At 65.4% G+C, this 56,961-nt stretch carries 52 protein-coding genes and 1 tRNA gene (2 of these 53 running past the window's edge); 37 read left to right on the top strand and 16 right to left on the bottom strand.

Annotated elements, in window-relative coordinates:
* On the top strand, positions 1-504 hold the final stretch of the coding sequence (locus M1D44_RS16430) for a hypothetical protein (protein ID WP_316854062.1). Its footprint begins 711 nt before the window's first position; the window shows 504 of its 1,215 coding nt (coding positions 712-1,215); the start codon falls outside the window, past its left edge; the stop codon is at positions 502-504.
* Positions 505-514: 10 nt separating this feature from the next.
* Here M1D44_RS16430 and M1D44_RS16425 read toward each other — a convergent pair whose 3' ends face one another.
* Positions 515-1,672, bottom strand: a complete 1,158-nt coding sequence (locus M1D44_RS16425; RefSeq protein ID WP_316854061.1) for a cation diffusion facilitator family transporter — start codon at positions 1,670-1,672, stop codon at positions 515-517.
* A gap of 240 nt (positions 1,673-1,912) precedes the next feature.
* Here M1D44_RS16425 and M1D44_RS16420 point away from each other — a divergent pair, with 240 nt between their 5' ends.
* The 6 genes from M1D44_RS16420 (at position 1,913) to M1D44_RS16395 (ending at position 11,532) form a co-directional block, all read left to right on the top strand.
* The gene (locus M1D44_RS16420) at positions 1,913-2,581 is read left to right on the top strand and encodes a response regulator (protein ID WP_024977446.1); all 669 of its coding nucleotides are present in this window, start codon (positions 1,913-1,915) and stop codon (positions 2,579-2,581) included.
* Positions 2,582-2,588: 7 nt separating this feature from the next.
* Positions 2,589-6,920 carry an ATP-binding protein gene (locus tag M1D44_RS16415; protein WP_439004855.1) on the top strand — a complete coding sequence of 1,444 codons (4,332 nt, stop codon included), beginning with the start codon at positions 2,589-2,591 and terminating at the stop codon, positions 6,918-6,920.
* Positions 6,921-7,065: 145 nt separating this feature from the next.
* Entirely contained in the window at positions 7,066-8,688 is a 1,623-nt protein-coding gene (locus M1D44_RS16410; RefSeq protein ID WP_316854060.1) for a flavin-containing monooxygenase, read from the top strand.
* A gap of 28 nt (positions 8,689-8,716) precedes the next feature.
* Complete coding sequence (locus M1D44_RS16405) at positions 8,717-9,607, top strand: SDR family NAD(P)-dependent oxidoreductase (protein ID WP_316854059.1); 891 nt, start codon at positions 8,717-8,719, stop codon at positions 9,605-9,607.
* A 9-nt stretch (positions 9,608-9,616) separates the two neighbouring features.
* Positions 9,617-10,639 (top strand): alpha/beta fold hydrolase, encoded by a 1,023-nt coding sequence (locus M1D44_RS16400; protein ID WP_316854058.1) that lies wholly within the window; start codon positions 9,617-9,619, stop codon positions 10,637-10,639.
* Positions 10,636-11,532, top strand: coding sequence for a metal-dependent hydrolase (locus M1D44_RS16395; protein ID WP_024977441.1), 897 nt, complete (start codon positions 10,636-10,638; stop codon positions 11,530-11,532). The genes M1D44_RS16400 and M1D44_RS16395 overlap by 4 nt, the downstream gene beginning before the upstream one ends.
* A 91-nt stretch (positions 11,533-11,623) precedes the next feature.
* Here the strand turns inward: M1D44_RS16395 and M1D44_RS16390 are convergent, their stop codons facing one another.
* Entirely contained in the window at positions 11,624-12,442 is an 819-nt protein-coding gene (locus M1D44_RS16390) for a MerR family transcriptional regulator (RefSeq protein ID WP_024977440.1), read from the bottom strand.
* Between the two features lie 86 nt (positions 12,443-12,528).
* On the opposite strand from M1D44_RS16390, the gene M1D44_RS16385 reads away from it, so the two are divergent.
* Positions 12,529-13,686: a hypothetical protein gene (locus tag M1D44_RS16385; protein WP_316854057.1), complete on the top strand. Its 1,158-nt coding sequence runs from the start codon at positions 12,529-12,531 to the stop codon at positions 13,684-13,686.
* Complete coding sequence (locus M1D44_RS16380) at positions 13,683-14,756, top strand: DUF2993 domain-containing protein (RefSeq protein ID WP_112186742.1); 1,074 nt, start codon at positions 13,683-13,685, stop codon at positions 14,754-14,756. The genes M1D44_RS16385 and M1D44_RS16380 overlap by 4 nt, the downstream gene beginning before the upstream one ends.
* A gap of 16 nt (positions 14,757-14,772) precedes the next feature.
* Here the strand turns inward: M1D44_RS16380 and M1D44_RS16375 are convergent, their stop codons facing one another.
* On the bottom strand, positions 14,773-15,186 hold the full coding sequence (locus M1D44_RS16375; protein WP_024977437.1) for a surface-adhesin E family protein: 414 nt from the start codon (positions 15,184-15,186) through the stop codon (positions 14,773-14,775).
* 175 nt (positions 15,187-15,361) lie between these two features.
* Positions 15,362-16,258 carry a c-type cytochrome gene (locus M1D44_RS16370; protein WP_024977436.1) on the bottom strand — a complete coding sequence of 299 codons (897 nt, stop codon included), beginning with the start codon at positions 16,256-16,258 and terminating at the stop codon, positions 15,362-15,364.
* Positions 16,259-16,639: 381 nt separating this feature from the next.
* Here M1D44_RS16370 and M1D44_RS16365 point away from each other — a divergent pair.
* The 4 genes from M1D44_RS16365 (at position 16,640) to kdpE (ending at position 19,366) form a co-directional block, all read left to right on the top strand.
* Positions 16,640-16,715, top strand: a tRNA-Arg gene (locus M1D44_RS16365).
* 172 nt (positions 16,716-16,887) lie between these two features.
* Positions 16,888-17,955, top strand: a complete 1,068-nt coding sequence (gene hisC, locus M1D44_RS16360; protein WP_024977388.1) for a histidinol-phosphate transaminase — start codon at positions 16,888-16,890, stop codon at positions 17,953-17,955.
* A 324-nt stretch (positions 17,956-18,279) separates the two neighbouring features.
* The gene (locus tag M1D44_RS16355) at positions 18,280-18,591 is read left to right on the top strand and encodes a high-potential iron-sulfur protein (RefSeq protein ID WP_024977387.1); all 312 of its coding nucleotides are present in this window, start codon (positions 18,280-18,282) and stop codon (positions 18,589-18,591) included.
* Between the two features lie 70 nt (positions 18,592-18,661).
* Positions 18,662-19,366, top strand: coding sequence for a two-component system response regulator KdpE (gene kdpE, locus M1D44_RS16350; RefSeq protein ID WP_024977386.1), 705 nt, complete (start codon positions 18,662-18,664; stop codon positions 19,364-19,366).
* Between the two features lie 6 nt (positions 19,367-19,372).
* On the opposite strand, the gene M1D44_RS16345 is transcribed toward kdpE, so the two are convergent.
* Both M1D44_RS16345 and M1D44_RS16340 read right to left on the bottom strand, forming a co-directional pair.
* Complete coding sequence (locus tag M1D44_RS16345) at positions 19,373-20,371, bottom strand: Bug family tripartite tricarboxylate transporter substrate binding protein (RefSeq protein WP_024977385.1); 999 nt, start codon at positions 20,369-20,371, stop codon at positions 19,373-19,375.
* 144 nt (positions 20,372-20,515) lie between these two features.
* Positions 20,516-21,646, bottom strand: coding sequence for a porin (locus M1D44_RS16340; protein WP_024977384.1), 1,131 nt, complete (start codon positions 21,644-21,646; stop codon positions 20,516-20,518).
* A gap of 493 nt (positions 21,647-22,139) precedes the next feature.
* Between M1D44_RS16340 and M1D44_RS16335 the strand changes: the two genes are divergently transcribed.
* Complete coding sequence (locus M1D44_RS16335) at positions 22,140-22,424, top strand: hypothetical protein (RefSeq protein ID WP_024977383.1); 285 nt, start codon at positions 22,140-22,142, stop codon at positions 22,422-22,424.
* Between the two features lie 135 nt (positions 22,425-22,559).
* On the opposite strand, the gene M1D44_RS16330 is transcribed toward M1D44_RS16335, so the two are convergent.
* The 4 genes from M1D44_RS16330 to M1D44_RS16315 all read right to left on the bottom strand — a co-directional run bounded on the left by M1D44_RS16330 (position 22,560) and on the right by M1D44_RS16315 (position 28,019).
* Positions 22,560-24,758 (bottom strand): xanthine dehydrogenase family protein molybdopterin-binding subunit, encoded by a 2,199-nt coding sequence (locus M1D44_RS16330; protein ID WP_316854010.1) that lies wholly within the window; start codon positions 24,756-24,758, stop codon positions 22,560-22,562.
* Positions 24,755-25,795, bottom strand: a complete 1,041-nt coding sequence (locus M1D44_RS16325) for an FAD binding domain-containing protein (RefSeq protein WP_439004853.1) — start codon at positions 25,793-25,795, stop codon at positions 24,755-24,757. The genes M1D44_RS16330 and M1D44_RS16325 overlap by 4 nt, the downstream gene beginning before the upstream one ends.
* Positions 25,796-25,804: 9 nt before the next feature.
* Complete coding sequence (locus M1D44_RS16320) at positions 25,805-26,545, bottom strand: 2Fe-2S iron-sulfur cluster-binding protein (protein ID WP_316854008.1); 741 nt, start codon at positions 26,543-26,545, stop codon at positions 25,805-25,807.
* A 163-nt stretch (positions 26,546-26,708) separates the two neighbouring features.
* Positions 26,709-28,019: a M20/M25/M40 family metallo-hydrolase gene (locus M1D44_RS16315; RefSeq protein ID WP_112186725.1), complete on the bottom strand. Its 1,311-nt coding sequence runs from the start codon at positions 28,017-28,019 to the stop codon at positions 26,709-26,711.
* A 183-nt stretch (positions 28,020-28,202) separates the two neighbouring features.
* Here M1D44_RS16315 and M1D44_RS16310 point away from each other — a divergent pair, with 183 nt between their 5' ends.
* On the top strand, positions 28,203-28,997 hold the full coding sequence (locus M1D44_RS16310; RefSeq protein ID WP_024977378.1) for a DUF1835 domain-containing protein: 795 nt from the start codon (positions 28,203-28,205) through the stop codon (positions 28,995-28,997).
* Positions 28,998-29,099: 102 nt separating this feature from the next.
* Here the strand turns inward: M1D44_RS16310 and kefC are convergent, their stop codons facing one another.
* A complete protein-coding gene (gene kefC / locus M1D44_RS16305; RefSeq protein WP_316854007.1) occupies positions 29,100-31,040 on the bottom strand; it encodes a glutathione-regulated potassium-efflux system protein KefC in 1,941 nt (646 codons plus the stop codon).
* 23 nt (positions 31,041-31,063) lie between these two features.
* Entirely contained in the window at positions 31,064-31,615 is a 552-nt protein-coding gene (gene kefF, locus M1D44_RS16300) for a glutathione-regulated potassium-efflux system oxidoreductase KefF (RefSeq protein WP_024977376.1), read from the bottom strand.
* Between the two features lie 399 nt (positions 31,616-32,014).
* On the opposite strand from kefF, the gene M1D44_RS16295 reads away from it, so the two are divergent.
* The 8 genes from M1D44_RS16295 to M1D44_RS16260 all read left to right on the top strand — a co-directional run bounded on the left by M1D44_RS16295 (position 32,015) and on the right by M1D44_RS16260 (position 38,541).
* Positions 32,015-32,710 (top strand): GNAT family N-acetyltransferase, encoded by a 696-nt coding sequence (locus M1D44_RS16295; protein ID WP_024977375.1) that lies wholly within the window; start codon positions 32,015-32,017, stop codon positions 32,708-32,710.
* A 257-nt stretch (positions 32,711-32,967) separates the two neighbouring features.
* Positions 32,968-34,602, top strand: a complete 1,635-nt coding sequence (locus M1D44_RS16290) for a methyl-accepting chemotaxis protein (RefSeq protein ID WP_316854006.1) — start codon at positions 32,968-32,970, stop codon at positions 34,600-34,602.
* Positions 34,603-34,618: 16 nt separating this feature from the next.
* Positions 34,619-35,266 (top strand): adenylyl-sulfate kinase, encoded by a 648-nt coding sequence (gene cysC / locus M1D44_RS16285; protein WP_024977373.1) that lies wholly within the window; start codon positions 34,619-34,621, stop codon positions 35,264-35,266.
* Positions 35,263-36,369 (top strand): sulfotransferase family protein, encoded by a 1,107-nt coding sequence (locus tag M1D44_RS16280; RefSeq protein WP_024977372.1) that lies wholly within the window; start codon positions 35,263-35,265, stop codon positions 36,367-36,369. Before cysC ends, M1D44_RS16280 begins: the two co-directional genes overlap by 4 nt.
* Positions 36,370-36,510: 141 nt before the next feature.
* Positions 36,511-37,254, top strand: coding sequence for a LysM peptidoglycan-binding domain-containing protein (locus tag M1D44_RS16275; protein WP_024977371.1), 744 nt, complete (start codon positions 36,511-36,513; stop codon positions 37,252-37,254).
* Positions 37,245-37,658 carry a hypothetical protein gene (locus tag M1D44_RS16270; RefSeq protein ID WP_316684542.1) on the top strand — a complete coding sequence of 138 codons (414 nt, stop codon included), beginning with the start codon at positions 37,245-37,247 and terminating at the stop codon, positions 37,656-37,658. Before M1D44_RS16275 ends, M1D44_RS16270 begins: the two co-directional genes overlap by 10 nt.
* A 21-nt stretch (positions 37,659-37,679) precedes the next feature.
* Positions 37,680-38,117, top strand: coding sequence for a hypothetical protein (locus M1D44_RS16265; RefSeq protein WP_024977369.1), 438 nt, complete (start codon positions 37,680-37,682; stop codon positions 38,115-38,117).
* A gap of 37 nt (positions 38,118-38,154) precedes the next feature.
* On the top strand, positions 38,155-38,541 hold the full coding sequence (locus M1D44_RS16260) for an SgcJ/EcaC family oxidoreductase (protein ID WP_316854005.1): 387 nt from the start codon (positions 38,155-38,157) through the stop codon (positions 38,539-38,541).
* A 14-nt stretch (positions 38,542-38,555) separates the two neighbouring features.
* On the opposite strand, the gene M1D44_RS16255 is transcribed toward M1D44_RS16260, so the two are convergent.
* Positions 38,556-39,044, bottom strand: coding sequence for an Lrp/AsnC family transcriptional regulator (locus tag M1D44_RS16255; RefSeq protein ID WP_024977367.1), 489 nt, complete (start codon positions 39,042-39,044; stop codon positions 38,556-38,558).
* 158 nt (positions 39,045-39,202) lie between these two features.
* On the opposite strand from M1D44_RS16255, the gene hppD reads away from it, so the two are divergent.
* Positions 39,203-40,309, top strand: coding sequence for a 4-hydroxyphenylpyruvate dioxygenase (hppD, locus tag M1D44_RS16250; RefSeq protein WP_024977366.1), 1,107 nt, complete (start codon positions 39,203-39,205; stop codon positions 40,307-40,309).
* 220 nt (positions 40,310-40,529) lie between these two features.
* On the opposite strand, the gene M1D44_RS16245 is transcribed toward hppD, so the two are convergent.
* The gene (locus M1D44_RS16245) at positions 40,530-41,147 is read right to left on the bottom strand and encodes an EF-hand domain-containing protein (protein WP_024977365.1); all 618 of its coding nucleotides are present in this window, start codon (positions 41,145-41,147) and stop codon (positions 40,530-40,532) included.
* 152 nt (positions 41,148-41,299) lie between these two features.
* The gene (locus M1D44_RS16240) at positions 41,300-41,983 is read right to left on the bottom strand and encodes a type II secretion system protein N (RefSeq protein ID WP_316854004.1); all 684 of its coding nucleotides are present in this window, start codon (positions 41,981-41,983) and stop codon (positions 41,300-41,302) included.
* Positions 41,984-42,158: 175 nt separating this feature from the next.
* Between M1D44_RS16240 and gspG the strand changes: the two genes are divergently transcribed.
* The 11 genes from gspG to gspF all read left to right on the top strand — a co-directional run bounded on the left by gspG (position 42,159) and on the right by gspF (position 53,656).
* Positions 42,159-42,629: a type II secretion system major pseudopilin GspG gene (gene gspG, locus M1D44_RS16235; protein ID WP_024977363.1), complete on the top strand. Its 471-nt coding sequence runs from the start codon at positions 42,159-42,161 to the stop codon at positions 42,627-42,629.
* A gap of 32 nt (positions 42,630-42,661) precedes the next feature.
* Positions 42,662-43,156, top strand: coding sequence for a GspH/FimT family pseudopilin (locus M1D44_RS16230; RefSeq protein ID WP_024977362.1), 495 nt, complete (start codon positions 42,662-42,664; stop codon positions 43,154-43,156).
* Positions 43,153-43,551, top strand: coding sequence for a type II secretion system minor pseudopilin GspI (gspI, locus tag M1D44_RS16225; RefSeq protein ID WP_024977361.1), 399 nt, complete (start codon positions 43,153-43,155; stop codon positions 43,549-43,551). The genes M1D44_RS16230 and gspI overlap by 4 nt, the downstream gene beginning before the upstream one ends.
* A complete protein-coding gene (locus M1D44_RS16220; RefSeq protein ID WP_204360072.1) occupies positions 43,532-44,263 on the top strand; it encodes a PulJ/GspJ family protein in 732 nt (243 codons plus the stop codon). Before gspI ends, M1D44_RS16220 begins: the two co-directional genes overlap by 20 nt.
* Before the next feature lies 1 nt (position 44,264).
* The gene (gene gspK / locus M1D44_RS16215; RefSeq protein WP_316854003.1) at positions 44,265-45,350 is read left to right on the top strand and encodes a type II secretion system minor pseudopilin GspK; all 1,086 of its coding nucleotides are present in this window, start codon (positions 44,265-44,267) and stop codon (positions 45,348-45,350) included.
* Positions 45,351-45,511: 161 nt separating this feature from the next.
* Positions 45,512-46,954 (top strand): type II secretion system protein GspL, encoded by a 1,443-nt coding sequence (gene gspL / locus M1D44_RS16210; protein ID WP_316854002.1) that lies wholly within the window; start codon positions 45,512-45,514, stop codon positions 46,952-46,954.
* A gap of 10 nt (positions 46,955-46,964) precedes the next feature.
* Positions 46,965-47,531 (top strand): type II secretion system protein GspM, encoded by a 567-nt coding sequence (gene gspM, locus M1D44_RS16205; protein ID WP_316854001.1) that lies wholly within the window; start codon positions 46,965-46,967, stop codon positions 47,529-47,531.
* A 17-nt stretch (positions 47,532-47,548) separates the two neighbouring features.
* Positions 47,549-48,391: a type II secretion system protein N gene (locus M1D44_RS16200; RefSeq protein WP_024977356.1), complete on the top strand. Its 843-nt coding sequence runs from the start codon at positions 47,549-47,551 to the stop codon at positions 48,389-48,391.
* Positions 48,392-48,428: 37 nt separating this feature from the next.
* Complete coding sequence (gspD, locus tag M1D44_RS16195) at positions 48,429-50,849, top strand: type II secretion system secretin GspD (RefSeq protein WP_024977355.1); 2,421 nt, start codon at positions 48,429-48,431, stop codon at positions 50,847-50,849.
* Between the two features lie 16 nt (positions 50,850-50,865).
* Complete coding sequence (gene gspE, locus M1D44_RS16190; RefSeq protein ID WP_439004854.1) at positions 50,866-52,422, top strand: type II secretion system ATPase GspE; 1,557 nt, start codon at positions 50,866-50,868, stop codon at positions 52,420-52,422.
* 22 nt (positions 52,423-52,444) lie between these two features.
* The gene (gene gspF / locus M1D44_RS16185) at positions 52,445-53,656 is read left to right on the top strand and encodes a type II secretion system inner membrane protein GspF (protein ID WP_092976344.1); all 1,212 of its coding nucleotides are present in this window, start codon (positions 52,445-52,447) and stop codon (positions 53,654-53,656) included.
* Positions 53,657-54,218: 562 nt separating this feature from the next.
* Here the strand turns inward: gspF and M1D44_RS16180 are convergent.
* Complete coding sequence (locus tag M1D44_RS16180; RefSeq protein WP_316853999.1) at positions 54,219-54,902, bottom strand: pyridoxamine 5'-phosphate oxidase family protein; 684 nt, start codon at positions 54,900-54,902, stop codon at positions 54,219-54,221.
* A gap of 92 nt (positions 54,903-54,994) precedes the next feature.
* On the opposite strand from M1D44_RS16180, the gene pdxR reads away from it, so the two are divergent.
* Positions 54,995-56,464, top strand: coding sequence for a MocR-like pyridoxine biosynthesis transcription factor PdxR (gene pdxR / locus M1D44_RS16175; protein ID WP_316853998.1), 1,470 nt, complete (start codon positions 54,995-54,997; stop codon positions 56,462-56,464).
* Positions 56,465-56,762: 298 nt separating this feature from the next.
* Positions 56,763-56,961 carry the start of an indolepyruvate ferredoxin oxidoreductase family protein gene (locus M1D44_RS16170; RefSeq protein WP_316853997.1) on the top strand. It continues 3,362 nt past the right edge of the window, so 199 of the gene's 3,561 nt are visible here — the first part of the coding sequence; it begins with the start codon at positions 56,763-56,765; the stop codon falls past the right edge of the window.

Here is a 56,961-nt window from a genome sequence, read left to right as displayed (position 1 = left end):
ACCGAGGCCAATCTGAAGATCGCCGTCTTTGATCCGGTCAGCGGACGCGTGACAGGCGAGCAGCTTCTGCACAAGCATCTGCAGTACTACACCTACAGCGTCACGTGGATGCCGGCGATCGAGCGGTACTTGCTGGTGGGCGTGGCCAAGGGCAACGGCTTTGCCGATCTGATCGACACGACGGGCAAGGTGCGCGCGTCCATTTCATGCATGCCGGCAACCGTGCGCGAAGCGGGCATCACCGTGAACCAGAACACCGCTTATACGCCCGCCGCTGATGGCCGCCTGCTGCAACTGCAGGCGGGGCCGGATTCGCTCACGCTATCGGCCACGCTGCTGAACACCGACGGCAAGCGCGTGCAATGGCGCCCGGTGGGCAGCACCGGTTTGCTGCGCACGTCGGGCGCAATAGATTGGATGTCGCTGACGGAAAAGGGGCTGGAGCAGTTGCACTTCGACCCCACCAAGACGCAGCCGGCCAACGCGGTTGACCAATGCCGTTAGCGCGACAAGCTTAAGCGTCGGTAACGTCGGTAACAAGCACGCGCAGGCGTACGAGGCCATCCCACCTGGTGTGGATGGCATCGGCAATGCGGGCGATTTCGGGGGCCAGCGCCGGCGGCAGGACCAGGTCGACCTCCACCGCGCCATCGACGTAATGCAGCACGCAGTGGCGCGCGTCCAGCGGCGTGCCGGGCGGCAGCAGTTGTGCCAGCACGGCATGCAGCGCATCGCGATCGGGTAGCGGCACGGGGTCGGTCGCGATGTGCTCGCGCGGGTCGACGTGAATCTGCACGTCGAGCACCGCCATCGCCGTGTGTGCCGTCAGCACGTTGGTGCGGGCCCGGACGGCAATCGCATGGCCCTCGCTCACGGAGACACGCGGGTCCACCTCGATATGCGCGTCCACCAATGCCTGGTCTCCCGTCACACGCGTACGCAGATCGTGCACATTGATCACGCCCGGCGTGGCTTCCAGGCTGACCCGGATCGCCTCCACCTGCGCGGGCGGCAAGGCCCGGTCCATCAGGTCATTGAGCGCCTCCCAACCAAAGCGCACGCCCACACGGCCAATCATCAGCCCGACGACGCAGGCGGCCACCGGGTCGAGCCAGTGATAGCCCATCAGGTTGCCCGCCACGCCAATCGCCGCCACCAACGACGACACCGCATCGGAACGCGCATGCCAGGCATTCGCAATCAGCATGCGTGAGTTGATGCGCTTGGCCACGGCCAGCATGTAACGGAAAAGTCCTTCTTTGGCCGCCAGCGCGATCAGTGCCACGACCAGCGCCAGACCATGAACCGGCGTCGGCCCCTGCGGCGAGCGCAGGCTCTCCACCGCGGCCCAGATCATGCCCGCGCCCGCGCCCATCAGCAGCAGCCCGAGCCCCAGCGACGCGGCGTTCTCGTAGCGCGCGTGGCCATATTGGTGGTCTTCGTCTGGCCCCTTGTGGCTGTTGCGGTTGGCAATGAAGACGATGCCATCGGCGATCAAGTCGGACAGCGTATGCAACCCGTCCGCCACCAGGCCCTGCGAATGCGACCACAGCCCCGCCGCAATCTGCCCCGCCGAGAGCAAGCAGTTGACGCTCGCACTTACCAGAGTGGAGCGTTCGGCGCTCTGCTTGCGTGCGGCCGCAGAAGGTGCTGTCGAGGATGTGGGCGTCATGGGAAATCGGTGCGATCAAGCGTGCGAAGCAATCGCGAGCATTGTGCCACGCACCGACGCGCCGCCTTGGCCCGAAATCAGGGCTGCGATCGCAACGCGCTGCGACAAATCTGCACCAGAAAAGCGCAGATCGGGGCGCACTAATAGGACTTTTCCGATGTTCCGCACCTGAGGCTTCGGCGATTCTCAGCAATGCGGCAAACACGTTGCCGCACGTTACACGCTCGGAGACACGTCGACATGCAGGCCCCCATCCAACTCGTCATTGCAGATGATCACCCCGGCGTGGTGGCGGCCGTGCGGCGCCTCGTATCGGTGGTCGACGGCTTCGAGGTGGTGGGCGAAGCCAGCAACGCCGATGAGCTGCTCGCCGTGCTCGGCCGCGTGCGCTGCGACCTTGTCATCACCGACTACGCCATGCCCGGCAGCCGCTATGGCGACGGCATCCTCCTGCTCGAATTCCTCGTGCGCCGCCACCCGGACCTGCGCGTGATGGTGCTCACCATGCTTGAGACCCGCGCACTGATGAGCAACATCCTGCGCGCGGGCATCAAGGTCATCGTCAGCAAATCCGACGAGCCGCAGCACATCCTCGAAGGCATGCAGGCGGCGGCGGACGGTCGCATCTATCTCTCGCCAATGCTCAATGTCAAGCTGCTCTGCCGCAACGGCGAACCGCAGCCCGTCCACGACGACCCGGTCTCCAAACTCGGCAAGCGGGAGCTGGAAGTGCTGCGCATGTACGTGACCGGCAAGACGGTCAGCGAGATTGCCGTGCAGCTCAACCGCAGCGTCAAGACCATCAGCTCGCAGAAGCAGACGGCTATGCGCAAGCTCGAGCTTGGCACTGAGGCGGCGCTGTTCGACTTTGCGGTACGCCACGGGCTGCTGGGCAGCAGCGAGGGCTGACGCGATGATGGCGTGGCTCGCGCCCAGGGCGGCTGCCCACCTGCGCGTTGGTATCGTTGCGGGGTTGCTTGCCTGCGCGGCGGCGTTTGTCTGGCTGGGCGGAGCGCGCAATGCCGACGCGGAGGACGCCGCACAGACCATTCGGCGGCTCAAGCAGTTTCCGCCCAAGGTAACGGTCGGCGTGATCAGCGACGCCATGGCTCCACTCGAAGGCGTCGAAGCCGACCGGCTCAGCGGCTTCTCGGGTGACCTGCTGATGCGTTTGATTCCGCAGGATCAGGTACGCGTCATCCCGCACGTCTTCGCACGGCGTGACGAGCTGCTCAAGGCGGCTTGCCGAGGCGACGTCGACATCATCATGAGCGTGGCACCCCGCTCGCAATACGATCACTGCCTCATTTATTCCGCGCCATACCTCGAACGCCCCATCGCGGTGGTCGCGCGCAACGACAACACGCACGTCGCGCAGAACCCGTTTGCCTCCGGCATGCGCATCGCCGTCGAGCAAGGCTCTTCACTCGAAGAAGAACTGGCGGTGCAGTACCCGAGCATCCGGCTGATCAGTACCCCCACGGCAGCCGACGCCCTCGATGCCGTGCTGCACGACGCGGCCGACGCTTACGTGGGTGTGACCTACCCCACGCGGGAGTTGATGTCGCAGCCGCGCTACCGGCGGCTGTCGATCGTGCAACTGGTGAACCAGCAGGTTGACGCGCTGCACTTTGCCGCGCCGCGTGAACAGGCGATGCTGATCCGCTATCTGGACCGCCATCTTGCCCAGTTGCCCGACGCCACCATGAGCGAGCTGCGCGCGCGGTGGATCACGCAAGGCGGCGGTCCGTTGGCGGGCCTGCAGTTGTCAGCCGACGAGCGGGCCATGCTGGCGTCGCTGCCGCCGCTACGCTACGCCGCCGACCCCGACTACATGCCGTACACCTTCAACGGATCGGGCGGCGGGATGCTCGGCATCTTTCCCGAGTACCAGAGCTTTCTCTCGCGTACGCTCGGGTTGCGCTTCGAGCGGGTGACCGTGCGCGACTGGGCCGAAGCACTCGCGAAGGCGCATAGCGGCGAGGTCGACATCCTGCTCGGCATATCCGACCAGGATTCCCGCCCCGCGGGCTTTACGCTCACCCAGCCGATCGATGCCACGCCGATGGTGATCGTCGGGCGCAGCGACGCGCTCACGGTGGCGGCGCTTCCCGAGCTTTCCGGCAAGACCGTCGCTCTGCCCACGAGCGAGACCCTGACCACGTTGCTGAACCAGAATGTGCCGAAGATCCGCATCCTGCCGGCACGTTCGGTAAGCGATGCGTTGTCCATGACGGCAACTGGGGAAGCCGATTTCACCATCGCGAACCTGCCGGTGGCCGATGCGCTGATCCGTCATCACTTTCCGGGCGAGCTCAAGGTTACCGGTTCCGCGAATACGATCGAGAGCCTCGGCGTGGGGGTGTCGTCGCGTTACGCTGCGCTGGTGCCACTCATCAACCGCGCGCTCTTCGCCATGCCCGAAGGCGAGCAGGTGAGCATCCGCAACAGGTGGCTGTCGGTGAGCTACCAGCTGGGTCCGTCGGCGTCGGCCGTGCTCGGCAGGTTTGGACCGGTAGCGGCGCTGGTGCTGGTAGCGCTGCTGGCACTCTTCATCAAGCAGATGCAGCTGCGCCGCGAGAACCACCAGCGGCGCCACGCTGAAGAGACCCTGGCTCGCCAGCTCAGCTTCCAGCGCGCGCTGATGGAAGCCGTGCCGTTCCCGCTCGTCGCCAATGACGCCGGGCACCGTTACGTTGCCGTGAATGCGGCGTTCTGCAACATGTTCGGCCGGACACGGGCATCGCTGCTCGGGCACACGCCGCAGGAGCTCGGGCTGCAATCGGTCGGCAACACGTCGCCGCTGTCCGATATCAACCGGCGCGCCGTGGAGACCAGCGAAAGCACACGCGAAGAACTCATCATCGACACGCCCGACGGGCCACGCAACGTTCTGTATTGGATCGAGCCGCTGCACATGCCGGACGGACAGCCTGCCGGCACCGTCGCCTCGCTGGTCGACATCAGCGAGATTCGCGACGCGCAGGCCCGTGCTGAGCGCCTTGAGCAGCGCCTGCGCGAAGTCACCGAATCGCTGCCGGCGCTGGTCTATCAGTTCGAACTGCGGCCAGGCCAGGTCCAGGGGCGCATCACCTACGTCGCCGGCAAAGCGTACGAGACGCTGGGCGCGCGGCCTCAGGATCTGCTGGACTACCTGTCCACCCCGGAGCTGCTCATTCACGAAGACGACCGGCAGCGCATGCTCGACACGGTGCTGGTCTCGGCGCAGCAGCTGACGCCCCTGGACCAGCAGTTTCGCCATGTCAGCGCAGACGGCGTGGTCCGCTGGCTGCATGCGCGCTCGATCCCGCACCGCGAAGCGGACGGCCGCACGATCTGGAACGGCTACCTGAGCGACGTCACCGCAGAGCGCGAGCAAGCCGACGCACTGGAAGCGGCCAAGAACGCGGCGGAATCGGCGTTGCACGCGAAAGACCGCTTCCTGGCCATGATGAGCCACGAAATCCGCACGCCCATGAATGGCGTACTCGGCCTGGTCGAACTGCTGCAGCAGACGAAGCTCGAGGGCGAGCAGAAGCAGATGGTCTCGTTGGTGCAGGATTCGGGACGCGCCCTGCTGCATATCCTCGATGACATCCTCGATTACGCAAAGGTCGAGGCCGGCCGATTGGATATTTCACCAACAGCCACGGACCTGCGCGACGTCTTCGACGGCACGGTGGGCCTGCTGGCAAGCCGCGCGCACGAAAAATCGCTCGCCGTACAAGTGGAGGTGGCCGCCGACGTGCCGGCCAGCGTCTCGGTCGACAGCATTCGTCTACGGCAGATCCTCTTCAACCTGCTCTCCAACGCCATCAAGTTCACCGACACGGGCAGCGTGCGGCTTTCAGCGGAGTGCACGCGCATCGAGAACGACACGGCGCACCTTGCCATCTGCGTCAGGGATACGGGCATCGGGATCTCATCCGAGGTCCAGGCCACGCTGTTTGCACCGTTCGTGCAGGCTGAGCGCTCGACTACGCGGCGCTACGGCGGCACCGGTCTGGGCCTGGCGATTTCGCGCCAGCTTGCCGGCCTGATGGGCGGCAAACTCGTCATGGAGAGTGTTCCCGGGCATGGCACGGCAGTCACGCTGCACCTGGCCGTGCCAATGCTCAGGGCGCAGTATGCGTTGCCGCAACTGGCAGGCCGCAGCGTTGCCATTTTGGTGGACGACCCGGCCGTGCGGCACAGCCTCACGCAGTTCGCGATCGCGGCCGGGCTGCAAGCGGGCCCCGCAGCCAACGCCGACATCCTGCTGGCCTCCACCGTCCAGGCAGACGCACGCACGATCCGCATCACTTCAGAAGCGTGCTATGCCGGACCCGGCAACACACTGAGCAGCAACCCGCTGAACTGGCACGCCTTCGTGCAGGCGTGCGAGCGCACGCTCCCTCGATTTGACGATATGCAGGCGGCCAGCGCGGCGGTACACACACTCGCTGCCACCGCCTCCAGTGATGCGCCGGGAGCGCACATCCTCGTGGCGGAAGACCACCCGATCAACCGCGAACTGATCGCCAAGCAACTCCGGCTACTGGGTTATCGCGTCACGCTGGCCGAAGACGGCGTCGTCGCGCTCGAGCGTCTGCACGAACATCATTTCGATGCGTTGCTCACGGACTGCCACATGCCGCGCATGGACGGCTTCGACCTGGCGCGGCACATCCGCCACGAAGAACGCGCCGACGGCCCTCGCCTGCCCATCATCGCCATCACGGCCACCACGCTCGCCGAGGAACACGCGCGGTGCCGCGCCGTGGGAATGAACGCAAGCCTGCTGAAGCCGACCACGCTTGTCACGCTGCAAGAAGCGCTGTCTGCGCTATGGAGCCCCGAAGCCGCAGAACCAGCGGAAGCGCCCCAGGAGGAGCCATTCGCCCTGTCGCTCGACGATCTGCACGCCGCGCTGGGGGCCGACCCCGCCGCAGCCGGGCTGGCACAGGTCTTCCTGTCATCGCTGGCCGAGGATGCGCAGCGGCTGCAGCCGCTGCTGGACGCAATGGACCGCGCAGCGCTGCGCCAGTGGGCCCATCGCACCGGAGGCGCGCTGGCGCTGCTGCACAACCCGAGCGTCGACGCCACGTTGGAAGCCCTCTGCCATGCCTTGCATGACGGTAGCGAGCGTGACATCCAGGTCTCGGGGCGCCATGCCACGCGGCTTCTTGCGCACATCAACGCGTTGTTGAGTGCCTTCGCGCCGGCGGCCACTGAGGTTGTGCACCGCACGCAAGTGACGGATTCATAAGGGAAAACCGTTTCAAGCGATTGATGCATCGCTTTTAGACGAGCCATTCCAATCGCCCGATTGACTCGGTCCTGGCAGCCTCCTACGATGACATCGACCAATGTCACATTAAGAGGCGCCCATGTGGTGCCCACGGAGACACCACGTGAACGCACGGACCGATTTTCCGCGCGCCGACGCTTTTGCGCCGGCCCCGCACAGCCCTGACGCCCCCGCTCTGATCGATGCCGCCATCATCGGGACGGGTTTTGCCGGCCTGGGCATGGCGATCCAGCTCAAGCAGAACGGCATCGACAACTTCCTCGTCTTCGAAAAAGCGGGGTCTGTGGGCGGCACGTGGCGCGACAACCATTACCCCGGCTGCGCGTGCGATGTGCAATCGCACTTGTATTCGTTTTCGTTCGCGCCCAATCCGGACTGGTCGCGCATGTATTCGCCGCAGCCCGAAATTCGCGCGTATCTGGAGCGCTGCACCGATGAATTTGGCGTGCGCCCGCATGTGCGCTTCCATCACGAACTGACGCGCGCCACGTTTGACGAAGCCGCCGGCGTGTGGAATCTGGAAATGGCCGACGGCCGCCGCTACCGCGCCCGCACGCTCATCTCCGGCATGGGCGGCCTGAGCCGTCCGGCCTGGCCGAACATCCCCGGCATCGAAACTTTCCAGGGCAAGGCGTTCCACTCGCAACTGTGGGAGCACGATTACGACCTGCGCGGCAAGCGCGTGGCCGTGATCGGCACAGGCGCGTCCGCCATCCAGTTCGTTCCGCAGATTGCGCCGAAGGTCGGCCGCCTCGACCTGTATCAGCGCACGCCGCCGTGGATCCTGCCCAAGCCCGACCGCAAGGTGTCGCGCGCTGAACATTGGCTGTTCCGCCACCTGCCGGTCACGCAAAAGCTGATGCGCACGGGCATCTATTGGATGCTGGAGTCGCGCGTGCTCGGCTTTGTGGTGCACCCGAAGCTGATGAAGGCGGTGGAGCGCATGGCGCGCGGTCATATCAAGCGCCGCATTGCCGATCCCGTGCTGCGGGAGAAGGTCACGCCGAACTACACCATCGGCTGCAAACGCATCCTGATCTCGAACGACTATTACCCGGCGCTCACGCGCGAGAACGTCGACGTGATCACCTCCGGCATCGCGCGCGTCGAATCCAACGCCATCGTCACCACCGACGGCACGCGGCGCGAAGTCGATTGCCTGATCTTCGGCACGGGCTTTCATGCAACGGACCCGTTCCCGCGTGGCGTGCTGCTTGGCAGCCAAGGCGTGGACATTGTCGATGCGTGGGACAAGCACGGCGCCGAGGCCTACCTCGGCACCACCGTGTCGGGCTTTCCGAACTTCTTCATGGTGGTGGGCCCGAACACGGGGCTCGGCCACTCGTCGATGGTGTTCATGATCGAGTCGCAGGTGGCATACATCGTCGACGCGCTCAAGTCGATGCGTGCGCACAACGTGGCGGCCATCGACGTACGCCCCGACGTGCAGCGCCGCTTCAACGACGGCATCCAGAAACGGCTGTCGAATGCAATCTGGTCTGCCGGCGGCTGCGTGAGCTGGTACCTCGACCCGAAGACGGGCAAGAACACGACGCTGTGGCCGGGATTCACTTGGCAGTTCCGCCGCGCCACCGCGCATTTCCGGCTGGCGGATTACCGCACGCGCCCGATGGTTGTACCGAAGGGCGTGCCCCTGCGCGTGCCTGCCCGCACGGTGCCCGCCGCTCAAAACACCCCCAACGAAGAAGCGCTCGACCGCGTCTGACGCGCGCCCGCCCCAAGGAGACCACGCCATGAAGTCATTCAACAACCAGGTTGCCGCCATCACGGGTGCCGCGTCGGGCATGGGCCGCTCGCTGGCACTGCAGCTGGCACGCGAAGGCTGCCACCTCGCGCTGGCCGATCGCAATGAAGCGGCGCTCGCGCAGACGCTGCAACTGGTGCGTGCGCACGAAGGCGACCGCATCCGCGTGACTACACATGCCGTCGACGTGGCCGACCGCGCCGCTGTGTACCGCTGGGCCGAAGAAGCGGCCGCCGCGCACGGCAAGGTCAACCTGATCTTCAACAACGCGGGCGTGGCGCTGTCCAGCACGATCGAAGGCATGGAAGACGACGAGCTGGCCTGGATCATGAACATCAATTTCTGGGGCGTCGTGCACGGTACCAAGGCGTTCCTGCCGCTGCTCAAGGCAACAGGCAATGGCCACATCATCAACACGTCGAGCATCTTCGGCATCTTCGCGCAGCCGGGCATGGGCGCCTACAACGCCAGCAAGTACGCCGTGCGCGGCTACACCGAAGCGCTGCGCCAGGAACTGGATCTGATGAACTGCGGCGTGTCTGCCACGTGCGTCCACCCCGGCGGCATCAAGACCAACATTGCCAAGTCGAGCCGCGTCTCGCCGAGCATGAACGGCTTCCTGGTGCGCGACGAGCAGCAGGGCAAGGCGGAATTCGAGAAGTTCTTCATCACCTCGGCAGACAAGGCTGCGCAGGTGATCCTGGATGGCGTGCGCAAGAACAAGCGCCGCGTGCTGATCGGCCCCGACGCTCACGCCGCTGACGTGATGGCCCGCGTGCTGCCCGCCGCATACCAGGCGCTGGTCGTGCGCGAAGCCCGCCGCACGCGCAAGAAGGCACTGCGTGACGATACGGCGCCAGCCACCGCGCGCGCAAAGTAGGAGCCGCCGATGAACACGGCCACCACCAACGAACTGTTCGCCAGCCCCCCGCGCGCGAACCTGCTCAACGTCGCCCGCGCGATGCTGCGCCCCGGCCGCATCGGCCTGCGCAGCATCGGGCGCGATGTGCTGATCGCGCGCTACGCCAAGCCGCAATCTCGCTACCTGCCGCTGATGGGCACGCGCGTGCATTACACCGATGAAGGCGCCGCCAACTCGGAAGGCACGTTGCTGCTGATCCACGGCTTTGGCGCGTCGCTGCACACGTGGGACGGCGTGTTGCCGCAGCTCACGCGGCGCTACCGCGTGATTCGGCTCGACCTGCCGCCGTTCGGCATTACGGGCCCGCTGCGCAATGCACAAGGCCGCCCGCGCACGATGGAGCTGCCGCTGTACCGCGACTTCATCGACGCGTTTGTCGATACGCTGGGCCTGTCGAAACTCACGCTGATCGGCAACTCGCTGGGCGGCATGGTGTCGTGGGACTTTGCCGTGCGGCACCCGGGCCGCGTCGAGAAGCTCGTGCTGATCGATTCGGCAGGCTTTCCGATGAAGCTGCCGATCTACATCGACCTGTTCAATCACCTGGGCGTGCGGCTGACATCGCCGTGGATGCTGCCCGAGGGGATCATCCGCGCCGCCACGCGCGATGTATATGGCGACCCGTCGCGCGTGTCCGAACCGACGCTGCGCCGCTACGCCGACTTCTTCTATGCCGACGGTGCACGACAGGCCATCGGCAAGATGGTGCCGAAGTTCCGCTTTGACGATGTCGATACCAGCGGGCTGGCCTCGATCCGAGTGCCCACGCTCATCCTCTGGGGCCAGCGCGACCGGTGGATCCCGCCCGCGCATGCCGGTGAATTTGCCCGCCGCATTCCCGGCGCCACGCTGCGCATGTATCCGGCACTCGGCCATATCCCCATGGAGGAAGACCCCGTGCGCGTGGGGACCGACCTCTGTGCATTCCTCGATCAAGGGCGCGCATCGACGCGCCTTTCAGAAACCACATTCCAGGAGAACCGCCCATGATGCCAGTCCGCCGCGACGTGCATCCTCACCTGCCGGCTGATCGCATCAGCAACTGGCACGAGCGAGGCACGCACGTCACCCACTTCCTGAACGCGCTGTCGATCTTCTTCCCGACCGGCGAGCGCTTCTTCATGGATAGCGTGCGCAACTACCGCCATCTGGTGACCGACCCCGAACTCAAGCAGGCCGTGGCCGGCTTCATCGGCCAGGAAGCCATGCACACGCGCGAGCACGTGCTGTACAACGATCTGCTCGACCGCGCCGGCCTGCCCGCCACGCGCATCGACCGCTTTGTCGGCAAGTTCCTGAACGTACTGCGCAAGTGGACCCCGAAGTCGCACCAGTTGGCCGTGACCGTGGCGCTGGAGCACTACACCGCCATGCTGGCCGGGCAGGTGCTTTCGCATGAAGATGGGCTGGGTCGCAACTCGGAACCCGGCTATCGCCAGGTCTGGCTGTGGCATGCCATGGAAGAGACCGAGCACAAGGCCGTCAGCTACGACGTGTGGAACCTTGCCATCAAGCCGGGCCTGCACCGTTACATCCTGCGCACGTCGACGATGCTGCTGACCACGCTGATGTTCTGGTCGATGGTGTTCTACGTGCACTTGCGGCTGATCTTTGCCGATCGCACCTGCAAGAACAAGTTCTTCGGTCTGGGCAAGGCGTTCCACTTCCTGTGGATCCACCCGGCGCCGCTGCGCAAGATCATTCCGGAGTTCTTCGATTTTTTCCGGCCTTCATTCCACCCGTGGGATGAAGACAACCGTGACGCACTTGAACGCCTGCCCAAGCTGATTTCGGAAATCGAAGCCTACGCCGCAGCAAACGGCGAGGCGCCGTCGCCGTCGATCCGCCGCAAGCTGTCGACGGCAGGTGCAGCCGGGTCTTGAGCAGGCATTCAAAACGCCTGCAGCACCCGTCGTATCAGGATCAAACTAGAAATAGATAAGGCGCGCCCCACGCATGGGCGCGCCGGAGACACTAGCCTTTGTCCGGCCCAGGCGCGTTGCCTGGCGGTTCATGCATGTGCTCGATGACCTGCGCCACGCGGTCGCCCAGGTATTTGTTGGCGGCCGTCTCAAGTGCGCGCATCAGCTCGGCTTCAACCGCCACCAGCGCCAGCGGACGGATGCGCCAGATCACGTCGACCAGACGCGGCACGTCTTCGACCGGTGGCAGATCGCTGCCGTATTTGTCGAGTTCGCGCACGACCATGGAGACGAGATCGTCGGCCACCGCCTGCGTATGCGGCCGGGCACGCTCGATGATGTCGAGCACTTCGACCAGCGGGAAACCGGCCTTTGCCATCTGCGCGCCGGCCAGCAGTGCTTTCGGGCTGCGCGCCAGATAGCCGAGGCCATCGGGTTCAAGCAGGCCAAGCGAAATGGCCCGCGCGAGCGCCTGACGCGACATGGCACGGCCAAACAGCTTGGCCAGTGCCAGGAGCGAGTAGTGCTTGGGCGACTCATCCGACCACGGGCTGGCGATGGCGGATTCGAGCCCGAGAATGGAGCGCAGGTCATGGCCCTCGACGATGGCCTTGAGCAGCTCCTGGATGTTGGAGAGCGTGTAGCCGCGCCCGAGCAGGTGATTGATGAGCTTGAGCCGCCCCAGATGCGCCTGCGTGTAGATACCCACGCGACCACGCCGCTCGGGCGGATCGATCAGGCCGCGATCCTGATACGAGCGGACGTTGCGGACGGTGGTTTCAGCCGCGCGCGCCAGTTCATCGATGGTGAACTCGCGGGCAGGCGGAATAGCGGGCGGACCGGCATCGCCGGTTGGTTTGCGGGCAGGCATGCAAAAAATTCTACACGAGCGCGGCGACAGACCGCGTCGGTTACCGGAACGTTTCCGGTGCGTTTCTCGCGACGAGGAGACCGTCGATGTGGGACTTGACCTTGCGTCACCGTAATAGCGCGCTCCGGGCTGCGGGCGCGGTGGTTGCGGCGCTGCTGCTGCAAAGCTGCGCCACCGCCAGCGATGAACACGGCGCCATCGAGGCCGAAAAGGCCAAGCAGCTGGAAGATGCACGCGCGCAAGCCCGCGCACCGTTCCAGTCGGGCAACCTCGCCACGCGCGAGGTACGGCCCGCCACGCTGCGCGATTCCGGCCAGCCCGATGCGATCTCGTATCTGCGTCATGTCGATTTCCGCTTCGATGGCGGCGTGGGTTTCCTGGTCGATCAGCTCGCGCTACGCATGGTGCCGCGTGCGCCAGGCGATCCGGTGTGGCTCGACGATGTGTCGTCGTACACGCTGCAGCCAGTGAATGGTTCGGTACGCGTCACGGCCGAGAGCATGGCCGCGCTGTTCAATACCGTGGTCTTTGCGCGCGGGCAGGGCGATGACCCTCCGCTGCGCCACTTCAGCTTCTCGCTCGACGACGGCACACTCGACATGCGCGCCGAGATGCGCCGTCGGGGCGCGTGGGTGCCGATCGAACTGCGCGGCCCGCTGGTCCTGCGCGACCCGCAAACCATCGTGTTCCGCCCCAACGTGGTCAAGGTGCGAGGCCAGGATGCCAGCGCGCTGATGGGCGCCGCGCATATCGAACTGGCCGATCTGTTGCCGGTGTCGACGCCTGCCGTTCAACTGACCGCGAGCGAAATCGTCATGCAGGTGCCGAAGCTGTTTCCGCCCCCTGCGCTGGATTTGAAGCTCTCCGCCATTCGTGTCACGCGCGAGGGGCTGCTCATGCAGATCGGCGATGGCAACCCGCAGATGCCGCCGCTGGCCAACGCCGCTGACGCGCAGCGCCCGTACATCCTCTTTCGCGGCGGCGACATCCGGTTCATGCGCTCGATGCCGATGAACGCGCGCATCGATATCGTCGTGGCCGACCCGGCCAAACCGTTCGTCTTCAACCTGTACCGCTATCGCGATCAGCTTGTGGCAGGGTCGCTGCGCTTCTCGCCCGACGGCGGCATCCGCGTGCTGATGCCGTCGTTCGACTCGATCGCCGCCACCAAGCCCGCGAAGGCAACTGCCCTCGCCAAAGCGGGCAAACCCGCCCTGCAACTCGCCAAGAGGACCGCGCCATGATCGCCCCCGCCTTCGCTCTCGCCGCTCTGATGTTGCGCCTGGCGTTGGTGACGCTCGGCTTGGCCGGCCTCGTGGCCAGTGCGCTCGCCCGCGCTGCCGAGCCGCCGATGGCCAGCGCGCAACGCAAGGAGTTGACCGCGGTACGCCAGCAATGGGCGCAGCGCTGCGATCCTTCCTCCGGAGCGCCCAACGCCAGCGGCCCCGCCGTTGCGCGCGACTCGGGCACGGCACCGCCCGTCGTGCAGATGCGTGATGTGGATTTCCGCATCACCGGCGACATCGGCTTCCGCGTGCACCAACTCACCGCGCAGCTCGTGCCACACAAGCCGGGCCAGCCCGTCGACATGGACGATCCGAGCCAGTTCGACATCCGCATCCTCGGCGGCGAAGTGACGGTGCCCAAGGATTCGCTCGACGCGCTGTTCAACCGGTATCTGCTCGACTATTCGCCGCGCTCGCTCAATGCGCTGTCGCTCACGCCGGGCGACGGCGTGCTCGACGTGTCGGGCGGGCTCAAGCTACGCAATCATTTTCCCGGCGTGTGGCTGCCGTTCGGCATGCGGGGCACATTGGCGCTCAAGGAATCGCGCTACCTCGTCTATACGCCCACCGAGGCCCGCGTGATGGGTATCCAGACACTGGCGCTGCTCAAGGGAATGGGGCTGGAATTGTCGGGGCTTGCGCCGCTCAATCGCGACGGCGCCAAGCTGGACGGTAATGACATGGTGCTGGACCAATACACCGTCTTCCCGCCGCCGCGCCTGATCGGTCAAATGAAAACGGCGCGTGTCACGCCGGACGGGCTGGTGCTCGGGTTCGGCCCCGCGCCCGCGATGTGTGCGTCTGCACCAACCGACGCGGCCAGCCGCATCTGGATCCAGTCCGGTGACTTGAAGATGTACAACGTGCTGGTGACCAACAGCCGCGTGCTGGTGACCGATACGTCAACGCACGGGCCGCTGCGCTTCGATCTGTACCACTACCGCGAGGCCGCCGCACGCGGCACCACGCACATGGATGCGGACGGCACGCTGCGTGTCGACCTCGCGCCGGCAGCGGCCGTCCAATAACGCTGTCGTCGGCGCACTATTTTTGGCAGACAGCGTGCAGGATTGCCTCGCCCTCTGAGCGCGACACGACGGCTTCCCAGCGGGGGCCGTCGATGTTCTTGGTGAGCACCGTGGCGTGCTGGCCGTCCTGGATCAGCGCGCTGACCGGCAGGATGCGCCCTTCCTTGCAGTCGTAGACGGACGTGCGTGTGTCGTACTGGTACGCCCTGCCGTCGGAGAGCTTGCGGGGCGCGTCATAGGCGTCGCGCGTCGTGGCACGCACGGTGCCGTCCTTGTTGTGCTCAATGGAGTCCTTGTCCAGATAGAGCGAGCCGCCGTTGTCGGCCAGCGGGGCCAGCTTGACCCAGTTGTCGGCCGCCATGGCGGTCGAGCTACCGATTGCCAACGCGGCAGCCACCCAGTAGATCAGCGTCGTTCGTTCCGTTCGCATCGCAACCTCCGTTTGCCTCATTTCACAGACGTATGCGGGGCGACGCAGCATGGCTGCCTCGCTCTCTGCACATTCGAATTTGGCGTAGCAAACCGCATGCCCCGCGCGTGACGTTGCCACGGCAGACAACAAAAAAGCCCGCACGGGGCGGGCTTCTTCGGGAATGCGGGACGGCTTACTTGGCAGCGGCGGCCATGTAGTCGACGGCGGCTTTCACATCGTCATCGGAGCCGGCATAAGTGCCCTTGGGCGGCATCGCGCCCTTGCCGTGCAGCGCGGAGTCATACAACTTGGCCTTGCCTTGGGCAATGCGCGGCGCCCAGGCGGCCTTGTCGCCAAACTTGGGCGCGCCAGCCACTCCGGCGGCGTGGCACATCTGGCAAGTCGAATCGTAGACTTTCTTGCCGACTTCACCCGCAGAGGCTTGCGGTGCGGCAGCCGCAGCCGGCGCGGCCGGTGCTGCAGCAGCGGGTGCCGGCGCAGCAGCGGCCGGAGCGGGGGCAGCCGCCGGCGCCGAAGCTTCCGGTGCCGATGCAGCAGCCGGGGCTGCGCCCGCGCCCGCCGGTGCAGCCGGTTCTTGCAGCTTGCCGCCAGCGGAGTTGGCCATGTAGACGATGGCGCGTTCGATTTCGTAGTCGCTCACGTCATCCGGCGACGTGCCGCCGCGTGCGGGCATGCCGCCCTTGCCGGCCAACGCCACCTTCGTCAGGCCATCCAGGCCCTGCGGCAGGCGCGGGCCCCAGCTTGCCGCGTCGCCAAATTTGGGCGCGCCAGCCACGCCAGCCGCGTGACAGGTCGCGCAGACTTCCTTATAGAGCTGCTCGCCCGTCTTGAAAACGTGCGGTGCGCTCGGGTCTTTCAGTTCGAGTTGCGCAACGGGCTTGATGCGATCGTTGACGGCCTCTTCCGACATGCCGGAACCGCCCGCGCCTTCCCTGGCGCCCAGGCCAACGTAATTGGCCAGCAGGATGATGATGAGAATGGGAACGACAAAGGCGGCGATCACCGCGATGATCAGCTGCTTGGGGGTCTTGATCAGAGGCTCGTGTTCGTCGTGTTGCGCGTCGCTCATGCTCAACTCTCAGGATGGTGAAACCGCTCTTGGAGCCCTCAGAGCGCCGCCGGCAAGGTCACGAGCATCGCCGGCAGGGCGTGGGGGCCGCATTGGATCGCGATGAGGGCAGGAAGACCGTGGCGATTCAATCGCCGCGTCGGCCCAGACAGACCTGTCCCCGTCTTTCTTCTGGCAAATAACGCGCGATTATATCCGTAATGCTTTGGCCTTTGACACGCGGGACAGCCCTAGGCGCCGCTTTTCGACCTGCGTCAAAAACCCAACGAAACGTTGCAGCAGCAGGCCTCGTACCCAGGGGGTCACGGGCGTGCGATGGACGCTTGCGCCCAAATGCGCTATCCTGCGGGGCTTCTCTTTCGGTGCGTTCTGTGCCGATATGCGCCCGTAGCTCAATGGATAGAGTACTGCCCTCCGAAGGCAGGGGTTGCTGGTTCGATCCCAGCCGGGCGCGCCAAAAATCAAAGATTGACGCAACTTGTACGGTTTTCCCACGCCAGAACCGCGCTTCTGCCGCAACGTGCAGGCCTGCCTATTCCCGAACCTTACTCAGCTCCCCTGCATTTTTCGATTCATCGATCGCGCTGCGGGCACGCTTAGAAAATAGTCACCTCATCAGGAGTCGAGCCGTGAGCCGTTACTGGAGCGATATCGTTCAGCAACTTGTGCCCTACGTCCCGGGCGAGCAGCCGGCCATTGCGCGGCCCATCAAGCTAAACACCAACGAGAACCCGTACCCGCCGTCGCCGCGCGTGGTGGCCGCAATCTCTGCAGAGTTGGGAGAGACGGGCGACAACCTGCGCCGCTATCCCGATCCCTTGTCGCGCCGGCTGCGCGAGATCGTGGCCGCGCAGGTCGGCCTCCAGCCCGAGCAGGTCTTTGCGGGTAACGGGTCGGACGAAGTCTTGGCGCACGTCTTCCAGGCGCTGCTCAAGCACGACACGCCGCTGCGCTTTCCGGACATCTCGTACAGCTTCTATCCGACCTACGCGCGGCTTTACGGCGTGCAGTGCGAAGTGGTGCCGCTGGCGGACGACTTCTCCATCCGCGCCGATGACTATCTTGGCGACGCAGGTGGCGTGCTGTTCCCGAATCCGAACGCGCCGACCGGCCACGCGTTGCCGCTGGCAGAGATCGAACGGATCGTCGCCGCGAACCCCTCTTCGGTCGTCGTCGTGGATGAGGCCTATGTGGATTTCGGTGCGGAGTCCGCCATTGCGCTCATTGATCGCTATCCGAATCTGCTCGTTGTGCACACGACGTCGAAGTCGCGCTCGCTGGCCGGCATGCGCGTGGGCTTTGCGTTCGGGCATACGGCGCTCATCGAAGCGCTTAATCGCGTGAAGGACAGCTTCAATTCGTATCCGCTGGATCGCCTTGCACAGGCGGCTGCCCAAGCGGCTTACGAAGACGATGCGTACTTCCGCGCCACGTGCGCGCGCGTGATGGCAAGCCGCGCACGGCTGACGCAATCGCTGCAGTCGCTGGGGTTCGAGGTTGTGCCATCGATGGCGAACTTCGTGTTCGCGCGGCATCCGGCCCACGACGCGGCAACGCTGGCAGCACGGCTGAAAGAGCAGGCCATCTTCGTGCGCCACTTCAAGCTCGCACGTATCGATCAGCATCTGCGCATCACGGTCGGCACCGATGATGAATGCGACGCATTCTTAAAGGCGCTGCGGGGTCTGCTGGCGTAAGCACGTACGCGTGTGCGGCAAATTGCCACCGGGGTTGACCGGCCATTTGGGGGACTGCGCCCGCGCTGATAGCGGCATTCCTCGACCACGCGGTGCATCCGCGGCGTTGCGCGGTGTGGATCGGAGGCCACGAAAGCAACCCATTGCTGCACTCAGGTATGTGGAACATTGACCATACGCAGATGCTGCCGGCCGATTGCTGTGCCAGAATGCACGAGCGGGTAAACGGCGCGCCGACGCCGTCCGCTGTCCCCTAGGGCGAGCCTGAGCATTGCGCGGGCGGCACGGGACGCCACACAACACACTCCCACAAAAGGAATCAGCATGTCCAATCGTCGTCAATTCCTGAAGAGCATTCCCATCGTGGCCGCCGCAGGCGCCGTCATGTCGATGTCGGACCTGGCACTGGCTGCACCGATGGTGGCGGAAACCGACCCGCAAGCCAAGGCGCTGGGCTACGTGGCTGACAGCGCCAAGGCCGATAAGGCCAAGTTCCCGAAGCACACGCCGGATCAGCATTGCGGCAACTGCGCCCTGTACCAGGGCGGTACGGCTGCGCAAGGCGGTTGCCCGCTGTTCGCCGGCAAGGACGTCGCCAACAAGGGCTGGTGCAGCGCCTGGGCAAAGAAGGCTTGAGCGAAGCGGTATCGCGCGCAAGCAAAACGGACCCTTCGGGGTCCGTTTTTTTATGGTCGCGCCCTCTACAATGCGTGCCATGCCGTTCACATTCACACCCACCGTCCTCGTCATCGACGACGAACCGCACATCCGACGCTTCGTCCGCGCCGCTTTGGAGGAGGAAGGCTGCGAAGTCCATGAAGCCGATCGCGTCGAGCGCGGCTTGATCGAAGCCGGCACGCGTCAGCCGGATGCGGTGATCCTCGATCTCGGCCTGCCCGATGGCGATGGCATGCAGTTGATCCGCGAGTTGCGCACCTGGACGGAAGTGCCGGTGCTCGTGCTGTCGGCCCGCGTGGATGAGCGCGACAAGATCGACGCGCTCGATGCCGGCGCAGATGATTACCTGACGAAACCCTTCGGCGTGGGCGAGCTGGTTGCGCGCCTGCGCGTGCTGTTACGGCGGCACGCCAAGCGCGGCGAAGACGGGGGCAGCATCATCCGCTTCGGCGAGGTCGAAGTCGACCTGGCGCGCCGCCTCGTCAGCCGCAATGGCCAAGCCGTGCATCTCACACCGATCGAATACCGGCTGCTGGCGGTGCTGCTTGGCCGCCGCGGCACCGTGATGACGCACCGCGAACTGCTGCGCGAAGTCTGGGGCCCCGCGCATTCCGACAGCAGCCACTATCTGCGCATCTACATGGGCCACCTGCGCCACAAGCTCGAGCGCGATCCGGCGCGGCCCGAGCACCTGCTGACCGAAGTCGGCGTCGGGTACCGCTTCACGGCGTAAGCCGGTTCACTGCTCCTTGATGCCTGCGGCGCGGACGATGCGGCCGTTGCTGTCGTACTCCGCACGAATGGCCGCGGCAAACTGTTCGGCCGTGCCGCCGGCCGGCACCACGGCGGCCTGCGTGAGGCGCTCGCGCAGATCGGGCGCAGCCAGCGCCTTGTTAATCTCGGCATTCAGTCGGGCAATGACGGGCGCAGGCGTCTTGGCCGGCGCGAACACACCGAAGGTCGACGCCATGTTCGCCTTGGCGTAACCAAGTTCGGTGAAGGTCGGCACGTTCGGCAGCGTATCGAGCCGATGCGGCGCACCCACCGCGAGCGGGCGCAGCTTGCCGCTCGTGATGTGTTGCATCAGGGTCGGGCCGACATTGGTCGACATGACTTCCACCTGGCCGCCCAGCGCATCCGTCAATTGCTGGCCACCACCTTTGTACGGGATGAGCGTGATATCCACGTGCGCCTGCGACTTGATCTGCTCCAGCGCGAGATGCCCCACCGTACCCAGGCCCGATGTCGACCAGCGGATCGAACCCGGCTTGGTGCGCGACTGGCTCAGCATGTCGGCAAAGCTCTTTCCCGTGAACGACGGCGTGCCCAGCAGGATCATCGGGGCATACATGACATTGGCCACGGGCGCGATGTCTTTCTGCGGGTCATACGGAAGCTTGCTGAAATGCGGGTTGAGCGTGAGCGGGCTGACCGACGAAAAGCCCAGCGTGTAACCATCGGGCGGCGCCTTGGCCACGGCGTCCATGCCGATGCTGCCGCCGGCCCCTGCGCGGTTCTCGACCACCACGGGCTGGCCAAGTTGCGCCGACAGCTTTTCGCCCAGCGCACGCGCCACGTTGTCGGAAATGCCACCGGTCGGGTACGCGACGATGATGCGGATCGGCTTGGCCGGATAGTCCTGCGCCTGTGCAGGCACAGCGGAAAGCAGCGGCAGGCCGGCGCACAGCAGCACGGCAGAGGCAATCAGACGACGGCGGGCAGTACGTGCGGAAGTCATGGCGCAATGTCAGATGAACGAAACAGGAAGCAACATTGTAGGCGGATGCCCAGGCAACCTCGCCCGACGACGCACAAAAACAGCCGGTAAAAGAAAAGGCGCCCGAAGGCGCCTTTTCCGTTCCCAATCGAGTGACAGCGTCGATTAGAAGATGTGGCGAATACCCACGCCAACGCTGGTCTGGTTCGACTTGCCAGTGCCGGTTGCGTTGCCGCCACCCGACAGTTCCGGCAGAGCTGCGTCCTTGACCTTGTTGTAGTCGACCGTGCCATACACTTGCGTGCGCTTGGACAGAGCGTACTCAGCCAGCAGCACACCGGTGTAGCGCTTGCCGTCGTTGCCGGCGGTCAGAGCAGCGTTCTTGATGCTGTCGTAGTAGAACGCGCCCGTCAGAGCCAGGGCCGGGGTGATGTTGTACGTCACGCCCAGGATGCCGACGTGGTCACGACGCTTCGTGGCGCCCGGGGTCAGGCCAGCGCCCGAGGTGGCGTTGCCGTAGATGTTCAGGCCGAAAGCGCTGCCGCCGACGCAGTTTGCCGAGCTGTTCACGCAACCCGTGGCGTCGCTGCTGTCGATGTAGCCAGCGAACAGCTTGGCTGCAGCGATGGTGTAGTTACCACCGATACCCCACACGGTTTGCTTGTTGCCAGCAACGTCCTTGTGCTGTTGTGCGAAGGCGCCGATGTAGGCCGGGCCGAATTCATAGGCCACCGTGCCGCCAACGTACGAGTTCTGGCTTGCAGCGCCAGCCACTTCGCCAAAGCCGTAGGCCAGGCCGACCGACAGGCCGTTCCACTTGCCTTCGTACTTCAGCATGTTGGATTCACGCAGACCGGTCAGGCCGTAGTACATCCACGAGTTGCCGTCGTAGTTACCCACGCCCAGCGGGTCGAAGTTGCCGCCGGTCGTGAAGCCGAAGTTGTATTGACGGCCCAGCGTGATGGTGCCCAGGTCCTTGTTGGACAGGCCCACGAACGATTGACGGTTGAACAGCGTACCCGAGCTGCTCATGCGGCCCGAATCCGAGTTGAAGCCGCTTTCCAGCACGAACAGTGCCTTGTTGCCGCCGCCCAGGTCTTCCGAGCCCTTCAGGCCCCAGCGGCTGTTCGACACAGCACCGCTTTCCATCTGGGTCACGCTGTTGCCAGCTTGGTTGGCGTTGTTGATGTAGTGAATGCTGGTATCGACAATACCGTACAGCGTCACGCTCGATTGGGCGTAGGCAGAACCTGCGAACAGGGCGCCAACTGCAACCAGAATGGCAGACTTTTTCATGTGGGCTCGTAATAAAAGAGTTGTCTCAAACCGCCCGACCCCGTGTGCATGAGGTTGGGCTCCTCCGTTTCCTTAACTTCCGTGTCGGAAGTGCCGCGCAAATTTAACAAAAGCCCATATGCGCGGCAAAGTAATTCACGGAATCGTTCTACCAAGTGTGGTACGCGCGCATCGCTCTTAATGCGCCGCACCAAATCGGCCTACGACAAGGCTTGCCAGCGCGTCGCGCCCTGCTGTGGTGCACCAAGGCGGACCGCGATCCTTGAGCCGCTCTCTTGATTAGACAAAAAGGTTGGGCGGATTGCCGGGGCGTTACGTCATTGGCGCGTTTTTCAGCGCCATTCACGCTGACTTGCATCATTTCGGCGCCGACAACAAACCGTTCGTCGCACCACCGTGGATACGGCATGCCCCCTGACCTAGGCTGTAGACCGTGGCAGGACATCAAATGACCACGAACAACACCGAAAATCAGTTGAAGAAGGAGTTCGCCATGCGACTCAAGCAAATGGGGTTGGCCGCCATGTTGGCGGTCGGAGCCCTCGCGGCGGGCAGCGCTTGGGCGCAAGCCAGCCGCGTGGAAGTGTTCGGCCAGAATGCACGGGCCGAGCGGTTTGACGTCTATAGCGACGGTGCCCGCACCGGACGCTTCGACACGTATACAGAAGGCGCACGCAGCGGCCGCTTCGATCCGTATTCGGACGGCATGCGCAGCGACCCGGCCGGCCGCTCCCGCGACGGCGGCGGTACGGTCTACGGGTACCCGGTTCCGAATTGATGCGCTGAGCGGCATTCACCGCGTTCGTCACGCATTGATCAATTACGGGCCGGTCTCCAGGCATCCTCCGTTTTCCGCCTCTTGGCCCACTCTGGCCCCGCTGGTGATGCGCCAGCGGGGCTTTTTCATGCACGCTCAGATGAGCTTGTCGAGCGTGATCGGCAATTCGCGCACGCGCCGGCCGGTGGCGTGATAAACGGCGTTGGCAATGGCTGCCGGCACGCCGGTAATGCCGATCTCGCCAATGCCCTTGGCGCCCAGCGGGTTGATGTGCGGGTCCGCCTCGTCGAGCACGAGGATGTCGATGTCGGGCACATCGGCGTTCACGGGCACGTGATACTCCGCCAGGTTGTTGTTGACGATGCGGCCGTAGCGCGTATCGAACAGGCTTTTTTCGAACAGCGCCATGCCCATGCCCCAGACGATGCCGCCCATGAGCTGGCTACGGCCCGTCTTGGCGTTGAGCAACCGCCCCACGCCGTAGCTCGCCACGATGCGCGAGACGCGGATCACGCCCAGGTCCGCATCGACATGCACCTCGGCAAACACCGCGCCGAACGAGTGCATTGAGTACTTCTGCTTCTCCTCGCCCGGCTGCACCTTGGCGGTCACCTCGATGGGACGGCCGTGGCGCGCGACCACGGCGGCCACGGGCTCACGCGCACCGCTGCGAGCCATCAAGAAGCCGTCGGCCACGGTCATCTCGCTTGCGGCCAGCCCATGCAGCGGCGAACCGGCATCGGCAATGGCCGCGGCAATCAAGGCGTCGCGGGCCTGCGCGCCGGCGGCCTGCACGGCGGGCGATACGCTGGCCACACTCTGCGAGCCGCCCGACACCGGCGCCTCGGGCATGCGCGTATCGCCCAGGCTGAAATGCACGCGGTCGACGGGCATGCCCATGGCATCGGCGGCCACCTGCGTCATCACCGTGTAGGTGCCCGTGCCCAGATCCTGCGAGCCCGATTCGACCTGCGCCGTGCCGTCCGGCAGGTAGCGCGCGGTGGCACCCGCCGCGCTGCGGTTGGCGGGGTACGTGGCCGTGGCCATGCCCCAGCCGATGCGTGTATTGCCTTCGCGCATGCTGCCGGGCTGCGGGTTGCGGCGTGCCCAGCCGAAGCGTTCGGCGCCGGCGCGGTAGCACGCCGCCAGCGATTTGCTCGACCACGGGATGCGTTTCTCGGGGTCTTGCGCGGCGTCGTTGCGCAAACGCAGTTCTACGGGGTCCATCCCTAGCGTGTACGCCATCTCATCCAGCGCCACTTCCAGTGCGAACGTGCCGGTGGCTTCGCCAGGTGCGCGCATGAACGTCGGCGTGCCGATGTTGAGCCGCGCGAGCCGATGCGTGGTCCGCTGGTTGGGCGTGTCGTAAAGCATGCGGGTGACGATGGCGCACGGCTCGGTCCAGTCTTCGATCATCGACGTGGTGGTCAGCGAATCATGCGAGATGGCAGTGAAGCGGCCATCGCTGGCGGCGCCCACGGCGATGCGCTGCTCGGTGCGCGGGCGCCCGCCAACCGGGCCGAACATCTGCGGGCGTTCCAAGACCAGCTTGACGGGCCGCCCCGCCTGGCGCGCGGCCATCGCCGCCAGCACCACGTGCGACCACACCGAGCCCTTGCAGCCGAATCCGCCACCCACGAACGGGCACATCACGCGCAGCTTGTCGGGCGACAAGCCGAGCGTCTTGGCGACGGTGCGGCGCACGCCCGAGACGTATTGCGTGCTGTCGTACAGCGTGAGCGAATCGCCCTCCCACACGGCGATGGTGGCGTGCGGCTCCATGGGGTTGTGCGCTTCCATGGGCGTCCCGTAGACGGCCTCGATGCGCCGCGCCGCCTGCGCCATGCCGGCAGCCATATCGCCGCGTGTGGTGTCGGCCGATTGCGTCTGCACCTTGCCAGGCGAGTGCGCATCGGCGCGGGCGGTTTCGAAATCGAGCCGCGCGGGCTGCTGGGCAACCTCCACGCGCACCATGCGGGCTGCGGCCTGGGCGTGTTCCAGCGTGTCGCCCACCACCAGCGCAACGGGCTGGCCGTTGTAGTGCACCTGATCGTCCTGCAGCAAAGAAAGCGCGCGTCCAGCCGGTGGTTCCAGCGCGGGCTTGCCTCCATTGGGCAGGCGAGGTGCATTCTCGTGCGTCATCACCAGCAGCACGCCGGGCATGGCTTGAGCGACGTGGGTATCGACCCGCGTGATGCGTCCGGCAGGCACCGTGCTCTGCACCAGCACGGCATGCACCAGGCGCGGCACCTGAAACTCTGCGGAGTAGCGCGCCTGGCCCGTGACTTTGAGCAGACCGTCCGTGCGGTCCAGCGGTTGGCCGACGTTGCTCATGCCACACCTCCGGTCGGATTGGTCGGATTGGTCGGATTGGTCGGATTGGTCGCATTGGCAGCCACGGCCAGCGCGCGTGCTACCGCCCGCTGTGCGAGCGGCACCTTGAAGCCGTTGTCACGCAGCGGCTGCGCACCCTGCACGGCCAGTGCACCGGCCTGGGCAAACAACTGCGCGTCCAGCACCTGCCCCGCCAGCATCTGCTCCGCCGCATGCGCGCGCCACGGCTTGTGCGCCACGCCGCCAAGCGCAATGCGCGCCTCCCGAATCGTCCTCCCATCCTCCTGCAGCGCCAGCGCCGCAGCCACCGACACCAGCGCAAACGCATAGCTCGCGCGGTCGCGCACCTTCAGGTAGTGCACCTGCGTGCCGAACACCGGCGGCGGCAAGTCGATAGCGACGATCAGCTCGCCGGGTCCGAGTGTCGTGTCGATTTCGGGGTGCGCTTCCGGCAGCCGATGGAACGCTTCGATGGGAATACGCCGCTCACCGTGCGCGGCATGCACCACCACCGTGGCATCCAGGGCGGCCAGCGCGACAGCCATGTCGGACGGATGCGTCGCCACGCACGCCTCGCTTGCACCGAGGATGGCATGCATACGGTTGAAGCCCTCACGCGCGGCACAGCCGGAGCCGGGCTGCCGCTTATTGCACGCCGGGTACGCTGTGTCGTAGAAGTAATGGCAGCGTGTGCGCTGCATCAGGTTGCCGCCGTTGGTGGCCATGTTGCGGAGCTGCCCGGACGCGCCCGACACGATCGCCTCGCTCAGGAGCGGATACCGCGAGCGCACCAGCGGATGCGCCGCCGTATCGGCATTGCGCGCCATCGCGCCCAGGCGCAGGCCACCGTCGGGCAACGCGCGTATCTGCGCCAGCGGCAGGCGGCTCACGTCCACCAGCCGCTGCGGCTGCTCGATGCCGCCCTTCATCAGGTCCAGCAAGTTCGTCCCGCCGCCGATGTAGCGGGCGCCCGGCTCATGGCCCAGGCGCACGGCAGCTTCGAGGGAAGACGCACGGTCATAGGCAATCGATTGCATGGCGGCTCCTCAGGCAGCGTTGCCAGACTTGGCAGCCACCACGCGAATCGCCGCCACGATGTTGGGGTACGCGCCACAGCGGCAGAGGTTGCCGCTCATGCGCTCGCGTATTTCATCTTCAGTCAGCGAAACGGGGCCGTCATTGCCCAGTGCCGCGGGCGACGTGACCGTGCTGGGCATACCGCGGCGCGCCTCTTCCAGCACGGCCACCGCCGAGCAGATCTGCCCCGGCGTGCAATATCCGCACTGAAACGCGTCGTGCTCAAGAAACGCGGCCTGCACCGGATGCAGCGCCGCGCGGTCGACCACGCCGTCTTGCGCGTGCGCCAATCCTTCGACGGTGGTGATGGTCTCGCCCTCGTGCATGATCGCCAGCGTCAGGCAGCTGTTGATGCGTCGGCCGTTCATGAGGACGGTGCACGCGCCGCACTGGCCGCGGTCGCAGCCTTTCTTGGTACCGGTCAGTCCCAGCACTTCGCGCAGCGCATCGAGCAACGTGACGCGCGGCTCCAACGACAGCGCATACGGCTTGCCGTTGATATTGAGCGATACCGGCCGCGCAGGCGCCAACGCAGCGGGACGTGCCGGGGCCGACGCGGAAGTGCGCGCGCCGGCCGACTCGTGCGGCAACGCAAACGCCGAGGCCGCGGCCGCGGCGCCCTGCAGGAAGCCGCGCCGGCTCGGGCGCACAGGCGGCCCATCCGGGTCGTTGGCGGGGTCATTCGATGCCGCTAAGGGACGTTCAAACATGGCGCGCGCTCCACCGGCCGGGGCGGCCGTAGCTGGGGACATGCGTCAGGGGAAAGCAAGCGGAATACCCGGCACCCGGGCGTTGGGAAACCACCGAACAGTGGCTTCGCGAAGGGGAATTGCTGCGGCGCGTGTAAGGCTTACGCGCCGCGTTGCAGTGCGGTTACCTGGCCGGGCCGACGCGATCGCGCGACACATCCATGACCATGCGCGTCAACAGGTACAGGCGCGGCACGATGGAGTTCAGGTCGACATATTCGGCGTCATTCGAGTGCGCGCCAAAGCTCGCCAGACCGAAGCGCTCGATCACGGGCGCCTTGGTTTTCGAGGCGGCAAACGCGGCATCGGTGCCTCCGCCTTCGGCCTTGTCGTCAATCTCCAGCGTCTTGCCGAGTTCGCCATAGATCTTCTGGGCGTGCTCGGCCAGCGCGCGCGACGCCGGCGTGGCTTCCAGCGGCGGGCGGCGGCGCTCGAACCGGGCCGAGACCTGGGTATCCGGAATCAGCTTGTTCTTGATGCGCTCGTTGACCACCTCTTCCAGCTTGTCGGCATCAGCCGCCCGCAGCAAGCGCACGTCGGCCTGGGCGCTGGCCACGGCGGGGATCACGTTGCGGTTGGTGCCCGCCTGCGCCACCGTCCAATTCACCTTCAGGCCGGTATCAGGCTTGGACAGATCGCGCATCTGCAGGATCTGGTGCGACAGCTCGTACAGCGCGTTGCGGCCCTGTTCCGGCGCGCCGCCCGCGTGCGAAGCCTTGCCCTTCACATCCAGCAGGATCGCGCCGATGCCGCTGGTGGCCAGCGACAGCTTGTCGGAGGTCACGCGCGTGCCTTCGCACGAGAACACGGCGTCCTGCTCGGCGCCCAGCTTGGCCTGCATGGCCCGCGCGCCCGGCGAGCTGATCTCCTCGTCGCCGTTGATCAGCACCGTGAGCGTGCCGTACTGCTTGAAGTTGACGGCCTGCAGGATCGATACCGTGTGCAGGATGACCGCCACGCCGTTCTTGTCGTCGGCAATGCCCAGGCCGTAGGCGCGCTCACCGTCGATGCGGAATGGCTGGTGCGCAAGCATGCCCTTCAAGTACACGGTATCCATGTGCGCGATCAGCATGATGTTGCGCTTGCCCTCGCCCTTGAAGCGCGCAAGCACCATCTTGCCGATCTTCTCGGGCGTGTCGGCCATGCGGTAGGCATGGTCGCTGGGGTCGATGAGCTTTACGTCGCCGCCCATGCCGCGCAGGCGCTCGGCGATCACGCCGGCAATCTTGTCCAGGCCTTCGATGTCCTTGCTGCCCGATTCGATCGAGACCAATGTCTTCATGGTGTCGATCAGCGCCGGTTTTTCCTGCTGGGCACGCTTGTAGATTTCAGCCGGCGGCACGGCGGCGGCCTGGCCGGCAGCCAGCGCACCCACCATTGCGATGACGGCGAGCACTGCAGGGCGCACGCCCTTGGGCAGCAACGGGGCTCTCATGAATGTTTCCTCACCTGTTCTTAGTTATGGTCTGCAACAAAACGGCGATTTTCGCACGCCCGCCTGAGCGTTGCCCGAGGGCTATCCCCCCTTTGGGTAGGCGCATGACACCGCGCAAAGGAATACTGATAGAGATGCGTAAAACGAAAGCGCCGGGCTGACACTCTCGCTACAATTGCTGCCATGCAATACATCCATGTCGTCAACGGCGATGTTGCCGGCGCCACGCTCAAGCAGGCGCTCGCACAGGCTGGCCGCCCCGATTCCGTAGTCGTACTGCGCGACGATCTCGCCGTCGGGCCGCTGGTCGACGTCGACAGCGTCGCCATGGCGCGCTCCGGCTTCTGGCAGCGCGTGGCGCCCAACAGCAATATCGACTTCGCCGCCGAGATGCGCGATGCACTTGCGTCGCTCGCCGATCTGCGCGATGCCACCACGGAAGTCGCCATCTGGCACGGCCAAAGCGCGTCGGACCAGCTCATGCTGCGCCGCGTGGCGTTTCACCTGCACCAAGCGCCCCAGCGCATCAATGAAGTCGGCATGGATGTGCGCGAACTTGAGGCGCCCAACGGTCAAGGCCCGCTGACGACCATCGGCATGTATTCGGGCGCCCGGCTGGCGCGGCGGTTTTCGACCATCGCGCCGGTATCAGTGCTGCGCATCGGCCGCCTGGCCTACGAATGGCAGCAGACCGTGCGCGAAAACGCCGATACGCGGCTGTGGAAAGGCAACACGCTGGTGCCGGTGTCGTACGGCACGGTGGATGAAGTGATCCTGGAGCACGTTCCCACCGACTGGGCCAGCGCCCGCGACGTGGTCGGCAGCATCATGGGCGCCATCGACGGGCTGCTCGCCAGCGACTGGTTCGTCTTCTGGCGCTGCCGCGAACTGGTCGGCAACGGTCAGTTGCTGCTACGCGGCGAGGCCGATTCGCTCAGCACCTGCGAACTGCGTCGCAATGTGAGCGTGGCCGTGTAAGTGCCACCCGAAACCTGGATCTGCCCCGAGGAGCGCCGAAAGCGCTCCTTTTTTATTTGTTCGCGCTGCTTGCGCATGAATCGCGTCCGTAACCGGCGCGAGTCAGCCGTCTCGGCGGAGGCCTGCGCGCGCGGGACAATCAATCGGGGCGTCTGCGTCGCCACCGTCGACCTCGTTGGCGAGATCGCTATCAGGCTGCGTGCTTTCCACGTCGCTATGAACGTCGCCCTCGCCCCATGGCAGGCCGGATTCGCGCAGGCGCTTGCGCTGGGTGCGGTCGCGCTGGAACATTTCGGCCAGTTCGTCGCGCCCCTGCTGTGCAAGGGACACAAGCTTCTTCTGGTCGCGGTAAACCGGGTAGACCTGCTCCATTGAATTGAGCGTATGGCGGCGGAACGTCTGCGCGATGCGGTGCGCTTCGTACGGCTCCTTGCCCAGCCCTTCCAGCACCCGGCGGCTGAGCATGAGCGAGCCCTCGAACATCTCCCGCTCGATCACTTCCACGCCGCGGTCGCGCAGTTGGTACACGTGCGACACGTTGCGCGCCCGCACGTACAGCTTCAGGTGCGGAAAACGCTCGCGCACACGGTCGACTACCTCCAGGTTGGTCTCCATGTCGTCGATGGCGACAACCATCATGCTGGCCTTGTCGGCGCCGGCGGTTTCCAGCAGGTCCATGCGCGTGGCGTCGCCGTAGAAGACCTTGAAGCCGAAGCGGCGCAGCATGTCGATCTGGTCCGGGTCGTGATCGAGCACGGTCGCGCTGTAGCCCTGGCTGTACAGCATGCGGCCGACGATCTGCCCGAAACGGCCGAAGCCCGCGATGATGACCTGGTTGTCCTGTGGGTCGATGGCGTCGGGTGCGCGCTTCTTTCCGTCCATCAGACGCGGTACGAGCACCTTGTCGTGCAGCAGCAGGAGCAATGGCGTCGCGGCCATCGACAGCGCCACCACGAGGTTGAGCGCAGCGGCGGTCTCCGCACCCAGCACGTTGCCGGCCACACCGGGGCCGAACACCACGAATGCAAATTCACCGCCTTGCGAGAGCAGGAAGGCAAACAGCCACGCCTGCCCACGCGCAATGCCAAAGCGGGTGGCAAGCAGGCGCAGCGCGCCAATCTTCACCGCCAGGAACACCGCAACCAGCCCGATCACGGCCAGCGGCTGGCGCATCAGCACGCCAAAATCGATCGACATGCCAACGGCCAGGAAGAACAAGCCGAGCAGCAGCCCCTTGAATGGCTCGATATCGGTTTCGAGCGCGTGACGGTATTCGGAATCGGCCAGCAGCACTCCGGCAATGAAAGCACCCAGCGCCATCGACAAGCCGACGCTGTGCATCAGCAGCGCAATGCCCACCACCAGGAGCAGCGAGAACGAAGTGAACATCTCGCGCATGTTGGTGCGGGCAATGGCGCGCAGCACCGGCCGCAACAGCGTGCGGCCGCCAAAGATCACGGCAGCCACCACGCCCACCGCCTTGGCCGCAGCCACCCAGCTATGGCCGTCGGACGCGTCGCTTGCCTCGGTCGCCAGCAACGGCAGCAGCGCGATCATCGGGATGGCCGCAATGTCCTGGAACAGCAGAATGCCGAAGCTGGCCGTGCCAGCGGGCGTGCGCATGAGGTTGCGCTCGGAGAGCGTGGCCAGCGCAATCGCCGTGGACGACAGCGCCAGCCCCAGCCCCGCCACCACAGCCGCGCGCCACGGGTGGCCCACCGCCATGACCGCCAGCCCGACGGCCAGCGCGCACACCACAATCTGCAGCCCGCCGTAACCGAAGATGCTGCGCCGCAGCGACCACAGCCGCGCCGGCTCCAGCTCCAGGCCAATCACAAACATCATCAGCACGACGCCGAATTCCGAGAAATCCAGAATCGACTGCACATTGGTGATGAGCCGCAAGCCCCACGGCCCCACGATCACCCCGGCCAGCAAATAGCCGAGCACCGAGCCCAGCCCCAGCCGACGCGCCAACGGCACTGCCGCCACGGCCGCGGCCAGGTAGATGACGAAATTGACGAGCAGATCGTGCGATTGCATGGGCAAGGAAGAAGTCGGAAACCTCAGGTGACGGCGTCGGTCGGGAGCCAGGGTTGCAGCGCGGCGCGCACCTCGGCGATATGGGCGTCGATGACGTCGGCAGGCACGTCGTCAGCGTCGTGCAGCACATGCGGCGGCTGCCATTGCATGCCGCACAGCGCGGCGGTCTGCTGCAGCGGCAGCAAGAACATGTCGAACGTGTGGCCGTGGATGCCATCCGGGTTGTAGGAATGGGCACGGCCGCCAGTAGTGGCCAGCACCATCAGATGCTTGCCGCGCAAGGCGGTGCCGTCCGGCCCGTAGGCCCAGCCCATCTCCAGAACCACGTCGATCCACTCCTTGAGCAGCGACGGCGTGGCGTACCACTGCACCGGAAACTGGAAGACGATCAGCTCCGCAGCTTCCACCGCCTCCTGCTCGTGGCGCACGTCGATGTCGAAATCGGGGTAATGGCGATAGAGATCGTGCATGGCCACACCGGGCAGGCTGGCCAGCGCACGCGCGAGCGGCTTGTTGGCGCGCGAACGGCGCGGCGCAGGATGCGCGTAGATCACAAGAATGCGCGAGGGCGTCATGGAAAATCAGGAGGCTGGGGCGTCTTGATGGCGCATCTTCGCACGGCTATTGTTGAGCGGCGTTACGAGCGGGGATCGCGCTTCGAGTGGTGATGTAACGCGCCCAGCACCTGAAAAGCGTGCCCTCCCTCGCTTTTGCGCGGCGCAGCATTTACGTTGTTGTCGCACCACACCGCTGGAAGCCGTGCTCGGATGCGCTAAATCAATGATTTATCGGGAAATCCTGCGGAAAGCCTGACGCCAGACTTACGGGGAAACCCTGATTGCACTACAATAGCATGGTGCGTTGCACAACACTCAGTTGCACCCGATTGAGTGCCCCGGAGGTGCCATCCGCGCCTCCGATTCATCACTTCGCTGCCTTCCACTGAAGCGCGCGATCAGAACAGGAACCGTGTCGTGAACCCGCTCGAACTGAGCAAGGCCATCGGCGTCGTCACCCAGGACGACATCGACAAAACGGAAGCAGCGCAAGGTGCGCCGCGTTCCACCGTGCTGGTGCGCGAGCTTGCTGCCCACCACCGGTCGCGCCTGCTCAAACACCTGCTCGCCCTGGGCGAGGAGGACCGCCTGCTGCGATTCGGCCAGGTGGTGCGGGATCACGTCATCGAGGCGTACGTCGACAGCATCGATTTCGACCACGACAAGGTCTTTGGCGTCTACAACGAGCGCCTTGAGTTGACCGGCGTGGGCCACCTTGCGTACCTGCGCGACAACCCGCAAGGGCGCGTGGCGGAGTTCGGCGTGTCGGTGTCGGAATCGGCGCGCGGCAAGGGCGTAGGCAGCGCGCTGTTCCAACGTGCCGCCATGCACGGCCAGAACACCAAGGTGCGTACGCTGTACATGCACTGCCTGTCGCGCAATGCGGCCATGATGCACATCGCCAAGAAGGCGGGTATGCGTGTGCAGTACGCCTATGGCGAAGCCGATGCCTATCTCGAACTGCCGCCCGCCGACACGATGAGCCTGCTGACGGAAGCCATCGACGAACAAGTGGCCGACCTGGACTACATGCTCAAGCGCAACCTGCGCGATGTGCGCCGGTTCGGACAGCGCTTCTGGCGCTCGCTGGCGCCCCAAAAGCGTACTGTGTAACTGCTTCGCCCAACAAGAAACGCCCGGTTCCCGCCGGGCGTTTTTGTTTTACATGACACTTTTGGATTGCTCGCAATTTAATGTAAGTCATTTCAATAAAATAATATCTGCAAAAAGCGCCATCGATATTCCCGGACTTATTTTGTGATGTCAGTCCGACATGCCATTACGCATATTGAGTAATTTTATTTAAATCACTCAAGCTCCCGCCATACCGCTCGATAGTGCATTCGTTATCGATTATGACGGGGACAAACATGCGCTTCTCGAAAATGAAGGTGGCCACCCAACTGGCGTGGGGTTTTGGCTTGACGATGGGGCTGCTAGTGCTGCTCATGGCATTCAGCCTGCAGCGCATGTCAGATTTTCGGCGGCTGCTGGAAGACACCACGGAAATCAACGCCGTGGAAGCCAAGCTCGCCGCAAAAATGTATTCGAGCGTCACTGAACGGGCATTGGCGTATCGGAATATCGTGCTGCTGGAACAGCATGACGAAATTCAGCTCGAACTGAGCCGTATTGAAAAGCAGGAGGCCCTGTACAGCGAGGCCGACCGCAAGCTCGGCCGCATGTTCGACGCGTTGCCGGACACCACCACCGAAGAAAAAACGCTGCTTGCGCAAATCCGGCAGCAGACTGAATTGGCCGCGCCGTTCGCAACGCGCGTCAAGGCGCTGATTGCCGCCGGCCACAAGGAAGACGCGTACAAGGTGTTGCGCTTCGAATTCCGCCCCGTGCAGCGCGCTTGGTGGGATCTGCTCGGCAAGCTGCAGGCGTTTGAAGAAAAGCTCAACGACGAAAACACCGCCAAGGCCAAGTCGAGCTATATCGACAGCCGCAACTGGCTGCTGGCCCTGAGCGTGCTGGCGCTGTTGGTGAGCCTCACGGCCAGCACCCTCATCACGCGCGGGCTGCTGCGCAAGCTCGGCGGCGAGCCCGGCACGGTGGCCGACATTGCCAGCCAGATCGCCGGCGGCAACCTGGCCGTGGTCATCGACACGCGTCACGACAATCCGGCAAGCCTCATGCACGCCATGAAGCGCATGCGCGACAGCCTCGCCACGATTGCCGAACAGGTGCACACCAGCACCGACACGCTGGCCACGGCATCGGAGCAGATCGCCACCGGCAACTTCGATCTGTCGACCCGCACGCAGGAACAGGCCTCGGCGCTCGAAGAATGCGCCGCGTCAATGGAAGAACTCAACGCCACCGTCAAGCAGAATGCCGAGCACGCGCGGCACGCCAACCAACTCGCCGCCACAGCCGCCGAGGTCGCCACGCAAGGCGGCACGGTGGTGGCGCGCGTGGTGGACACCATGGGCGCGATCAGCGAATCGGCACGCAAGGTGAGCGAGATCATCGGCGTGATCGACAGCATTGCGTTCCAGACCAACATCCTCGCGCTCAATGCGGCCGTGGAAGCAGCGCGCGCCGGCGAGCAGGGGCGCGGCTTTGCGGTGGTCGCCAGCGAGGTGCGCGGGCTGGCGCAGCGCTCTGCCGCGGCAGCCAAGGAGATCAAGCTGCTGATCAGCGATTCGGTCAACCACGTGGATGCGGGCAACACGCTGGTGGAGCAAGCCGGCACCACGATGCAGGATGTCGTGACCAGCATCCACCGCGTGACCGCCATCGTGACCGAAATCATGGGCGCGACCGACGAGCAGGCCAGCGGCATCGACCAGATCCACCGCGCCATCACGCAGATGGACGAAGTCACGCAGCAGAACGCCGCGCTGGTTGAAGAAGCGGCCGCAGCGGCGGAATCGATGCGCGAGCAGTCGAGCCGACTGGTGGGTGTGGTGAGCGTGTTCAAGCTGGCAAACCAGGTGAAAGCCGCAGCCCCCGCAGCGCGCATCGGCTACCACCAACCCGCCCTGTTGCCGGCTTGAGCCGGAGGACGCCGCGATGAAATCTGCCCTGTCTTCCTGCGCCGGCCCCGCTGCACGCAACGTCTACTGGCATGCCGGCTCCGTGGCTGACGAAGCCCGCGCGCATCAGTTCGGCCATGCGCCGCTCACGTTATGGCTCACAGGCTTGAGCGGCGCGGGCAAGTCCACCCTCGCCTATGCGCTGGAAAAGCGCTTGTACGAAACATGCCAGCGCTGCGCCGTGCTCGACGGCGACAACCTGCGTCACCACCTGAACCACGATCTCGGCTTTACCGAAGCCGACCGCACGGAGAACCTGCGCCGCGCCGCCGAGGTGGCGCGCCTCATGAACGACGTCGGCCTGATCGTCGTGACGGCGTTCATCTCGCCGCTGCGCTCCGATCGCGAGATGGCGCGCGAGATCATCGGCGCAGACAGGTTTGTGGAAGTGCACGTCTGCACCGCGCTTGATGTGTGCGAGGCGCGCGACCCGAAGGGGCTGTACGCCCGGGCGCGCGGCGGGCAGATCCCCCAGTTCACCGGCGTGTCGTCGCCGTATGAGGCACCGGAGGCGCCGTCGCTGCAGCTCGATACCGGCGCCATGCCGCTGCTGGCGGCCACAGCCGCGCTGCACGCGCACTTGTCCGCCTGGCTGGACACCCGTCAACCGGAGACCGTTCGATGACCGCCCTTCCCCGTCCCGTCCTGATGATTCCGCTGCGCCGCTGCGGCAGCCACGCGCTGCGCCTGCGCCTGAACTTCAACCCGGCGTTCTACGCGCCGTATCCGCTGCACATCGTCGACTTCATGCCGCTGGTGCCGCTGTACGGCAACCTGCAGGACGATCGCGCCTACTTCCGCCTCGTGACCGACGTGATCGGCCTGCAGGCGGCGAGCATGGTGAAATGGCCCGGCATGGTGTTTGATCCGGTGGAGGTATTCGAAGCCCTGCGCGACCAACCGCGCAGCGTGCATCGCGTGGTGTGGGAACTGCTGCTGCGGGCGGGCGCACAGCACGGCGCCCGCGTCGTCATGGACAAATCGCTCGACAGCGTTCACTACGCCGCCGAACTGATGACGCTCTTCCCGGACATGCGTTTCCTGAACGTGGTGCGCGACCCGCGCGCGCAGGTCGCGTCAATGAACCGCGCGATCATCCACGACTTCGACACCCTGCTGAACACGCAGACCTGGGTGGCCGCGCACCGCGCCGCCAACGCACTCATCGCCCAGTATCCGGAGCGCACGTGCACCATCCGCTATGAAGATTTCCTGGTCGATCAGGAAAGTACGTTGCGCCGCATATGCAGTTTCCTGGAGATCGACTTCCTGCCACAGATGCTGGATGTCTCGCGCTCGGCCGAAGCGCGGCAGATTTCGCGGTTGTCGGCGCTGTGGACGTCCAACTGCTTTGCGCCCATCACCGCCAATATCGACAAATTCCACCAGCAGTTGTCGATGGACGAAATCACGATCATCGAAACCCTGGCGCGCGACGACATGACCCGCTACGGCTATGCCCCGTTGACCGCCGCCAACGCCCACATCGAAACACGCGAACTGGAAGCGGCACGCATGCGCTCCGAAGCCGACCGCCAGACGGCGTGGCGCGCTCTGGAAGCCGACAACTACCGCGATTTCGTCTTGCGCCGCCACCGCGCTGATTTTCTGAGCAGCGTGCGCGAGCGGCTCATGCTCCAAGCGATGACGGCGGCGGCCGTCAAACCCACGGTACCGCATCGGCTGGAGGTGCTGACCGACCCGGCTGCGTTTGAAGTCGCGGACTAACCGACGCGCCCGCTTGGGTGCCGATGCGTTGCCGCGGACGGCCGCCAGCCACCGGCAAGGTACATAAACAGCCGTTAACACGCGGCTGGCGAGCGCTGGCTACCATGCCCCTCCACAGGTCACGCAACCACGGAGGGGCGCATGGTCACCAAGGCCCAGGTCAAACCGAAAACCGATTTCGAGCGCTGGCAGGATTACATCAACACCTCCACCCAGCACCCCGACCGCTGGAACGGCTACGACTGCGATATCCAGTCTGCCGTGGGGGAATACAACCGTTATCTGATGGGCAACGCCGGTTATCTGCCGCTGGACTGGCAGATCGTCAAAGCGATGGTGTGGGTCGAGACCGGAGCGGATTCGGAAGCGTGGCAGACCAAGCCGATGCAGATCGGCAACTTGGGGGACCCCGGTTTGAATACCTTGCTACGCGGCGAAGAGGGCAGCGACCTGATCGTCCCTCCGGCCATCCGCACCCGGCTGAATGCGGGCCTGGCCCGAACGGTGCCAGCGTGGAACATTCGCGCCGGTATCGGCTACCTGCTCACGCGCATGGCAAAGTTCGACGTCAGGAGCGTGCGCGACACCGACGACAAGGTCTATGAGGTCACCGTCAAGGCGGGCGACAGCCTCGACAAGATCGCCCGCGCGCAAGGCTCTACCCTGGCGGAGATGCGCGCGCTCAACCCGAATGCCGCAACACTCAAACCCGGGCAAGTGGTCAAATACCGCAAAGCCGCCATGCGCAAGGTGATTACCGGCTGGCGGCCGGTGACGACGCAAAACATTGCCGTGCTGTACAACCACGGCGACGCCGCGTACATCCGGAAACTCGATTACGTGCTCACGCTCATCCCGAAGAACGGAACCGCCGCATGCAAGTAGGTCGCCTCCTCATCGCCGTGTCGCTGCTGGCCGCGCAATCGGCCATGGCTGCAGACACTTTGACCGGAACCTTCCGCGGCGATGGCCGTGCGTGCTACGGAGCATTGTTCGTCCGGCCGAAGACCATCGAGTGGAATGCCAGCTTCTTCAAGTGCGGCCCAACGCGCTACAAGGTGATCGAGCAGGACCTGTCGGGCGACCACCCGCACGCGGCCTTCAAGATTGAAGACCACCGCAAGCGCTGCGGCCTTGCCGTCATCGAGGTCTCGCGCTACAGCGAGTTCTCTTGGAGCGTAAAGGGCTACCAGACCATGGAGGCCTACCAGAAGCGCGAAGAACCCGGCTGGAAGGATTCCGCCGACCCCGCGCGCCAGGTCGCCCTGTGCGGCATGCGCAAGGAATAGCGCACGCACCGCGCCGCCGTCATGCAGCCGCTCCAACGCTTCGCCCTGGAGAAACACAGCGGCCCGTATGAGCAGTGGCCCATGCGCACGCGCGTGATCGTCGACGGCGTGCCTCACACCACACTCGCCATCCCTGGCTACGAACTGCTGCGGCAGTATCAGACCGATCTCGGCTTCGTCCTCATCACCAGCTACGACTGCCCGTTTGAAGAGGCGGTCTCCGTCACACTCGTCGCGCCCGACCTCTCACGTGCGATCAGCACCGGCACCATCGGCGCGGCGTACTACACGTTCTGGCTGGATGACGTCGAATGGCTCGACGCGAACCACTTTCGCCTCACCTGCGAAAACGCCGTGGGCGATTGGCTGGTCACACTGCGTGCCCGGCATATCCCGGTGTTATCCCCGGCGGTCTTCATCAAGCGCCGCGTGGCGCCACCGGTCGAACCCGCGGTGTAGAGTCAACAGCTGCCGCTTCAACGAGACCCGCACCGCCATGACCGACGACGAACGCGCCATCCGCAACGTAGTGGACACCTGGCTCGCCGCCAGCAGAAGCGGCGATCTGGCCACCTTGCTCAGCCTCATGACCGACGACGTGCTCTTCCTCACGCCCGGCCAGGCGCCCTTTGGCAAGGAGGCTTTCGCCAAGATGTCCGAAGGCATGAAGGACGTGCACGTCGACGGCACAAGCGATATTCAGGAGGTGCAGGTGTTTGGCGACATCGCGTATCTGCGCAACGCGCTGCACATCGTCGTCACCATGCCGGATGGGAAGGCGGCGCGGCGCTCAGGCCAGACGCTGACGATTCTGCGCAAAGAGGCGGATGGGAAGTGGCGGTTGGTGCGGGATGCGAATTTGGTGGTGCCGGACAATGCCTGATACGGGCGCACATCTCAAACCACCACCGGCAACGCCGTCGTATCCTTGATCCGCTCCAGCGCAAAACTGCTCTTCACATCAATCACCGCTGGATGCGCAAGCAGTTGGTCGCGTATGAAACGCGCGAAGTGCTCCATGTCTTCCACGAACACCTTGAGCAGGTAATCCATCTCGCCGGTCATGGCGTAGCACGTGACCACCTCCGGCCACGTCGCCACAGCCGCGCGAAAATTGTCGGACGGGCCTTTCCCTTTGGGCGCACCGCCCTGCTTCTCCAGCCGCACGTTGATGTACGCCGACAACCCGAGCCCGATCTTGGTCGGGTCGAGCAGCGCGGCGTATTGGCGGATGACACCGCTTTCCTCCAGGCGGCGGATGCGTCGCAAACACGGGCTGGGCGACAGATTCACCCGCTCGGCGACTTCCAGATTGGTGAGGCGGCCGTTGTTCTGCAGGACTTCCAGGATCTTGCGGTCGATCTTGTCGAGTTCCACTTTATTCATTTTTGTTGCTCCGCACCAATTAATTCGGCAATTTTCTTGCGCAAATTTAGCAAGACGGGCACAACTTCGCAATTTTTGCTTGGATCGACACTCCTACACTGCGAGGATAGTCAAAGACCTGAGCGCTGTCACAGCGCCCGCCCCGCAGGAGACTCACCATGCAATTCACGCCTTGGGAAAACCCGATGGGCACCGCCGGCTTCGAGTTCATCGAATACGCCGCGCCGGACCCCGTTGCCATGGGCAAGCTGTTCGAGAACATGGGCTTTACCGCCATCGCGAAGCACCGTCACAAGAACGTGACGCTGTACCGCCAGGGCGAGATCAACTTCATCATCAACGCCGAGCCGGATTCGTTCGCGCAGCGCTTTGCGCGTCTGCACGGTCCGTCGATCTGCGCGATCGCGTTTCGCGTGCAAGACGCCGCGTTCGCCTACAAGCGCGCGCTGGAGCTGGGCGCCTGGGGCTTCGACACGCACAGCGGCCCGATGGAGTTGAACATTCCGGCCATCAAGGGCATCGGCGATTCGCTGATCTATCTGGTGGACCGCTGGACCGGCAAGAACGACGCCAAGGCCGGCGACATCGGCAACATCAGCATCTACGACGTGGATTTCGTGCCCATCGCGGGCGCCAACCCGAACCCCACCGGGCACGGCCTGACCTACATCGACCACCTGACGCACAACGTCTACCGTGGCCGGATGAAGGAATGGGCCGAGTTTTACGAACGCTTCTTCAACTTCCGTGAAGTGCGCTACTTCGACATCGAAGGCCAGGTCACGGGCGTGAAGAGCAAGGCGATGACGAGCCCGTGCGGCAACATCCGCATCCCCATCAACGAGGAAGGGACGGAGAAGGCCGGTCAGATCCAGGAGTATCTGGACATGTACCACGGCGAAGGCATCCAGCACATCGCGCTGGGTTCGACCGCGCTGGACAAGACGGTGGACGCACTGCGTGCCAACGGCATCAAGCTACTGGACACGATCGACACGTACTACGAACTGGTCGACAAGCGCATCCCCGGCCATGGCGAAAACGTGGCGGAGTTGAAGAAACGCAAGATCCTGATCGACGGCGCTCCGGGCGATCTGCTACTGCAGATATTCTCCGAGAACCAGCTTGGCCCGATCTTCTTCGAGTTCATCCAGCGCAAGGGCAACCAAGGTTTTGGCGAGGGCAACTTCAAGGCGCTGTTCGAGTCGATCGAGCTCGACCAGATGCGCCGCGGCGTGCTCAAGGCCGACGATCAGCCGGCCTGAAGACCCTCAAACTTCAGGCGTGCTGTACCCGCACCCCGATGGTTCGCCGTCGGGGTGTTTTTTTATGGGCATGAGCTGCAGCGGCGCATGCGGCGCAGACATGGCCCGATAGCAAAATCGACCCACACCCGCCTTGCGCCTCATTGAGGATGCGGACTGGCGTGGGCAATAAAAACGGCGCCCGAAGGCGCCGCTTGCGTGCGGAGATTCAGACGAGCCGTCACTCACCCTTCGTTGCCGACGGGCCGCCCGGCATGGCCGCGGCTGCAGGAGTGTTCTTCTGCGCCTTACGGGCATCGTGACGGGCCTTCATGTAAGCGCGGATTTCGTCTTCGGTGATCTTGCCGTCGTGGTTGGCGTCGATCTGGTCGAAGCTCTTGGCAAGGCGCGGCATGCCAGCCTGCACTTCGTCCTTGCTCAGGGAGCCGTCGTTGTCCTTGTCGGCCGCCTTGAACTTGGCGTCGAAGCGTTCCGCCATCTTTTCGTGCATCTCGCCCTTGTGGGCCTTGTGCCAGGCGGCCAGCTCGTCCTTGCTGAGTTGGCCGTCGTGGTTGGTATCGATCTGGTCGAAGTTCTTCTCAAGCCAGGCGTGGCCCTTGGCCTCGTCGCGCGAGATCTGGCCGTCGCCGTTGGTGTCGATGGCCTTGAAGCCGCCTTGGTGGGCCATCCTGCCGGGGCGGGCGCTGGTTTGCGGCGCAGCCGGTGCCGTGGCGGTGGCCGGCGCCTGTGCGCTGGCGGCTGGGGCGCTGGCATCCTGGGCGCGGGCGTTCATGCCCGACATGGCCAGGAACAGGGCCGAGGTGGCGAGGAAGGCGTGGACAGCACGCTTGTTGGTCATGGTCAGCTCCTTTTCACATGGACTGTGTAGCGGATTAGAACCCGACAATGCCGACGCGTTGCCGGCTTTTACACGCTGTTACCCCAATGACATGCGCTGTAATATGCGCCCGCCACCGCATGGCGGGCCGCCAGATGCCTATTGCCAGAGGCCTATTGGTTGGCACCCGGCTGGGGGTTATCGCCCTTGCGTGCGGCAGCCGCCGCGCGGTGGCGCGGGCCGACGATACCGCCGCCCTGGTTGGCGGGCTCGTCACCCGTGTTGATCTGTGCGGGCGCAATGGGCAGCATGGCGCCCGGCATGGCGGTGTTGGCCGGGTTGTTGGGGACCGGCGGCGCGGGTGGCGTGGCGGGCGTCGATAGCGGAGCCGCGGCGCCTGCAGGTGGCAGCGGCAGCGGCGACGCATTGCGATTGGCCGGCGACACCCCCGCCACGGCGCTGGCCGGCAGCGGAATCTCTTGGCGCGTGCCATTGCGCTCAATCACCACCGAGCGCGCCTTGATTTCCACCAGCTTGAGGTTGGACGACAGCGACTTGCCGGCCCGCACGGCCTGCGGTGCGCCACCGTCAACCGACACGATGGCTGCGCCCGAACCATCCGCCAGATCGGCCACCACACCCATCACCTGCACATCGCGCGGGCCGTTCTGCGGGCCACCGCCAAAGAGCGTGACGGCCGCACCCGTCTCCAAGGCATCGGTCTGGGCCACGCGCGCCTCGCGCGGGGCGCCGAGCGAACGCAGTGACGACAGCGTCAGCGCCCAGTGCGTCAGGAGCGCACACAGGGCAGCAAACAGTACAAGACTGAGCAGGCGGGACGACTGTCGAGCGTTCATGAAATGGGGCGAGGCACCGTAGGAATACGCCGATTCTATCCGCCCTTCATGCCGGTTCGGTGAACAGCTTGGAGGTGCGGCTCTAGAGCCAACGCAGCATGACCCTGCCATGCAATATATGGTCATATGTCACGGATATACTGTGTCTCTTCCCCTTATTGCCAACTCTGTCGCCATGATGCAAGGCCAACTTCGCTCTTCCTTCCGCCAGCGCGCCCTCGCCCGACAAGCAGCGCGTGGTTTCACCCTGATCGAGATCATGGTGGTGGTGGTGATCCTGGGCATCCTCGCCGCGCTGGTGGTGCCGAAGATTATGAGCCGCCCTGACGAGGCGCGCATCATCGCCGCCAAACAGGACATCGCTTCCATTTCGCAGGCGCTCAAGCTCTATCGCCTGGACAACGGCCGCTACCCGACCACCGAGCAGGGCATTGGCGCGCTGGTCGCCAAGCCGACCACCGAGCCGATCCCCAACAACTGGAAAGGCGGCGGCTATCTGGAACGCCTGCCCAAAGACCCGTGGGGCCACCCGTACCAATATCTGAACCCCGGCGTGCGCGGTGAAGTGGACGTCTTCAGCTTCGGCGCAGATGGCCAGGCCGGCGGCACGGGCAACGACGCCGACATCGGCAACTGGGACAACTAAGCCGCCGCCGTCCCCTCCGCCCCCCGCTCACCATGCTCGGCCATTCACACCGCCGCCGGCAGGCTCTCGGCTTTACGCTGCTGGAGTTGCTGGTGGTGGTGGTCATCATCGGCATCGTGCTGGCCGTGGTGGCCGTGAACGCCACGCCCAACCCGCGCTCGCAACTGGTCGATGATGCGCAGAAGCTGGCCCGCCTGATCGAGCTCGCACAGGAAGAGGCGCAGCTCACCTCGCGCCCCGTGGCGTGGGAAGGCGATGCACAGGGCTGGCGCTTCTACGAATCCACCCCCAACGGCTGGCGCCAGCTCAACCGCGACGTGCTCGCGCCGGGCCACTGGCGCCAAAGCATGGACAACGTACAGATCGTCGCCGGTGCCGCTGCGGTGCCGGGTGCGCCGCAGCGCCTCGTGTTCGGCCGTGAGGCGATCGGCCTGCCGTGGCGCGTGGCACTGACCTCGCAAGGCTCGCGCGTGGATGTCGTGTCCGATGGCGGCCCGCGCGTGTTGACGGAGGCGCAAACGCAATGACGCGTAACCACCGTCCCACGCGCACGCGCGGCTTCACCCTGCTCGAAGTGCTGGTGGCGCTAACCATCGTTGCCGTGGCGCTCACCGCCACCATGCGCGCCATGGGCAACATGACCACCGCAAGCGATTCCCTGCAGACGCGCATGATCGCCACCTGGAGCGCCGAGAACCACCTCGCCAACCTGCGCCTGGCACGCGTCTTCCCAGACCCCGGCGCGCGCGGTTTTGCGTGCCCGCAAGGCGATACGCAACTGTGGTGCGAAGAGACCATCGCCACCACGCCCAATCCGGTGTTCCGCCGCGTGGAGGTGTCCGTCTATCCGGATGCATCCAAATCCGTGCGACTGGCCTGGCTCGTGACTCTGTTGCCAAACGATGCGCGCAATGTCTTCTAACCGTTCGGCGCGCGGCTTCACCCTGCTCGAACTGCTGGTGGCGATCACGCTGCTGGCCATCCTGGCCGTGATCGCCTGGCGCGGGCTGGACAGCATGACCCGCACGCACGAGGCGCTGGCCCAGCGCGACGAACGCATCGAAGCACTCAAAACGGCTTACGCCCAGTTCGACGCAGATTGCACCCAGCTGGCCGATCCGAACACGCTGTCGCGCTCGCCGGTGGAGGTAGACGCCAACCGCGTGCTGATGGTGCGCGACCGCCGCGACGATGGCCAGCCGCCCGCCTGGCAAGTGGTGCTTTACCGCATCGTTGACGGCCGGCTCGAACGCCTCCAGACCCAACCGATCACCAACCGTGGCGACCTGCGCAATGCGCTGGACAACCTGCGCCAGGGCGGCGTGGGCGCCGCGCGCTACCTGCTCGCCACCAACGTCGACAGCATCAGCGCGCGCGTATGGATCGAACCCGGCGGCTGGATGGACAACACGGGCGCGCTGTCTGCGGCGCTGTTCCCGGCCGGCAGCAATACCACCACCCTCACCGGCTTGCCGTCGGCTTCCACGCCCAGCGCGTCGGCCCCCTCGGCCAACACCCCGGGCGTAGTGGTGCCGGCAGCCTCGGTGCGCGCGGTGGAACTGGCATTGCTCGTGCGCATGACGCCGCAGGGCGCGCCGCAGCGCTTCACGCGCATCTGCATGACGGGGCTTTGACATGGCGCGATGCTCCCGTCGACTTGCTCAACGTCATCCGCATGCCGGGCGCCAGCGCGGCGCGGCCATCATCACAGCGCTGCTGGTGGTTACGCTGGCCGTGGTGATCGTGTCGGGCATGCTGTGGCGTCAGCAGGTGGAGATTCGTTCAGTGGAAAACCAGCGCCTGAAAGCGCAGGCCACGTGGATTGCGCGGGCGGGCATCGACTGGGCGCGCCTCATCCTGCGCGATGACCAGCGCCGCACTGGCGCGGTGGACCACCTGGGCGAAATCTGGGCCGTGCCGATCCAGGAAACCAAGCTGTCGGACTTCCTCGGCAGCTCGCTGCGCACGGACACGGCCGGCGAGGAGTCGTACCTGTCGGGCCGCATCTTCGATGCCCAGGCACGCTTCAACCTGATGAACCTGCTGACGGCGCAAACGCTGGGCGCCCGCACGCTCATTACCGGCCGCGACAAAGACGCCATCAAGGCTTACGGCCTGCTGCTGCAGTCGCTCAACATCGACCCGAGCCTGGCCAATATCACGGCGACCTACCTGGCGCAGATGCTGGGCGGCTTCCAGTCGATCGAAGGCATGCAAGGTGGTCAGCAGGGCGGCGAAGACAGCGGCGGCGGGAGCGGCGGCAGCAACAGCAACGGCCCACGACCGCTCGACGACGTGGCCAGCCTGCTGACGATCCCCGGCTACACGGCGGACATGATCGCCAAGCTGCGCCCCTACGTGATCGTGCTGCCCACCCGCACACAGATCAACGCCAACACAGCCAGCGCCGAAGTGCTGGCCGCTGTCATCCCGAACCTGAGTCTGGACCGCGCCCGCTCGCTGGTGCAGGCGCGCGACCGCGCTTACTTCCGCAACATCGGCGATGTCACGAACCAGTTGCGCGGCATCGCGCCCGGCGTCGACACCACTGCCGCGGCCAATCTGCTGGACGTGCAGACCCACTATTTTCTGGTCTACGGCATGGCCCGCCATGAGCGCGCCCGGATCGGAGAAGTGGCGCTTGTTTCACGTGGCGATCCGATCAACAATAACGCGACCCGCATCGTCTGGGTCCGCCGCGTTGACGAGATTCCGTCATGACGGCGGCGCAACACCCCTCTACGTGCGTACGCGCCGCTTGTAGACAGACCCTAGCCTTCGCCGTATTGTCATCCGCATCGTTCAGCATCGCGGGTTTTGCGCAATCCGGCGCTTCCGTTGGCAGTTCGCATTCACACTCTCAAGATCAATAGAGGAGCGGTTTGACGACCTCCCTGTACGTGCGCCTGCCGCACCGGCCCATTCAATCGCCCGAACGCTGGTCGGCGGGCGCGCTTGCCTCCGTGCCCTTCGCGCTGGTGCGTGAAGAGGGCGCGCTTGGGGCCCAACGTGTTCAGCGCGAAGGTACGTCGCGCACCGACGAACTACCCGCGGCTGATCGCCTGATCCTTCTGCTGCCCGCCGCCGATGTGCTGCTGGTGCCGACCAACGTGCCGCCGCTGGCGCTGCCCAAGCTGCGTCTGGCATTGCCCAACTTGGTGGAAGACCGCCTCGTGCAGGACGCGCAGCAATGCCATATCGCCCTTGGGCCCCGCCTGGGCGACGCCCCTGCGCGTGGCTGGCGCGCGCCCCGCGAGCCGCAGTCGCGCGCGCTGATGATTGCCGACCGCGCGTGGGTCCGATTCATTCTCGATACATTTGCCGGCCACAAGCACCGCACCTGCCATCTGCTGCCCGCGCAGCTTTGCGTGCCGTTTGAAACGGCTATCGCAGCTGCGGTGCCGATTGCAGAATCGGCAAACGCCGTCGAACGTGCGGAACCGTCGCTTGACGCTTCCGCTGACGCTGCCCCTGAACCCGTAGTCGAAGCGCCTGCTGCTGAAACCGTGGCCGCCGCTGCACCGGCAACCATCGCGCTCGATGCGGCACCGCCGTCCGACCCGGACGCGCCCGTCGCCATCGACATCACCGTACGAACCGGCCGCGCCGAGGGCTACGGCCTGCGCGTGCTGCCGGCCAACCTCGGCAACTGGCTGGGCATTGCCCCCACGCCGGCCACGCTGATGGTCTCGCCCGCATTGCGCGAGCTGGCGCCGGGCTTGTCGGCAGACCCGGCCGCCGCCACGCTGGACTGGTCCACCTGGGCCGCCGGCGCACGCGATGCCCTGGCTTCGGGCGAGGCGGACCTCTGCCAGTTCGACTTTGCGCGCGGCGGCGTGGCCGGTATGGACTGGAGCCTCTGGCGCCTGCCGATCGCGCTGGCCGTGCTGCTGATGGTCGTGCAAATCATCGGCATGAACGCACGGTGGCTCACGCTGCGTGCCGAGCAGAAGCGGCTCGATACCGCCATGCGCGCGCAATTGCAGACGGCGTTCCCGAATACGCCGGTGATCCTCGACCCGCCCGCGCAGATGCGCCGCCAGGTCGAACAGCTCCGCTTGGCCGCCGGCAAATCGGCGCCGGAAGACTTCCTGCCGCTGGCCGATCGCTTTGCCCAGGCTGCGACCGGGCTCGCGCCGGATGCGCTGCTCGCGCTCGATTACCACGGCCGCGCGCTTACAGTCACGCTCAAGGACGGCACCGACACCGCCAGCCTGCGCACCGCCGCCCGCAATGTCGGCCTGAACATGGACACCGCCGAGGCCCCGCGCGGCGCAGAAGCCACCGTACCGGGCTCGCGCTGGACGGTCTCTATCGCCCAATAACGATTCCTCCATGGCGACTTCCTCCCCCTCTTCCCGATCGTCATCCCGCCGCCTGCCGCGCATTGGCGTGCCCGACTCGGTGCGCGATGCGGCCACAACCTTCTGGATGCAGCGCGAACCGCGTGAACGCCGCATCCTGGCCGGTGGCGGCGTGGTGCTGCTGCTCGTGATCGTCTACCTGATGCTGTGGGAGCCGGCCTTCGAGGGCCAGCGCCGCATCGAAAAAGCCCTGCCGCAGATGCGCAGCCAACTCGCCGAGATGGAAACGCTCGGCCAGGAAGCCCGCGGCCTGTCTGCCATTGCCGCTGCGCCCGTGCCGCGCGGTGCGGAACTGCAGCAGGCGCTCAACACGAGCCTGACCAACCACGGCCTGAAGGCCACGCGGATGGCGATGTCGGGCGAAAGCGTGCAGGTGCAACTGGACAAGGTGCCCTTTGGCGCGGTCGCCGAATGGCTGCAGGAGGTGCGGCAGGCGCAGCGCATGAAGGTGATCGACACGAACATCAAATACGTGGGCGCAACGGCCCTGGTCAACGTGACGGCGACGCTGCAAGGCCCTGCCGCCGCGGGCCACTGACGGGTCCGATCGTGCCGATGGGAATTGAATCACTGCCGCCGCTGCGCCTGCGCCGCCCTGCCGAGTCCGACGAGCGCACGAGCCTCGGTTGGCGCGTGCTGTGGTGTGGCGTGGCGCTGCTGGCCGTGGGCGTGACCGTGGTGGCGCAGTATCCGGCCGCGTGGGCGGCCGAGCGCGTGGCCGCGGCCACGGGGCACCGTGTGTTGCTGGCCGACAGCCAGGGCAGTATCTGGCACGGCAGCGCAACGCTGGCGCTGACCGCAGGCAACGGCGGGGCCGACGCGACCGTGCTGCCCGGCCGGCTGTCCTGGTCGATCGACATGCTGCCACTGCTGACCGGCACGCTGCGCGCGCACCTGACGCACGATCGCGCGCTGGAGAAGCCGGTCACGCTGACGGTCACGCCGGGGCATTGGGACGCAGAGGCTGGCACGGTTGCGTTGCCTGCATCGTTGCTGGAAGGCATTGGCGCGCCGTTCAACACGCTCAAGCTGGATGGCCGGCTGCGGGCGCAGTGGACGCCGCTCTCGGGCCAATTCGGCAGTAGAAAGGGCCAGCCAAACACCGCCCAGGGCGCGCTGACTGTCACGCTTGAGCAGGTATCATCCAGCCTCAGCCGGGTGCGGCCGCTGGGCAGTTACCAGGCCGTAGTGTCGTTTGGCGGCGTGAGCGGCGCGCCGATGCAGTTGTCGCTGTCGACGCTGGCCGGGCCGCTCACTCTGCAGGGCCAGGGCACCCTTGGGCCCAGCGCGCATTTTGCCGGGGTGGCCAGTGCCACGCCGGAGTCGGAACCGCAATTGATTGGCCTGTTGAGTCTGCTGGGCCCGCGCGACGGGTCGCATCATCGACTCCGCTTTTGATCCTCAAGCCGGCGCGCGAGCCAGCGTGCCGACAACCATGAACGAGACCATGTACAACGCCTCTTCCCGACTCACCGTTCGCGCCATCGTCCTGGCATGCTGCGCAACAATGGTGGCCGGCTCGATGCCAGTCTTCGCCGCCCCGCCGAGCGCGGCATCTGCCCAGAACGGCGCCGTCGGCAACCCCGGGGATGAGGTCTCGCTGAATTTCGTCAACGCGGATCTGGACTCGGTGGTCAAGGCCGTCGGCCAGGCCACCGGGAAGAACTTCATCGTCGACCCGCGCGTGAAGGGCACCGTCAACCTCGTCACCGAAAAGCCGGTGACGCGCGCGCAGGCGCTGGAATCACTGGGCTCGATCCTGCGCATGCAGGGCTACGCGATTGTCGAGGGCAACGGCTTCACCAAGGTCGTGCCGGAAGCCGACGCCAAGCTGCAGGGCTCGCCCACGAGCGTGGGCGCGGCAGGCTCGCGCGGCGGCGAACAGGTCGTCACGCAGGTCTTCCGCCTGCAGCATGAATCGGCCAACAACCTGGTGCCGGTGCTGCGCCCGATGATCGCGCCCAACAACACGATCACCGCATACCCGGCCAACAACACGCTGGTCATTACCGATTACGCCGACAACCTGCGCCGCATCGGCCGCATCATCGCCTCCATCGACACGCCCGTGGCCGGCGAGACCGAACTGATTCCGCTGAAGAACGCCGTGGCCATCGACGTGGCGGCCACGCTGCAGAAGCTGCTCGACCCGTCGGCCGGTGGTGCAGGCGGTGCGGGCGCCGGCGCGGCGCTGTCGGACCCGAGCCTGCGCACGTCGGTCGTGGCGGAGCCCCGTTCGAACAGCGTGATGGTGCGTGCGTCGAGCGCGGCACGCCTTGCGCAAGCCAAACAACTGATCGCCAAGCTGGACGTGCCGAATGCGCGCCCGGGCAACATCTGGGTGGTGCCGCTCAAGAACGCCAACGCGGTGCAGCTGGCCACCACGCTGCGCGCGATCGTCGCGGCCGATGCCACGTTGTCGGCCTCGGCATCGACCGGCCCGGGCGGCCAGAGCGCCGCCCAAGGCGCGACCTCGCAGCCGGCCGGCGGCGTGAACACCTCGCAGAACCAGAACACGCAGAACACCAACTACGGCAGCAGCTCGGGTTCGGGCAGCGGCTCGGGCAGCGGCAGCTCTTCGTTCCGCGCCTCGTTCGGGCAGAACAACACGCCAACCACCGGCGGCATCATCCAGGCCGATCCGGCCACCAATGCGCTCATCATTACCGCCAGCGAGCCGGTTTATCGGAACCTGCGCGCCGTGATCGACGACCTCGACGCGCGCCGCGCGCAGGTCTATATCGAATCGATGATCGTGGAAGTGACGGCCACCAAGGCGTCGCAGTTGGGCATCCAATGGATGGCCGGCGCGGGCGGCCCGACCACCTTTTTTGGCGGTGGCACCAACTTCGGCTCCGGCGCCAATAACCTGATCAACCTCGCGGGCACGATTGCCACCATCACCAGCGGCGGCATCGGCAGTACGGCCGCACAGACTGCCATCGGCACGCTCTCAAACAGCGTTGGCCAGCTCAACGGCGGCAACTTCGGGGTGTTCAACAGGGGCAGCGGTTTGGGCGCCATCCTCAGCGCGCTGGGCTCGGACGGCTCGGTCAACGTGCTGTCCACGCCCAACCTGATCACGCTCGACAACGAAGAGGCCAAGATCCTGATCGGCCAGAACGTGCCGATCACGACCGGCTCATATGCGCAGACCGGCGGCGCCGCTTCGGTCACGCCGTTCCAGACCTTTGACCGCAAGGACGTCGGCATCACGCTGCGCGTCAAGCCGCAGATCACCGACGGCGGGCTGGTGAAGATGCAGATCTTCCAGGAGTCGTCGGCGGTGGTGCCGGGCACGCAGAATGCGACGCAGGGCCCCACCACCAACGTGCGCTCGATCGAGACCAACGTGCTGGCCAACGACGGCCAGGTCGTCGTGCTCGGCGGCCTGCTGGAAGACAACTATCAGGACGGCGAGCAGAAGGTGCCGGGCCTGGGCGACATCCCCATCCTGGGCGCGCTGTTCCGCTCGGAAAACAAGACGCGCGTGAAGACCAACCTGCTGGTGTTCCTGCGCCCGATCATCCTGCGCACGGCCGATGCCACCGGCGCGCTGTCGGACAACCGCTACAACTACATGCGCGACACGCAGCAGGGCTTTGTCTCGCCGAACATGCTGCCGACCACGTCGGACAAGGACACGCCGGTACTGCCCACGCCCAGCGCCATGCGCCCGGCTGACAATTACGGCGATGTGTCGATCGTGCCGAAGGGCCCGGCCGGCACGCAGGTGCCTCCGGGCGCCCCGATGCCGATGCCGCAAGGCACCACGCGCAGCCAGCCGCGCCTGCAGAACTTCGCGGCGCCCACTTCGGGCGGCTACGATGGCAATGCGCCGCGCAATGGTGGCTGACAACGGACAACGAACCATGGCAACGCAAGCTCCCACCACCGACGTCAGCACGCTCGAGCCGCCCTCGCAGTCCGCCGTGCGGCTGGTGCCGTATGCGTTTGCGCGCGACGCCAAGCTGCTCGTCGCCCGCCAGGACGTCGACACGCTGGAGGTGTGGGTCTGCCCCGAAACCTCGCGCACGGCGCTGGCTGAACTCGGCCGCGTGTTCGGCGCGCTGCAGTTGGTGACGCTCGACACGGCGGCGCTGTCCACCGCCACGCAGACGGCTTACAACGCGCAAGACGGCAGCGCAGCCCAGGTGGTGGGCGAAGTGGAAGGCGAAGTCGACCTCTCGCGCCTGATGCAGGACATTCCGGCCGTGGAAGACCTGCTGGAATCCGAAGACGACGCGCCGATCATCCGCATGATCAACGCGCTGCTCACACAGGCCGCGCGCGAAGGCGCCTCGGATATCCACATCGAGCCGTTCGAGAATGCATCCGTGGTGCGCTTCCGGGTGGACGGCACGCTGCGCGACGTCGTGCGTCCCAAGAAGGCGCTGCACGGCGCGCTCATCTCGCGCATCAAGATCATGGCGCAGCTCGACATTGCCGAGAAACGCCTGCCGCAAGACGGCCGCATCACGCTGCGCGTGGGAGGTCGCCCGGTGGACGTGCGGGTGAGCACCCTGCCCACCGGCCACGGCGAGCGCGCGGTGCTGCGTCTGCTCGACAAGGAAGCCGGCCGCCTGGATCTGAGCAAGCTCGGCATGGGCGCCGGCACGCTGGCGCGCTTTGACCACCTCATCAATCAGCCGCACGGCATCGTGCTCGTCACCGGCCCCACGGGTTCGGGCAAAACGACCACGCTGTATGCGGCACTGTCGCGGCTCGATTCCGCTTCCACCAACATCATGACGGTGGAAGACCCGATCGAATACGACCTCGACGGCATCGGCCAGACGCAGGTCAACCCGAAGATCGACATGACGTTCGCCAAGGCCCTGCGCGCCATCCTGCGCCAGGACCCGGACGTGGTGATGATCGGGGAAATCCGCGACCTGGAAACCGCGCAGATTGCCGTGCAAGCCTCGCTCACGGGCCACTTGGTGCTGGCGACGCTGCACACGAATGATTCTGCCTCCGCCGTGACGCGCCTGATCGACATGGGGATCGAGCCGTTCCTGCTGTCTTCATCGCTGCTGGGTGTGCTGGCGCAGCGGCTGGTACGCCGCCTGTGCGTACATTGCCGCCGCGAAGAAGTGCTCGAACTCACGCCTGCGGAAGTGGAAGCCGTGGCCGGCACGCCGGTTGCGGATGGCGTGGCACCCGCCGCACCGGCACGCAAATCGGTGTGGCATCACGTCGGCTGCGACCGTTGCAGCAACTCCGGCTACCAGGGCCGAACCGGCGTCTATGAACTGCTGACCGTCACGCCGGAAATCCAAACGATGATCCACCGCCAGGCCGCAGAATCCGAGATCAAGGCGCTCGCCATCGGCCAGGGCATGCAGACCATGCGCATGGATGCACAGCGCTGGATCGACACAGGCGCCACGTCGCTGGAAGAAGTACTGCGGGTCACACGCGACTAAGGCGCGATCAAACGAATAGCGCATGCCAGCCTTCCGCTACGAAGCCGCCGACGCCGCCGGCAAGACCGACAAGGGTGTCATCGAAGCCGACAGCGCACGTCAGGCGCGCACGCTGCTGCGCGCACGCGGGCTGACTCCGCTGCTGGTCGACGTATTGGGCGCACAGGCCACCAAGCGCAGCGGGTCCAGCTTCGGCAAGCGGCTCTCGGCGCAGGAAAACGCGCTCGTCACGCGCCAGCTTGCCAGCCTGCTGGTGGCGGGTCTGCCGCTCGATGAAGCGCTGGCCGCGCTGGCCGATCAGGCCGAACGTGCGTACGTCGGCGAGCTGCTCGCGGCCATTCGCGCGGAAGTGGTGGGCGGCAGCTCACTCTCGGTGGCACTGGCGCAGCATCCGAAGGATTTTCCGGACATCTACCGCGCCCTCGTTTCAGCGGGGGAGCACTCGGGCAACCTGGGCCTCGTGCTCTCGCGCCTGGCGGACTACATCGAGAGCCGCAACGCGCTGACCTCCAAGATCAAGCTGGCATTCACGTATCCGGCCATCGTCACGGTGGTGGCGTTTGCGATCGTGATCTTCCTGCTGTCATACGTGGTGCCGCAGGTGGTGAGCGTGTTTGCCAACACCAAGCAGAAGCTGCCGACACTCACGATCATCATGCTGTGGCTGTCGGATTTTGTGCGGAACTGGGGCTGGCTGGCAGCGATCGTTCTGGTGGCGATCGGCGTGCTGATCCGCAATCTGCTCAAGCAGCCGGCATTGCGGTTGTCGTGGCACAAGTGGCTGTTGACCGCGCCGCTGTTCGGCAAGCTCGTTCGCGGCTATAACACCGCGCGGTTTGCCAGCACGCTCGCGATCCTCACCAGTGCCGGCGTGCCGATCTTGCGGGGCTTGCAGGCGGCAGGCGAGACGCTGAACAACGTCGCGCTCAAGACCAATGTGGAGGATGCGTCCACGCGGGTGCGGGAAGGGACTTCGCTGGCGCGGGCGTTGGCGGCGCAGAATCAGTTTCCCCCTGTGCTGGTGCATTTGATCCGCTCGGGCGAGGCGACGGGCAATCTGCCGGCGATGCTGGAACGTGCCGCACAAGGTGAGGCGCAGGAGTTGGAGCGGCGCACGTTGTTTCTGACTGGCTTGCTGGAGCCGGCTTTGATTTTGACGATGGGCGTGGTGGTGTTGCTCATCGTGTTGGCTGTGTTGATGCCGATTATTGAGATTAACCAGCTGGTGCACTGAGTTTTTTGCTCGTGGTCCACCCCCCTTTTCGTTCCCTGCCGGGACCGACTCACTTTTCTTTGTCTTGCCAAAGAAAAGTAAGCAAAAGAAAGGCGCGCCCGAGATGGCGACCCATTCCTTGAATTTGCGTAACCGGGCGGAGACGGGAAAAACTCGCTTCGCTCAGACAGTTTCCCGTCTTTTTTCCGCCCGCTTACGAAAATTCAAGGCGCCATCTAGGGCTCAACGTCAAAAGAAAAAGGCCAACCCATCGCGAGGTTGGCCTTGTCGTCTGAGCTGGCACCCAGAGTGTTTGGCTTTTGTCTTTGACTTTCCCTGCCCTATGCGGCGCCTTGAATTTCTGTTGCAAGGAGGAAAAAGAGGGGAGGCTGTCTGAGCGCAGCGAGTTTGCCTCCCCTCCCTCCTTGCGACATAAATTCAAGGAGTCTTTCGCCGCATCGGGCGCGCCTTTCTTTGCTTACTTTCTTTGGTAAGACAAAGAAAGTGAGTCAGCCCCGGCAGGGGATGAAACCAGGGATGCACCACCAAGACCAAAACAAAACCAACCAGCACCCAGCAGCCATCACAACATCACCGCCTCCCCCACCGACACACGCGCACTATCCCTCCACTCCTGCACGTAGTCAGGCGTACCTGCCGGCGCCGCATCCACCACCGGCGCCAGCGGCAACAGCGCCATCGGCAGCACGCCGGCCCACACCGGCAAGTCGAGATCCTCAGCATCGTCCTTCGGACCACCCGTGCGCACTTTGCACGCGGCTTCATCCAGCGGAATGCGCAGCACGGTCGTGGCGGCAAGCTCCTTGGCATTGCCGGGCCGTGCCTGCTGCGAACGGCCCGGCGCGAGGACTTCCATGAAGGTATCGAGCACCGCAGGCTTCTGCGCATCAGGCACGACTTCGAACGCGCCGTAGATGATCGCCGAGCGATAGTTCATCGAATGGTTGAACGCCGAGCGCGCGAGCACCAGGCCATCGATGTGCGTGATGGTTACGCAGACCTGCGCGCCGCTGCCTGCCAGCCGGAGCATGCGGCTGCCGTTGGAGCCGTGGATGTAGAGGTGGTCGCCCTCGCGCCAGCACGCGGTCGGGATGCAATGCACGCCATGCTCGTCGGCAAAGGCGATGTGGCAGACGTAGGCCTCGTCGAGGATGGCATGCAGCGTGGTGCGGTCGTAATGGCCGCGGTGCGCGACGCGACGCACACGGGTGCGCGCGGTGGGCGATGTGGGTTCTGTGCTCGACATGCAAGGCTCCGAAATCGTAATCGATATGCCGACGATAAAAAAACCGTGGCACCATGCATAGACCCACCAAAATTCAGAGTCTTGGAGCCACGATGGATTACGGCGTCCTGCTGTCGAACTACGAACGCACCGCGACGCACGCCGAGGGCGTGGCCCGCGCCTCGCAGCAGCATCGGCTATATGCCTGCCTGCGTGCAGCCATCCTCAGTGGACAGATCGAGGAAGGCACGCGCCTGGCGCCCTCGCGCACGCTGGCCGAAGAGCTGGGCATCGCGCGCAACTCGGTGCTCTACGCCTACGAGCAACTCGCCACCGAGGGCTTCGTGCTGAGCCGACGGCAAGGCACGGTGGTGGCGCGCGTCGGCCTGCAGCAGACGTCCGAGCATGCGCCCGAAGCCCCGCCCGAGCTGTCGCGCCGCGTGAACGACCTCGAACGCCCGCGCGGCGGGATGGGCGACCTGCTGCCCTTCTTGCCCGGCACGCCCGCACTGGATGAATTCCCGCTGGCGCAATGGCGCCGCTGCATGGAACGCGGATGGCGCCGGATCGGCCCCGGCCAGATGGGCTACGGCCCGGTCGAAGGCAATGTTGCCCTGCGCCAGGCCGTGGCGGAATACCTGCGCGTTTCGCGCGGCGTGCGCTGCGACGCGTCGCAAGTGTTCATCACCGACGGCACGCAGAACAGCCTCGACATGTGCGCCCGTACACTCGCCGATGCGGGCGACACCGCGTGGATCGAAAACCCCGGCTACTACGGTGCGCGCGCCGCCTTGCAGGCAGCAGACATGCGATTGGTACCGATCAGCGTCGACGCCGATGGCCTCGCCCCGCGCGAGGAAGACTGGCGCGACACGCCGCCCAAGCTCATCTACATCACGCCGTCGCACCAATACCCACTGGGCGCGGTGATGAGTCTGGAGCGTCGCCTTGCGCTGATCCAGCACGCGCGCGCAGCCGGCGCGTGGATCATCGAAGACGATTACGACAGCGAGTTCCGCCACACGGGTGCGCCGCTATCCGCCGTGCAGGGCCTGACGGAGGATGCGCCGGTCATCTATCTCGGCACGTTCAGCAAGATGCTGTTCCCGGCGCTACGCCTCGGCTATATGGTGGTGCCGCCCGCGCTGGCGCCCGTGCTGAAAAAGACGGCAGGTGCGCTGATGTTGCGCGGGCGCGTAGCCGAGCAGCTCGCGCTGGCCGAGTTCATCGAGGCGGGACATTTCACGCGGCACCTGCGGCGCATGCGTCGTCTGTACGGCGAGCGCCGCGATGCGCTGCAGGCCGCAATCGAGCGGCACCTGGATGGCATCGTCACCGTATCGGGCGGCGCAGGCGGCATGCACCTCTCGGCACGGCTCGACGCGCCGGTGCGCGATACCGAAGTCAGCCGCGCCGCGCGCGAGCACGGAATGGTGCTGCGCCCGCTGTCGCGCTTCTGCCTGCCGGGAACCTTCACCGCGCAGTACAACGGCCTGGTGCTGGGCTATGGGAACGTGCCTGCCCAAGCAATGGACGGGCTTGTCGTCCGCATGCGGGAAGTCATCGAACGCCTCGGGGATTGATTCCGTCCGTGCCGGTGCGTCGCGAAAGCGCATCGCCCCGGCCCGCTTTGCCGCAAACGTTGCATGCACCGCACAACCGGTGCAACCCCGTCGTCCAGCGCTGTGCATGCGTGCACCGGACACCACAACCAAGGGAAAACCCACCCCCATTCTTGCTGCGTTGCACGGTGTTCGGAATGTCACGCGATGCTACGATGCCTCGACCCACGGCTGCATGCCAGTTTCCACAAGAAGCGGCGCAGGCAGCACCAAAAGAGACCTGCTGTCGGTGATCCCGACACACCCACACGGAGCACGCATGAATGCCCCTCTGAACGACGCGCTACGCCGCGCGCTCGAAACTGTTTCCCTGGACGACAAATACACGCTTGAGCGTGGCCGCATCTACATCAGCGGCACGCAGGCTCTGGTGCGTCTGCCGATGCTGCAGCAGGAGCGCGACCGCGCCGCTGGGCTGAACACGGCAGGCTTCATCTCCGGCTACCGCGGCTCGCCGC

The organism is Ralstonia sp. SA306, from assembly GCF_054792405.1.
This window is presented reverse-complemented; position numbering and strand designations above follow the sequence as displayed.

Excerpts from the sequence above, each read along its gene's own strand:
- M1D44_RS16370 (WP_024977436.1), bottom strand. The coding sequence starts at position 16,258 with ATGAGCGACGCGCAACACGACGAACACGAGCCTCTGATCAAGACCCCC.
- gspM (WP_316854001.1), top strand. The coding sequence starts at position 46,965 with ATGGCGACTTCCTCCCCCTCTTCCCGATCGTCATCCCGCCGCCTGCCG.
- M1D44_RS16310 (WP_024977378.1), top strand. The coding sequence starts at position 28,203 with ATGCAATACATCCATGTCGTCAACGGCGATGTTGCCGGCGCCACGCTC.
- kefC (WP_316854007.1), bottom strand. The coding sequence starts at position 31,040 with ATGCAATCGCACGATCTGCTCGTCAATTTCGTCATCTACCTGGCCGCG.
- M1D44_RS16245 (WP_024977365.1), bottom strand. The coding sequence starts at position 41,147 with ATGACCAACAAGCGTGCTGTCCACGCCTTCCTCGCCACCTCGGCCCTG.
- M1D44_RS16325 (WP_439004853.1), bottom strand. The coding sequence starts at position 25,795 with ATGCAATCGATTGCCTATGACCGTGCGTCTTCCCTCGAAGCTGCCGTG.
- pdxR (WP_316853998.1), top strand. The coding sequence starts at position 54,995 with ATGGATTACGGCGTCCTGCTGTCGAACTACGAACGCACCGCGACGCAC.
- M1D44_RS16320 (WP_316854008.1), bottom strand. The coding sequence starts at position 26,545 with ATGTTTGAACGTCCCTTAGCGGCATCGAATGACCCCGCCAACGACCCG.
- M1D44_RS16240 (WP_316854004.1), bottom strand. The coding sequence starts at position 41,983 with ATGAACGCTCGACAGTCGTCCCGCCTGCTCAGTCTTGTACTGTTTGCT.
- kefF (WP_024977376.1), bottom strand. The coding sequence starts at position 31,615 with ATGACGCCCTCGCGCATTCTTGTGATCTACGCGCATCCTGCGCCGCGC.
- M1D44_RS16400 (WP_316854058.1), top strand. The coding sequence starts at position 9,617 with ATGAACACGGCCACCACCAACGAACTGTTCGCCAGCCCCCCGCGCGCG.
- gspD (WP_024977355.1), top strand. The coding sequence starts at position 48,429 with ATGAACGAGACCATGTACAACGCCTCTTCCCGACTCACCGTTCGCGCC.
- M1D44_RS16390 (WP_024977440.1), bottom strand. The coding sequence starts at position 12,442 with ATGCCTGCCCGCAAACCAACCGGCGATGCCGGTCCGCCCGCTATTCCG.
- kdpE (WP_024977386.1), top strand. The coding sequence starts at position 18,662 with ATGCGTGCCATGCCGTTCACATTCACACCCACCGTCCTCGTCATCGAC.
- gspF (WP_092976344.1), top strand. The coding sequence starts at position 52,445 with ATGCCAGCCTTCCGCTACGAAGCCGCCGACGCCGCCGGCAAGACCGAC.
- M1D44_RS16200 (WP_024977356.1), top strand. The coding sequence starts at position 47,549 with ATGGGAATTGAATCACTGCCGCCGCTGCGCCTGCGCCGCCCTGCCGAG.
- M1D44_RS16315 (WP_112186725.1), bottom strand. The coding sequence starts at position 28,019 with ATGAGAGCCCCGTTGCTGCCCAAGGGCGTGCGCCCTGCAGTGCTCGCC.
- gspK (WP_316854003.1), top strand. The coding sequence starts at position 44,265 with ATGGCGCGATGCTCCCGTCGACTTGCTCAACGTCATCCGCATGCCGGG.
- M1D44_RS16415 (WP_439004855.1), top strand. The coding sequence starts at position 2,589 with ATGGCGTGGCTCGCGCCCAGGGCGGCTGCCCACCTGCGCGTTGGTATC.
- M1D44_RS16395 (WP_024977441.1), top strand. The coding sequence starts at position 10,636 with ATGATGCCAGTCCGCCGCGACGTGCATCCTCACCTGCCGGCTGATCGC.
- gspG (WP_024977363.1), top strand. The coding sequence starts at position 42,159 with ATGATGCAAGGCCAACTTCGCTCTTCCTTCCGCCAGCGCGCCCTCGCC.
- M1D44_RS16290 (WP_316854006.1), top strand. The coding sequence starts at position 32,968 with ATGCGCTTCTCGAAAATGAAGGTGGCCACCCAACTGGCGTGGGGTTTT.
- M1D44_RS16380 (WP_112186742.1), top strand. The coding sequence starts at position 13,683 with ATGATCGCCCCCGCCTTCGCTCTCGCCGCTCTGATGTTGCGCCTGGCG.
- M1D44_RS16330 (WP_316854010.1), bottom strand. The coding sequence starts at position 24,758 with ATGAGCAACGTCGGCCAACCGCTGGACCGCACGGACGGTCTGCTCAAA.
- M1D44_RS16275 (WP_024977371.1), top strand. The coding sequence starts at position 36,511 with ATGGTCACCAAGGCCCAGGTCAAACCGAAAACCGATTTCGAGCGCTGG.
- M1D44_RS16270 (WP_316684542.1), top strand. The coding sequence starts at position 37,245 with ATGCAAGTAGGTCGCCTCCTCATCGCCGTGTCGCTGCTGGCCGCGCAA.
- gspI (WP_024977361.1), top strand. The coding sequence starts at position 43,153 with ATGACGCGTAACCACCGTCCCACGCGCACGCGCGGCTTCACCCTGCTC.
- M1D44_RS16375 (WP_024977437.1), bottom strand. The coding sequence starts at position 15,186 with ATGCGAACGGAACGAACGACGCTGATCTACTGGGTGGCTGCCGCGTTG.
- M1D44_RS16180 (WP_316853999.1), bottom strand. The coding sequence starts at position 54,902 with ATGTCGAGCACAGAACCCACATCGCCCACCGCGCGCACCCGTGTGCGT.
- M1D44_RS16345 (WP_024977385.1), bottom strand. The coding sequence starts at position 20,371 with ATGACTTCCGCACGTACTGCCCGCCGTCGTCTGATTGCCTCTGCCGTG.
- cysC (WP_024977373.1), top strand. The coding sequence starts at position 34,619 with ATGAAATCTGCCCTGTCTTCCTGCGCCGGCCCCGCTGCACGCAACGTC.
- M1D44_RS16265 (WP_024977369.1), top strand. The coding sequence starts at position 37,680 with ATGCAGCCGCTCCAACGCTTCGCCCTGGAGAAACACAGCGGCCCGTAT.
- M1D44_RS16340 (WP_024977384.1), bottom strand. The coding sequence starts at position 21,646 with ATGAAAAAGTCTGCCATTCTGGTTGCAGTTGGCGCCCTGTTCGCAGGT.
- hppD (WP_024977366.1), top strand. The coding sequence starts at position 39,203 with ATGCAATTCACGCCTTGGGAAAACCCGATGGGCACCGCCGGCTTCGAG.
- M1D44_RS16335 (WP_024977383.1), top strand. The coding sequence starts at position 22,140 with ATGCGACTCAAGCAAATGGGGTTGGCCGCCATGTTGGCGGTCGGAGCC.
- M1D44_RS16385 (WP_316854057.1), top strand. The coding sequence starts at position 12,529 with ATGTGGGACTTGACCTTGCGTCACCGTAATAGCGCGCTCCGGGCTGCG.
- M1D44_RS16280 (WP_024977372.1), top strand. The coding sequence starts at position 35,263 with ATGACCGCCCTTCCCCGTCCCGTCCTGATGATTCCGCTGCGCCGCTGC.
- M1D44_RS16230 (WP_024977362.1), top strand. The coding sequence starts at position 42,662 with ATGCTCGGCCATTCACACCGCCGCCGGCAGGCTCTCGGCTTTACGCTG.
- M1D44_RS16255 (WP_024977367.1), bottom strand. The coding sequence starts at position 39,044 with ATGAATAAAGTGGAACTCGACAAGATCGACCGCAAGATCCTGGAAGTC.
- M1D44_RS16220 (WP_204360072.1), top strand. The coding sequence starts at position 43,532 with ATGCGCGCAATGTCTTCTAACCGTTCGGCGCGCGGCTTCACCCTGCTC.
- M1D44_RS16425 (WP_316854061.1), bottom strand. The coding sequence starts at position 1,672 with ATGACGCCCACATCCTCGACAGCACCTTCTGCGGCCGCACGCAAGCAG.
- M1D44_RS16405 (WP_316854059.1), top strand. The coding sequence starts at position 8,717 with ATGAAGTCATTCAACAACCAGGTTGCCGCCATCACGGGTGCCGCGTCG.
- gspE (WP_439004854.1), top strand. The coding sequence starts at position 50,866 with ATGGCAACGCAAGCTCCCACCACCGACGTCAGCACGCTCGAGCCGCCC.
- M1D44_RS16420 (WP_024977446.1), top strand. The coding sequence starts at position 1,913 with ATGCAGGCCCCCATCCAACTCGTCATTGCAGATGATCACCCCGGCGTG.
- M1D44_RS16355 (WP_024977387.1), top strand. The coding sequence starts at position 18,280 with ATGTCCAATCGTCGTCAATTCCTGAAGAGCATTCCCATCGTGGCCGCC.
- M1D44_RS16260 (WP_316854005.1), top strand. The coding sequence starts at position 38,155 with ATGACCGACGACGAACGCGCCATCCGCAACGTAGTGGACACCTGGCTC.